Genomic DNA, 56,208 nt, shown 5'->3' with positions numbered 1-56,208 from the left:
AGGCGATCGTAGTCGTAGCGGACTTTCATCCCATCGGGCAGGGTTTTGACGAGCAAACGCCCGGCCTTGTCGCGCTCATACCGGGTGAGCAGACTTAGCCCAATATCACCAAACTCGCTCTTCTCGAGCAGATGGCCATTGAGGTCGTAAACGTACGCGGTACGCCGCCCATCAAACCCGGTTTCCTGTCGGATCAATCCGGTCGGCGTGTAATCCAGGCGGTATTTTTCGCCCGACTCGTTTTCGATCTCGGTGAGCAGCAACCGCGCATGGTCATAGCGGTACTGCACGCGGGTGCCGTCGGGGTTGATCCGCCGCGAGACCAGGTGCAGATCGTCGTCATATTCGTAGCGGGTGATACGCCCGAGTTCGTCGCGTTCGGCGGTGATCTGGCCGTAGGCGCCGTAGCTGTAGGCGCGCGTGCTGCCCGTCGGAGAAGTCGTCAGGATCAGTCGGCCGGCGGCGTCCCACTGCTGACGGCTGACGACACCAAATTCATCCTGGGTGGTAATCCGCCGGCCCAGCGCATCGTAGGAAAAGCGCCGCACGCCGCCGTCCGGCAGGGTTTCTTCGATGAGCTGACCGAGCTCGTTCCACACCCAGCGATGGCGGCTGCTGTCCGGATAGCGCAGCGACAGCAATTGCCCGCGCAGGTTGTAGTAGTAATGGGTGACCTGACCGTCAGGATCGACCGCTTCGGTGACCGCGCCTTCGGCGTTGCGCCGATAGATCCACACCGCATCACCGCGGCAACGCTTGTAGAGAAAACCGTTGCGGTACTCGTAGGACGTTGGCGCCTCGTCCGGCGGAATCAGCGCGATCAGCCGCCCGACCTCGTCGTAGCGGTATTCGGTGACCGCGCCCAACGCATCCTGCTCGGCGACCAAGCGGCCCTGTTCGTCATAGGCCTTGAGCTGCTCACCGCCATCGGCCGCAACCTGACGCACCAACCGCGCACGCTCGTCGTGGACGTAGACTTCTTCGGTGCCGTCGACGTAGTGCACGGTCACGCTGGCGTCGTCATCGTTCCAGACGTAACGCGTGTTCATCTGCGAGAACGAGGCCCAATGGCGCACGCAGCGCGCCGCTTTGCCCTCGCGCTGCCACTCCCAGAAGAAGCTGGCGCCGCCGGTCAGCTGGCGCTGGAGGATGACGTGGTGGTCGTCGTAGTCGTAGCGTTCGCTGTCACCGACCGCGTTAGTCGCGACCAACAGGCGTTGGCGGGCATCGAAGCTGTAGGTGGCGAGGTTTTGCTCGGTGGTCCACTCACCCTGAACCAGGACCTGATAATCGAGCGCCACCAGTTGCGTGCGGTCATAACGCAACAGCAGCGAACGGCCGGCGCCGTTGTCCAGACGCTGAATGCGGTCGGAGCGATCGCGTTGCAGGGTCAGACGATTGCCGTAGACATCGCTGATCGCCGTCAGCCGGCCGGCGCGAAAGTGATAGAACCGCGCGGTTTCCCCGGCCAGAGCCAGAATCAGTTCTTCCGGTTCATCGCCGAGAAAGATCGCCGCCCGTGACAGGCTGTTGTGAATCGCCGGGCGGGCGACATTGGGCAGGGGAAAGCGGGTGCGGCGATTCTCGTGGTCGATCCAGATCACGCCATCGCCGTCGAAAGCCAGCCGATGGGCCAGCGTGTGGCTCCAGCCGAAACCCAGGCCGATGTCGATCTCGACGGCGCTGCTGCGATACAAACGGGTGAACTCGAAGGTCAGCACACCGTCGAGCACCGCGTCGGTCAGGGTCAGCAGTTCTTCGCCGGTGACCATCGACACCGGACAGCCGTTTTTGCAAGTGTTGGGCACGCAGTCGGCGGCATCACCGTTGGGGTTTTTCGCCTGGTCGGGGGCGTCGTCGTGATGCTCGTCTTTCTTCAACATGGCGTTGCGCTTGGCGTCCCAGCGCAATTGCATCCGACCCTTTTTCACCCCGGCGGCGATGCCCCGCGCGGCGACGGCCTTGTAGCGTTCGACGTATTCAATGAAGCCGTTGATGATGCCGAACAGCGCCTTGACCAGACGCTTGGCGACGTTGAACAACTGGGCTGCACGGTCGGCCAGACGCAGCGTCAGATAAGCGATCCCCGCCCCCGCCCCGACGAATGTCAAAACGACAGCGATCAGTACATCGATGATCAGTTGCACGATCATCATCGACGCCACTTCAGCAGACTTGCCGGCAATCTCGCTGGGCGGCAGCATGTCCAGCCACAGGCTCGCCGACCGTAGCAGCAAGCACATCGCTGCCTCATCACTGACCAGCAACTGCAGCTTTTCCATAAGATCAGGCGCGGTCTGCGCCAGCTTGATAAGGTCAGCCGCGCCGCTGCCCAGACGCTCGGCAAACTTGCCGGGATCCTGAAGAATTTCCGAGAGCTGACCGAGGCTGTCCCACACCCCTTCGATGGCCGCCCAACTGCCGGCGAGCATGCCGTTACTGGCCGCTGTGGCCACCGACTGTGACCATTGCGGCTTGAAACCCTGCCACTCGCTGCGCAGCCAGCCTTCCAGTTCGCCGGTCAAACCGTCATAGGATTTGAACAGCTCGGCGATTTGATTGGAGGTGACAGCGCTGTGCACCAGAACGCGGTAGAACTTGCCCTCGTCGCCTCTGAACTCGCCCTTGCCCTGCTGATCAAGGGTGATCGGGGTGGTCTCGCCGCTTTCCACGTCAACCACGTAGACGGTGATGTTCCCCAGCGGGATGTCGTAGACCGATTCGAACTTGCTCTCGATCTGCATCAGCCCGCCCTGCGGGCACTGGATGACGCTGGAAGAAAACGCCTCGTCGCTGCTGCTGACCGCCGTGCTGCGATCACCGAAGCGAATGATCCGCTCCATGCCCACCAGCGATGGCAGATCTGCTGCCTCGCTGATCTGGTCCGCCCTGCGACTGAGCCAGTGATCGAGCTGTTTGCGGTAGAGACTGAGCGTTTGCGGAAAGCTGTCGAGTTCCTGCTCGATGCGAGCGATGGCTTCCATCAACACACGCAGGCAGACAAGGTGGGCTGAAAAACGGGCTGGAGCATGAGCGGTCCCTCGCGCAAGAAATTAGTCGCGGGAACTGTGCGGGGGATCAAAGAGGAAAGAAGTCAGGCGAGTAGGCAAAGGATGTAGGACTAATCTGCAATCAAGCATCCAGCGAAAAACGCGCGAGCAAAAACGCAAAACGCGGCGTGAGGAAAACCTCACGCCGCGTTTACTTGAAAGACATACCTGGAATTACAGCGTTGAATCACCAGCCTTCAGCTGTTGCAGCTTGAGCTCGGCCAACGGATGCCCGGCCTTAGCGGCCATGCTCCACCAACGAGCGGCTTCAGCGGAATCTGGTGCTTTGCTCGGGGTACCGGCGAGGCTGATCACGCCGACTTGATAGGCCGCTTTACCGTCGCCGGCCAACGCCGCCAGACGCAGTAAACGCACGCCCTCTTCATGCGCGCCCAGCCCCACGCCACGAAAGGTCAGAATGTGCCCGTAAAAGCTTTGCGCGCCGACATCGCCGAGGTTGGCCATGCGCGCGAACTGGCCTTCGAGCCAGTGCCAGCCACGCGGCTGGCGGACGAACCACGACCAATGAAACAGCCTGCGGGCCAGCCAGTATCCGGCCCGCGCCTTGAGGCGCAGAAACACTCAGGCCTCCGCCGATTCCGGGTACTCGTATTCGAAGACGCGCACCACTTCCGACGCATGCCAGGACGCCGCCGCCACGCCATCCGACGGTCCGGAAAAACGCCCCAGACGCTCGACGCATTCAAAAAAACCGGTACGCGGCAAGCGACTGGCTCCCTGACTGATGACCAGCGAACTGCGCAATGGCTGCTCGGCTTTGGCATCCAGTGCGGCCAGATGCTCAAGCGCGGCCGTCAGCGTCTGCATCGCCGGAGTCGGCAATTGCAAACGCTCAAGCAAGGCTCGATAGGTCAGAAGATGGCGCTGACGGCGCGCCTGATCCAGTTCCCCCAGCAATCCGTCCCAATGTTGACGGCTGATGCGTACGCTCACGATTCATCCCTCCACCCTGGCACCGTCAGTTCCCAAGCCAGGCTGCGGCGGATCGCGGCGTCGGGTTGACGCTCACCACTTTCGATCATGGCCAGATAAGACGGGCTGATGCCTACCGTGCGGGCCAGCGCCTCGATGGCGATGCCCTTCCCTTCGCGCAAACTGCGTAGCTGATCCAGACCCGGAAGAACCGGATCTGGCGATGCGGCGAGCGGCACTGCAGGCTGCTGCGCCGGTGTTGCGTTGATCCCTGCTGCTTTCAGTAAAGCCTGATATTGAGCCCACGGCAGAACCGCGTATTCGGGTTCGCCATCGCGTGCAATTATCTGAATATCCATGACTACCCCGTAGGACAACAACACTTAGCGAGTCGGCACTTTTCCCTAGAAGTGTAATCCTAACAGCGGCCAAGGTCGCGGGGGGTATCTATCTACAGGCAGCCTTTCTCAGTCAGGGCTTTTTCGGGCCTTGCAGTTGCAATTGCTCAGGGGTGTCGGGCAGGCGTTCGACCACGGCCAGCTTTTCCGGTTGCTGGCGCTTGCGCCACAGGCGGAAGGCATTGAGCTCGTCATCGAGGGTTTTCATCAGCCAGGCGAGAACGGCGATGTCATCGAGCATGCCGAACATGGGAATGAAATCCGGGATGGCATCGACAGGGCTGAGAAAGTACATCAGGCCAGCGACCACCGAGATCAGCGATTTGGCACTGATCGCGCGGTATTCGCCGCGCCAGTAAGCCAGGCACAGCGACTGCAGCAAGCGCAGATCATCCTTCAACTTCCCGAGGCGATTGCCTTGCGCAGCGCCTTTGCTGGCCACGGCAAACAACAGAGTAGGCAGGCGTCCACGGGCCAGCAGGCGTCCGGCCAGGGGCAGGAATCGAGCGAAATTCCACGGAGCTTTCATCTATTCTTCCCATTGAAATGTTATCCACACAAATTGTGGATAACCTTGTGAACAGAGCTGCATTTCAACGCTGAAAGCCCCGTCTCATAAGGGCTGCGCTCAGATCGGGCATTTTTTACTCACATAAAAAAGCCCAATATTTCATTGACTTGGCGGCTCGGGGCGGCTAGCGCGAACAGCCTCAAAGCTATGACTGTGTTGAATGGCGTCAGTTCGCTCTGTTTACCTTTGCCAGCTTTCAGATGCAACAACGCCCCGCATAAGCGAGGCGTTGCTGTTGATACCGTTGCGTGTTACTTGGCAGCGGCGTCTTCTTTGGCTGGATCCTTGATGGCCAGCAGTTCCAGGTCGAAGACCAGAACTGAATTGGCCGGGATCGCCGGGCTTGGCGACTGAGCGCCGTAAGCCAAATCGCTAGGGATGTACAGTTTGTACTTCTCGCCAACGTGCATCAGTTGCAGACCTTCTACCCAACCCGGGATCACGCCACTGACTGGCAGATCGATCGGGCTGCCGCGCTCGACGGAGCTGTCGAACACAGTGCCGTTGGTCAGCTTGCCGGTGTAGTGAACAGTCACTACGTCGGTCGGCTTAGGCTGTGGGCCATCGGCTTTCTTCACTACTTCGTACTGCAGGCCGGAAGCGGTGGTGGTTACGCCTGCCTTCTTGCCGTTTTCTTCGAGGAATTTCTTGCCGGCAGCTGCCGACTCTTCGCTCATCTTGGCCATACGCTCTTCAGCACGCTTCTGCAGCGCGGCGAAGGCTTCGACCAGTTCTTCATCTTTCAGCTTCTGTTCTTTCTTGCCAACGGCATCTTCGATGCCCTGGGCTACCGCTTTGGAGTCCAGATCATCCATGCCTTCCTGGGCAAGGCTTTTGCCCATGTTCAGGCCGATGCCGTAGGAAGCTTTTTGCGCCGGGGTTTTCAGCTCTACGCTGGTCTGCGAGTCACAACCCGCAAGTACCAGGCTAACCAGGGCTACCGCCGCCGCCAACCGATGCTGTTTCATGCTATTTCCTTGTTCATGCGCCGAATGGGCAATCGAGTAAAGCCGCGAGCTTATCAGGCCGCCACGACCAATGGCTACCGGCATGAGAGCAGGAATCTTCTGATAAGTTCAGGGATTAAAACGCATTTGGGCGATGGCTGGATGAAGCTTCTGTCATCCACGGATGACAAGGGTCGTCGGCGCTTGCCACAGCCTCTGGCGTAATGGCCACTTGCCCAGCAGTCGCTGCTCAGGCATAACAGCGCAACAATTCGACAAGGATGTTTAACTTGCGCCTCTTATTCCGCGTTCTCAGTCTGGTGATCGTGCTGGCGGTAATCGCCGTTGCAGTGATTGTCTATTACGTCGCCAATCCGAAATTGCCCTTCTACACCTCGCCGCAACAGGTACGTTACCTGGACCAGTGGAGCGAAGAACAACGGCAGACCTACTACTTCACACCGCAAGGTACGCAAGTCAAAGGCCTGCGTTACGAGTGGTTCCAGGCACTGGAATTGCCCTTCTCCGAACAGCGCTTCGCCTCCCCCGAGTACCTCGCCCGCTTGGGTTTCCTGGTCGACCCGCAGCAGAAAGCGAGCGCCAGCAACCCGGGCAACCTGCCCGTCGGTTTCGCCCGGCACCAGAATCCCGGCAACGCTTCCGAACACTTTCTGGACATCACCTGCGCCGCTTGCCATACCGGCGAATTGCGCTTCAACGGTCAGGCCGTGCGCATCGATGGCGGCACCGCGCAACATGTGTTGCCTTCCAGCGTTCCTACATTGCGCGGCGGCAGTTTCGGACAGGCCCTGGTCGCAAGTCTGGCCTCAACCTACTACAACCCGTGGAAATTCGAACGCTTCGCCCGTCAAGTGCTCGGTGAAGATTACGACGCGCGTCACGAGCAATTGCGCAAAGACTTCAAAACCTCGCTCAACACTTTCCTCAAAGTGGCCTGGAACGACACCCATCGCGGCCTCTACCCGACCGAGGAAGGCCCGGGGCGCACCGACGCGTTCGGACGGATTGCCAACGCAACCTTCGGCGATGCCATTTCCCCTGCCAACTACCGCGTGGCCGATGCGCCGGTGGATTACCCGCAACTGTGGGACATATGGACGTTCGATTGGGTGCAGTGGAACGGCTCGGCCCAGCAGCCGATGGCACGCAATATCGGCGAGGCGCTCGGCGTGGGTGCCACGCTGAATTTCTTCGATGGCAACGGTCAGCCGCTGCAGGGCGCTGAGCGCTACCCCTCCAGCGTGCGCGTGCGCGATCTGCACGCCATCGAACAAACCTTGCAACAACTGAAGCCGCCCACCTGGCCGGAAGATCTGTTCGGTGCGGTCGACAAGCCGTTGGCCGCCAAGGGCCGTGCGCTGTTCGCCGAAAACTGCGCCGGCTGCCACGTGCCGCGCCAATCCCAAGAAGGCGAACGCTGGGTGCAGCACTTGCACATGATTGCGGTGAATGTCATCGGCACGGATCCGAACGCGGCCAATAACATTGCCAGTCATCGTTTCGACCTGAGCGCACTGCAATGGGATGTCAAAGAACTGGAAAAGATGGACGTCAAGCTGCACCCCGAACCCAAAGAGCCGCTCGATCCGAGCCAACTATCGGTAGCCAAAGGCCTGGCTTACGTCACCGCGTTCGTGGAGAACCGTGCCTATCACGAAGCGCAGATCACCCCGGAAGAAAAACCGCGTATGGACGGTTTCGGCCTGCCGATCGGCGTGCGCGAAAAAGTCGCTTACAAGGCACGACCGCTGGCCGGGGTATGGGCGACTGCGCCGTTTCTGCACAACGGTTCGGTGCCGAGCATTTATCAGTTGCTGTCACCGCAGGATGAGCGCGTAACCATCTTCTATAAAGGCACGGTCGAATACGACCCGCGCCATCTCGGCTACCGCACCGAGCCTTTCACCAACGGTTTTCTGTTCGACACGCGCATCAGCGGCAATCACAACAGCGGCCACGAATTCCGCGCAGGCGCACGCGGTAACGGGGTGATCGGCCGATTCCTGCAACCCGAAGAACGCTGGGCGTTGCTCGAATACCTGAAAGTTCTGGGCGGACCATTCGAGGCGCAGTTGCCATGATCATGCCGACATTCAAAAAAGAACTGCCGCCATTGACGCGCTTCTGGCTGTGGCTGGGACGTTTGCTCGGCAGGACGCTGCTGATGCTGCTGGTCATCGCCCTGCTCGGCTGGGCCATCGCCACCGCGTGGTTCGCCTGGCAGCACCGCGGGCCGGTGTCGGCCCAGGAACAGATTCCCGCAGGCGAAGCGGCGATGACGCAGGACATCATTCAAACCGCAGTGCGCATCGTCGACCAACACCGCGAAAGTACCCGCTATCTGCGTGACGCCCACGCCAAGGCGCATGGCTGCGTGAAGGCGCAAGTGCAGGTGTTACCGCAACTGGAGCAATCGCTGCGACAAGGTGTGTTCAGCGAGCCGGGCAGGACCTGGCAGGCGCTGATCCGGTTGTCCAACGGCAATGCCTATCCACAATTCGACAGTATTCGCGACGCTCGAGGCATGGCGATCAAGCTTCTCGACGTGCCGGGCAAGCAATTGCTCAGCGATAAGAGTGACCGGCATGAACAGGATTTCGTGATGTTCAGCCATCCGAACTTCTTTGTCAGCGATGTCGCAGAGTACCGTCAGAATGTCGCGGCGCAGGCTGACGGCAAGAAGGTCATGGCGTTTTTTCCGACATGGGATCCGCGCTCCTGGCAGGTCCGTCATCTCTTTATTGCGCTGGCTACCCTGTCACCGCCGCCGGACAGTCCGACCACGACCACCTATTTTTCGGTATCGCCCTACAAGTTCGGCGTGGCCAATGCGAAGTTCCGCGTCACGCCGGATCCGGACAATTGCCCGGCGTATGCGCTGCCCAAACAGAATCACGACCTGCCGAACTTCCTGCGCAGTGCACTGAACCAGCAGTTGTCGACGGATCGGGTGCCTGCGTGTTTCGTCCTGCAGATCCAGCGCCAGGACGCGCACAAGTACATGCCGATCGAAGACACCAGCATTGAGTGGCATGAAGAGGATGCACCGTTCGAAACGGTGGCGCGGATCACTTTGCCCGCGCAGGACTTCGATACACCGGCGCTGAATCTGCAATGTGACAACCTGTCGTTCAATCCGTGGTTCGGCATCGAAGCGCATCGGCCGATTGGCGGGATCAATCGCCTGCGCAAGGCAGTGTACGAGGCAGTGAGCGATTATCGACATGCACGCAATGCGGCGCAGTAGCGCGACGATTGTATAAATCGCAGACAGCAAAAAGCCCGCACTAGGCGGGCTTCTCGTGGTGTCTGGCGTTCAGTTCCAGATACCGAATATGGCGCAGCGGACGGGACTCGAACCCGCGACCCCCGGCGTGACAGGCCGGTATTCTAACCGACTGAACTACCGCTGCGCGAAACGCTTGAAACGAATGGTGGGTGATGACGGGATCGAACCGCCGACATTCTGCTTGTAAGGCAGACGCTCTCCCAGCTGAGCTAATCACCCTTCGCTTCGTTACGGGGCGCATTATGCCACAGGTTTTCGTAAAGTGTTGATTTAATTGAATATTTTTCAAAAAAATCTGAAAACCGGTGAAACGACACATCCCGCGGGTACAACCTTGAGACAGAAAAAAACCCGCCTCAGCGGGTTTTTCCTTGGTGACCTGGCGTTCAGTGTTCCAGGTTACCGAATATGGCGCAGCGGACGGGACTCGAACCCGCGACCCCCGGCGTGACAGGCCGGTATTCTAACCGACTGAACTACCGCTGCGCTAAACACTTGAAACGAATGGTGGGTGATGACGGGATCGAACCGCCGACATTCTGCTTGTAAGGCAGACGCTCTCCCAGCTGAGCTAATCACCCTTCGCTTCGGTGTGGCGCGCATTCTACGGAGCACCCCAACCTCTGGCAAGCACTTTTTTAAATAATTTTCCGAGGCCTTCCAAAGGCTTAGAGAAGGGTTGGCCTATGCCCCGGCGAAGACAATAATGCCCCCCTTTGTATAAAGGAGTGACTCACCCCATGTGGTTCAAGAACCTGCTGATCTATCGCCTGACCCAAGACCTGCCTGTCGATGCCGAGGCGCTGGAGACTGCACTGGCGACCAAACTGGCGCGGCCGTGTGCAAGCCAGGAGCTGACCACTTACGGTTTCGTCGCGCCATTCGGCAAGGGCGAAGATGCGCCGCTGGTGCACGTCAGCGGGGATTTCCTGCTGATCGCCGCGCGTAAAGAAGAACGCATCCTGCCCGGCAGTGTCGTGCGTGACGCGGTCAAGGAAAAGGTCGAAGAGATCGAAGCCGAGCAAATGCGCAAGGTCTACAAGAAGGAACGCGATCAGATCAAGGATGAAATCATCCAGGCATTCCTGCCGCGCGCGTTCATTCGTCGTTCGTCGACCTTCGCTGCCATCGCGCCGAAACAGGGCCTGATCCTGGTCAACTCGGCCAGCCCGAAACGCGCCGAAGACCTGCTGTCGACCCTGCGCGAAGTGATCGGCACCCTGCCCGTCCGTCCATTGACCGTTAAAATGGCGCCAACAGCGGTGATGACCGAGTGGGTCACCACGCAGAAAGCCGCCGACGATTTCTATGTGCTGGACGAGTGCGAACTGCGCGACACCCATGAAGACGGCGGCATCGTCCGTTGCAAGCGTCAGGACCTGACCAGCGAAGAAATCCAGCTGCACCTGAGCACCGGCAAAGTCGTCACTCAGCTGTCGCTGGCCTGGCAGGACAAACTGTCGTTCATGCTCGACGACAAGATGACAGTCAAGCGCCTGAAATTCGAAGATCTGTTGCAGGATCAGGCGGAACAGGACGGTGGTGACGAAGCCCTGGGCCAACTGGATGCCAGCTTCACCCTGATGATGCTGACCTTCGGCGACTTCCTGCCGGCGCTGGTTGAAGCGTTGGGTGGGGAAGAGATGCCGCAGGGGATCTGACCCGTTATTCGTGTGAAAGCTTAAAAGATCGCAGCCTTCGGCAGCTCCTACATGAGACGAGTTTTCCTGTAGGAGCTGCCGAAGGCTGCGATCTTTTTGTTGGCGACGTATGCTTAGCTTCCTAACGCTTTCACATAACAAGGATCAAGCCATGCGCGCACTGGCTGCACTCAGCCGCTTTGTCGGCAATACCTTCGCTTACTGGGTTCTGATATTCGCCGTCGTGGCGTTCCTGCAACCGGCGTGGTTCATCGGCCTGAAAAGCGCGATCGTACCGCTGCTGGGTCTGGTGATGTTCGGCATGGGCCTGACCCTCAAACTCGAAGACTTCGCCGCCGTCGCTCGGCATCCGTGGCGGGTGGCGCTGGGCGTGGTTGCGCATTTCGTGATCATGCCGGGTGTGGCGTGGTTGCTCTGCCAGGTTTTTCACCTGCCGCCGGAAATCGCCGTCGGCGTGATTCTGGTCGGCTGCTGCCCGAGCGGCACCTCGTCGAACGTGATGACCTGGCTGGCGCGCGGTGATCTGGCGCTTTCCGTGGCGATCGCCGCGGTCACTACCCTGCTTGCCCCGTTGCTGACCCCGGCGCTGATCTGGTTGCTCGCCTCGGCGTGGTTGCCGGTATCGTTCATGGAGCTGTTCTGGTCGATTCTGCAAGTGGTGCTGCTGCCAATCATTCTCGGCGTGGTCGCGCAGCGTCTGCTCGGCGACAAGGTACGGCATGCGGTGGATGTGTTGCCGTTGGTGTCGGTGGTCAGCATCGTGATTATCGTCACCGCCGTCGTGGCGGCGAGTCAGGCGAAAATCGCCGAGTCCGGTCTGCTGATCATGGCGGTGGTAATGCTGCACAACAGCTTCGGCTATCTGCTTGGCTACTTCACCGGACGCCTGTTCTGCTTGCCTTTGGCTCAGCGCAAGTCGCTGGCACTGGAAGTTGGTATGCAGAACTCGGGACTGGGTGCGGCGCTGGCCAGTGCGCATTTCTCGCCGCTGGCGGCGGTGCCGAGCGCGCTGTTCAGCGTCTGGCACAACATTTCCGGGGCGCTGCTGTCGACGTACTTCCGGCGCATGAGCGAAAAGGAAGACCGCGACAATCTCGCGCAACGGGCGGTCGACTGAGCCGAAAACTTGATCCCCGGGTTAATGCTCGTCACTATATTGCGCAACGCGGGGACGACCCTGCGGCTCGTTCGAGTCATTAATCTGGGGACGACCCCGTCAATCGATGGAGGTCCTGCATGTCCTGGATCATTCTGTTTTGCGCCGGCCTGTTCGAAGTCGGCTGGGCCGTCGGGCTGAAATACACCGACGGTTTCACCCGCCCGCTCCCCACCGCCCTGACCGTTGCCGCCATGGCTATCAGTCTGGGTTTGCTGGGCCTGGCGATGAAGGAATTGCCGTTGGGCACGGCTTATGCGATCTGGACTGGCGTCGGTGCGGTGGGTACGGTGATTGCCGGGATCATTCTGTTCGGCGAATCGATGGCGCTGATCAGGCTGGCCAGTGTGGCGTTGATCGTCACGGGTTTGATAGGCCTTAAAGTGAGCGCTTAAGCCACTACCGTCTTCGCGAGCAGGCTCGCTCCCACACTCAACCGCATTCCGTCATTGGAACACGGTCACCTGTGGGAGCGAGCCTGCTCGCGAAGGGGCCTTTTGATGCACCGACTATCTAACGGATCCGCGCAACTCCCCCACCAACCCTTGCAACTTCGCCGGCTCCGCCCCTTCGGTAATCGCCGGTCCTGCCACCAGCGTCACCCGCGACCACAGCCGATGGAACAAGCCCTTGTTCGGATCGCGACTGAAGAAACTCCCCCACAACCCCTGCAACGCCAGCGGAATCACTGGCACCGGTGTCTCTTCGAGAATCCGCGTCACACCACCGCGAAACTCGTTGATCTCGCCGTTGGCGGTCAATTTGCCTTCCGGGAAGATGCACACCAGTTCGCCGTCCTTCAGATATTGAGCAATGCGCGTGAAGGCTTTTTCGTAGATCTGGATATCTTCCTGGCGTCCGGCGATAGGAATCGCGCCCGCCGTGCGAAAGATAAAATTCAGCACCGGCAAGTTGTAGATCTTGTAGTACATGACAAAGCGAATCGGCCTACGCACTGCCCCGCCGATCAGCAAGGCGTCAACGAATGACACGTGATTGCACACCAGTAGCGCCGCGCCCTCGTCCGGGATCGCTTCGAGGTTGCGATGCTCGACGCGGTACATGGAATGGCTGAGCAGCCAGATCATGAAGCGCATGCTGAATTCAGGGACGATCTTGAAGATGTAGGCGTTGACGCCAATGTTCAGCAGCGACACCACCAGGAACAGTTGCGGAATCGACAACTTGGCAACACTCAACAAAACGATCGAAACAATCGCCGACACCACCATAAACAGCGCGTTGAGAATGTTGTTGGCGGCAATCACCCGCGCCCGCTCGTTCTCAGCCGTGCGCGACTGGATCAGCGCGTACAGCGGCACGATATAGAAGCCGCCGAAAATGCCCAGGCCAAGGATGTCGATCAACACCGCCCAAGTGTGCACAAAACCCAACACGGCAATCCAGCTATGGCCGTTGACGCTGTCCGGGATTCCCCCGGAATGCCACCACAGCAACAGGCCGAACACGGTCAGGCCGAACGAGCCGAACGGCACCAGACCGATCTCGACTTTGCGCCCCGAGAGCTTTTCGCAGAGCATCGAACCCAGCGCAATCCCTACCGAGAACACCGTCAGAATCAGCGTGACCACGGTTTCGTCGCCGTGCATCCATTCCTTGGCATAGGCCGGGATCTGCGTCAGGTAGATCGCCCCGACGAACCAGAACCACGAGTTGCCGACAATCGAGCGCGACACCGCTGGCGTCTGGCCCAGGCCGAGTTTCAGCGTCGCCCAGGACTGGCTGAAGATGTTCCAGTTCAGGCGCATTTCCGGCGACGATGCTGCCGCACGCGGAATGCTGCGGCTGGCCAGGTAACCCAGCACGGCAATGCCGACGATCGCTGCGGAAACCACTGGCGCGTAGTGCTCGGACGACATCATGATCCCGGCGCCAATGGTCCCGGCGAGAATTGCCAGAAACGTGCCCATTTCCACCAGACCGTTGCCGCCGACCAGTTCATCATCGCGCAAGGCCTGCGGCAGGATCGAATACTTCACCGGGCCGAACAATGCCGAATGCGTGCCCATGGCGAACAGCGCGACCAGCATCAGTGACAGATGATCGAAGAGAAAGCCGATCGATCCTACGGCCATGATGGCGATTTCCGCGAGTTTGATCAGACGGATCAGCGCGTCCTTGGCGAATTTTTCCCCGAACTGCCCGGCCAGTGCCGAGAACAGGAAAAACGGCAGGATAAACAGCAGCGCGCAAAGGTTGACCCAAATCGAGCGGTCACCCTCGATGGTCAGCCGATAGAGGATGGCGAGGATCAACGACTGTTTAAATACGTTGTCGTTAAACGCGCCGAGCGACTGGGTAATAAAGAAGGGCAAAAAGCGCCGGGTGCGCAACAGGTTGAACTGTGAGGGGTGACTCATCTTCCGTGTTTCCTGATGTTGGGTAGTGAGGCCTGGGTGTTTGCTATTGGAATCCCCCACCGCGATCCAGGCCACACCTTACCTAAACTTTTCAGTTTATTTCTTCAAACCTGCGATACACGGCGAGACAAACAGCTCGCCACGCCACGCGCCCTGCACGGTGCGCTTGCCGACGATCAGCCACATCGCCGCCAACAAAATCACCAGCGCCGTACCGAACACGCTGAAAAACGTCAGGCTGAGGATGCTCGCCAGTTTCAGCGTCGCCAGGGAATACACGCCCAGCGGAAAGGTGAAGCCCCACCAGCCGAGGTTGAACGGAATGCCGTCACGCAGATAACGCAAGGTGATCAGCAGCGCCATCAACATCCACCACAGACCAAAACCCCACAACGTCACTCCCGCCACCAGGCCCAGACCCGAGGCGATTTCGCCGACACCGGGCAGACCATTCGCGGCAAAAATCGCTGGAGCCTCACCGCCCAGCAGCAACATGCCCAACGCACCGGTGCCGATCGGCCCGAGGGCCAGCCAGCTCGACGCGGCCATGTTTTCGTGGGGCAGTTTGTGCAAGGCCATGCGCAACAACAGGATGGTCAGGATGCTGAACGCCACCGGCAGGGAAAAAGCCCAGAGCACATAGCTGGTGGTCAGTACGATGAGTTGCGCATGAGCGTCGGTCAGATGCGGGGCGAGCAAGCCGCCGCTGGCCGCTGCCACTTCCGCCGCCACGACCGGCAGCAACCACACCGCAGTCATCTGATCGATGCTGTGTTCCTGACGGGTAAACATCATGTACGGAATCAAAACACCGCAGGTCAGCGACATCGCGACATCGATCCACCACAACACTTCAACCAGTTGAATGACACCGTCGCCCCAGCGCGGCAGGCCGAACAACAGAAAGCCGTTGATGATCGTCGCCAGGCCCATGGGAATGGTGCCGAAAAACATCGACACGGTTGAATGGCCGAAAATCCGCCGCGCCTCGTCAAAGAACAAAATCCACCGCGCAGCGTAGGCAGCGGTAAACAGCGCAAACAACACAATATTGAACAGCCAGAGCCCCTCGGCCACAGCGCGCAATCCGGGAATGGCCAGTGGTAATTGCGCCAGCGCCAATGCCAGCACTCCGGTACCCATGGTGGCGGCGAACCAGTTAGGCGTGAATTGACGGATCACTTCGCGCGGATGCTGAAGCTGGCTGAACGGCTTGTAACCGGGGGTGACGCTGTTTGGGCAAATCATCATGAACTCCTGTCCTCTGGTGAGGTTGAGCCCATGGTAGATCCGAATCGAATATCGATATAACGGGTAATATCTCTAACTGTTATCTGTTTTGCAGATAAACAGCTAAACGCTGCCTTCGGCTTCCACCACCAGAATCCGCGCCACACCTTGCGGATGGGCGACATGCTCGGTGCCGACCGAGGCGTAGAAAATGTCGCCCACTTCCAATAGAACGTGTCGCTCTTCGCCGCTTTCGCGAAAGTGCATCTGCACCTGACCATCGAGCACCACGAACACTTCTTCTCCGTCATTGACGTGCCACTTGTACGGCTGATCGGTCCAGTGCAGGCGCGTGGTTATGCCGTTCATGTTGGCGATGTCCAGCGCACCCCAGGCGCGTTCGGCGGTAAACGATTTACTGCGGATAATCTTCATGAGTCGATCCGTGAGAGAAGTTCGCCAAGGCTAACCGAAACAGAGGCTTTCAAGGAGCGCGGCAGACTTTGCGCGCCTGTGGACGCAGACTGAGCAGCAGCGCAGCCATGGCCAGCACGATCAACACAACGCCGTAACCATCAGTAGTCGCCAGGAGCCCGAAACTGCGAGCCAGATGCCCGGCAAGCAGCGCCGGCAGACAGAACGCCAGATAACTGAGCACGTAATACGCCGACATCAACCCGGCTCGCTCGTGAGGCAAGGCCAGCGGCACCAGACTGCGCACCGCACCCAAAAAGCCCGAACCGAAACCGCAACCGGCGACCAGCGTGCCGAAGAAGAACAGCGACAGACTGGCGCCATGCACCCCGAGCAGGATCAGGACCAGCCCGACCGGCAGCAAGCTCGCGCCCAGCCGCAGTGCCTGAGCGGCCGGACGATTGCGCATCGTGAAGATCATCAACGCACCGGTCACGGTGAGCGCCGCGACCGTCGCACCGCCGATCAGATTGGAGGTAGAGCCAGTGGCCGTGCGCACCAATGACGGTGCCAGCGAGGCATAAAAACCTCCGAGCGCCCAGGTTGCGGTGTTAAGTGGCAGCACTCGCCACAACGTTGAACGCGCTTGCGCCGGCACATGCAAAGTCGGCCGCAACGACGCCCACGCCCCGCTCTGTCGCGAGACACTTTCCGGCAAGCGCCAGACATACACGCCCTGCAACACGAACAACGCCAACAGCAACCCGTAAGTCAGTTGCAACGGTGCCGGTGCGAACTCTGCCAGCAAGCCACAGCCCAAACCGCCCAAGGCCATCCCAAGCAACGGCGCGACACTGTTGATCAGCGGCCCCTGCTGGCGATCGGTATCGAGCAGTGTTGCACTCAATACGGCAGTGGCCATGCCGGTGGCGAAACCTTGCAGCACCCGTGCGCTGATCAACCACGACACGCTGTCGGCATAAATGAACAGCAGCATCGCCAGCGCGTTGAGCAGCACAGCGGTGAAGATCACTGGCTTACGCCCCAGATGGTCGGATAACGAACCGACCGTCAGTAACGCCGCCAGCAGACTCAACGCATAAACGGCGAAAATCAGCGTCAGCATCGCCGCTGAGAAGTGCAGCTGGTCCTGATACAAGCGATACAACGGCGTCGGCGCGGTGGAAGCGGCGAGAAAACTGAGTAAGGTGATCGCGAGAAACCACAGGCTGGATCGATGGGACGCAAGGCTGGTCATAGGCACACTCCGCAAAAGCTAACTTTTTGCTTTTGCGGAGTGTGCTACCGCTTCGCGCTTAAAGCAAATTCTTTGTGTTAAGGTCTGCGCCATGGCTATTAAAGAAGGTTTACGCCCCGGTGGCCGCAGTGCCCGGGTGCAAGAGTCGATTCATTCGGCGGTCAATGCGCTGCTGCAAGAGCAGGAACGTTCCACCGTGACCGTCCCGCAAATTGCCGCTCGCGCGGGCGTTACGCCGTCGACAATCTATCGACGCTGGGGTGATCTGGCGGCGTTGCTGGCGGACGTCGCCCTCGCCCGCATGCGCCCGGACAGCGAGCCGGCGAACACTGGCAGCCTGCGTGGCGATATTCGTGCGTGGGCCGAGCAGTACCTCGACGAGATGAGTTCGGAGGTCGGGCGCAACATGATGCGTGACGTGCAGGCGAGCGCGACGCCGGGGTATTGCGTGGCGATCATCGCTGCGCAGTTGCAGACCATTGTCGATCGCTATGCGCATGAGAAAACGCCGAGTGTCGATCGCTTGATCAATCTGGTGGTGGCGCCGGTGGTGTTCCGGATTCTGTTTTCGGCGGCGGCGCTGGAGGTTGATGAGTTGCACCGCCTGATCGATATTGCGCTGCGTCTGGACTGACGCAAGCATTGATGTAGGAGCTGACGAGTGCAACGAGGCTGCGATCTTTTGATCTTCAATATCAGGATCAAAAGATCGCAGCGTGCCGCAGCTCCTACACGATTGCGCGCTAGGCAGGATCAACGCACAAACGCAATGATCCATCCCTGCGACACCCCGCCACGCCACGACCTTGGTCGACACTGACTAACCGCCGCGCGCATGCGAGACTGTTCGCCCGGGCAGGCGTGCCGGGGAGTCTTTTGTCGGGAGTGCTGCATGTCGTTGTCCACCGGGCTGATCGCCGTCGTTGCCCTGGCCTACATGGCCATCATGTTCGCCATCGCCTTCTACGGCGACCGTCGCAGCACGCCGTTGCCGCCGCGAGTGCGTGCCTGGGTGTACAGCCTGTCGCTGGCGGTTTACTGCACCAGTTGGACCTTCTTCGGCGCGGTCGGCCAGGCGGCGGAACAACTGTGGTCGTTCCTGCCGATCTACCTCGGGCCGATCCTGCTGCTGGTGGGCGCGCCGTGGGTCCTGCAGAAAATGGTGATGATCAGCAAACAGGAGAACATCACCTCCATCGCCGACTTCATCGCCGCGCGCTACGGCAAATCGCAATCGCTGGCGGTGGTCGTAGCGCTGATCTGCCTGGTTGGCGTCTTGCCCTATATTGCCCTTCAGCTCAAAGGCATCGTTCTCGGCGTGAACCTGTTGATCGGTGCCGGCGCCGATGCCATGGGCACCCGCGCTCAGGACACGGCGCTGATCGTGTCGCTGGTGCTGGCGTTGTTCACCATCGTTTTCGGCACGCGCAACCTTGATGCCACCGAACACCACCGCGGCATGGTCTTGGCAATTGCCTTCGAATCACTGGTCAAGCTGTTCGCTTTTCTTGCTGTCGGCGCTTTCGTTACTTACGGCCTGTATGACGGTTTTGACGACCTGTTCAATCAGGCGATGCTCGCCCCGCGCCTTGAGGCGTACTGGAAGGAAACCATCAACTGGCCGTCGATGGTGGTACAGACCGGCGTCGCGATGATGGCGATCATCTGCCTGCCGCGGCAATTTCACGTCACCGTGGTAGAGAACATCGACCCGCAGGATCTGCGTCTGGCGAAATGGGTGTTCCCGGCCTATCTGGCGTTGGCCGCGCTGTTTGTAGTCCCGATCGCCCTCGCCGGTCAGATGATGCTGCCCAGCCACGTGCTGCCCGACTCGTTCGTGATCAGCCTGCCCCTGGCCCAGGCCCATCCGGCGCTGGCGATGCTGGCGTTTATCGGTGGTGCATCGGCAGCGACCGGCATGGTGATTGTCGCCAGTGTCGCGCTGTCGACCATGGTTTCCAACGACATGCTGTTGCCGTGGCTCTTGCGCCGCAACAACGCCGAGCGCCCGTTCGAAGTGTTCCGCCAGTGGATGCTCTCGGTGCGCCGGGTCAGCATCGTGGTGATTCTGCTGCTGGCCTACGTCAGCTATCGCTTGCTTGGCTCGACCGCGAGCCTGGCGACCATCGGCCAGATCGCCTTCGCCGCAGTGACGCAACTGGCGCCGGCCATGCTCGGCGCGCTGTACTGGAAACAGGCCAACCGCCGGGGCGTGTTCGCCGGTCTCGCCACCGGCACGTTTCTATGGTTTTACACGCTGGTGCTGCCGATTGCCGCGCACAGTCTCGGCTGGTCACTGGCGAGTTTCCCCGGCTTGGCGTGGCTGCACAGCAATCCCCTGAACCTGCCGATCACGCCGTTGACCCAAGGCGTGGTGCTGTCGCTGGCGGGTAACTTCACTCTGTTCGCCTGGGTGTCGGTGCTGTCGCGCACGCGAGTTTCCGAACACTGGCAGGCCGGGCGTTTCATCGGCCAGGAAATCAGCGCGCGGCCCAATGGTCGATCGATGCTCGCGGTGCAGATCGACGATCTGCTGCAACTGGCGGCACGTTTTGTCGGCGAAGAACGCGCGCGGCAGAGCTTCATTCGTTTCGCCTACCGCCAGGGCAAGGGCTTTAACCCCAACCAGAACGCCGACAGCGAATGGATCGCACATACCGAACGCCTGCTGGCCGGTGTCCTTGGCGCATCGTCGACGCGTGCTGTAGTAAAAGCCGCCATCGAAGGTCGGGAAATGCAGCTGGAGGACGTAGTCCGGATCGCTGACGAAGCCTCGGAAGTGCTGCAGTTCAATCGCGCGCTGTTGCAAGGCGCGATCGAGAACATCACGCAAGGCATCAGCGTGGTCGACCAATCGCTGAAACTGGTGGCGTGGAACCGGCGTTATCTGGAGCTGTTCAACTACCCCGACGGTTTGATCAGCGTCGGCCGGCCGATTGCCGACATCATTCGCTACAACGCCGAGCGCGGCTTGTGTGGCCCCGGCGAAGCGGAAGTACACGTTGCGCGCCGCTTGCACTGGATGCGTCAAGGCCGCGCGCACACCTCCGAACGGCTGTTCCCCAATGGCCGGGTGATCGAGCTGATCGGCAACCCGATGCCCGGCGGCGGTTTCGTCATGAGTTTCACTGACATTACTGCGTTTCGCGAGGCCGAACAGGCGCTGACCGAGGCCAACGAAGGCCTCGAACAACGGGTCAGCGAGCGCACCCAGGAACTCTCGCAACTCAACGTTGCACTCACCGAAGCCAAGGGCACCGCCGAGGCGGCGAACCAGTCGAAAACCCGCTTTCTTGCTGCCGTCAGCCATGACTTGATGCAGCCGCTGAACGCCGCAAGGCTGTTCTCCGCTGCCCTCTCCCATCAAAACGAAGGCTTGAGCGCCGAGGCGCAACAACTGGTGCAACACCTCGACAGCTCGCTACGTTCAGCCGAAGACCTGATCAGCGATCTGCTGGACATCTCGCGCCTGGAAAACGGCAAGATCAACCCGGATCGCAAGGCCTTCGCCCTCAACGAACTGTTCGACATCCTCGGCGCGGAGTTCAAAGCGCTGGCGCAAGAGCAAAAGCTCACGTTCCGCGTGCGCGGCAGTCAGTTGCGCATCGACAGCGACATCAAACTGCTGCGGCGAATCTTGCAGAACTTCCTCACCAACGCTTTCCGCTACGCCAAAGGCCCGGTGCTGCTGGGCGTGCGTCGGCGCGGTGGCGAGTTATGTCTGGAAGTCTGGGATCGCGGCCCGGGGATTCCGGAGGACAAGCAGCAGGTGATCTTCGAAGAATTCAAGCGCCTAGATAGCCACCAGACTCGAGCCGAAAAAGGCCTGGGCCTGGGTCTGGCGATCGCTGACGGCTTGTGCCGCGTGCTCGGGCATACCTTGCGCGTTCGTTCCTGGCCGGGGCGCGGCAGTGTATTCAGCGTGACGGTACCGCTGGCGCGCACGCAAACACCTGCGGCGAGCGCCTCGGTCGAACCGAACAGCAAAATGCTCCGCGGCGCGCAGGTGCTGTGCATCGATAACGAAGACAGCATCCTGATCGGCATGAACAGCCTGTTGAGCCGCTGGGGCTGCCAAGTGTGGACGGCGCGCAATCGCGAAGAATGCGCAGCGATATTGAATGAAGGCGTGCGGCCGCAACTGGCGCTGGTCGACTATCACCTCGACCACGGCGATACCGGCACAGAGCTGATGGCGTGGTTGCGCACGCGACTGGGGGAGCCGGTGCCCGGCGTGGTGATCAGTGCGGATGGACGCCCGGAAACCGTGGCCCAAGTGCACGCGGCAGGGCTGGATTACCTGGCCAAACCGGTGAAGCCAGCGGCGTTGCGGGCGTTATTGAGTCGGTATCTGCCGCTGTAGGTGGTGATTTCGCCGACGCCTTCGCGAGCAGGCTCGCTCCCACAGAAAGGCAAAAGCAAAAGCAAAGATCGCAGCCTTCGGCAGCTCCTACAGTTGGATCGCATGAATTCGATGGAAATTGGTTGGCCTTCAGGTCGCCTTCGCGACCAGGCTCACTCCCACAGAAAAGCAAAAAATCAAAAGATCACAGCCTTCGGCAGCTCCTACAGTTGGATCGCGTGAATTCAATGGAAATTGGTTGGCCTTCAGGTCGCCACCGCGAGCAGGCTCGCTTCCGCAGAAAAGCAAAATCAAAAGATCGCAGCCTTCGTCAGCTCCTACACAATGAGCGTTAGCTCGAGCGCTTTTGATCTTGCTTTTGATCCACGGGCGACGTCGGAAGGCTGAGTGGAGGGATTGATCCGGGGGTGGGAGCGCAGCGACCGTCTGGCGCAGCCAGACACAGCGGAAGGAGGTGCAGCGAAGCAAACCGGAGCCGCTGCGCCCGGATCGATCCCGCAGCGAAGGAACCCGAGCCTGCGAGGGCCGAACGCAGGAGCTAGCGTTTTTTGCTTACTTTTTTAGGCGCTTGTAAAAAAGTAAGTCGCCGTCAGGCGAAACCGCCAGCCGCCACGACCGCAGCAACGGATATGCCCCCAATCAGCCAAAAAAACGACGTCTACTCAGGCAACTCAACCAACCCGTCAACATCAGTCATCGCCCGCTCCAGCAAATCCGCCGGCAAGCTCTTGCTCGCCCGCGCACCGAGCAACTTCAATTGCTCACTGCGACTGACCAGATTGCCGCGCCCTTCTGTCAGCTTGTTGCGCGCAGAGCTGTAAGCCTTATCCAGTTGCTGCAAGCGATTGCCAACCTCGTCCAGATCCTGAATAAACAACACGAACTTGTCATATAGCCAACCCGCGCGCTCGGCGATTTCCCGGGCGTTCTGGCTCTGCCGTTCCTGCTTCCACAGACTGTCGATCACCCGCAGCGTGGCCAGCAACGTGGTCGGACTGACAATCACGATATTGCGGTCAAAGGCTTCCTGGAACAGCGACGGCTCAGCCTGTAACGCAGCAGAAAACGCCGCCTCGATCGGTACGAACAGCAAAACGAAATCGAGGCTGTGCAAGCCTTCCAGGCGCTTGTAGTCCTTGCCAGCCAGTCCTTTGACATGATTGCGCAGCGACAACACATGCTGCTTGATCGCGATCTGCCCCAACGTGTCGTCATCAGCCGCAACATATTGTTGATAGGCGGTGAGGCTGACTTTCGAGTCGACCACCACTTGCTTGTCACCCGGCAGATAAATGATCACATCGGGCTGGAAGCGCTCGCCGTCCGGGCCTTTGAGATTGACCTGGGTCTGGTACTCACGGCCCTTCTCCAGCCCTGCGTGCTCAAGAACCCGCTCAAGGATCAGTTCGCCCCAGTTGCCCTGGGTCTTCTGGCCCTTGAGCGCGCGGGTCAAATTGGTCGCTTCGTCGCTCAAACGCAGATTCAGCGCCTGCAGACGCTCCAGTTCCTTGGCCAGCGAGAAACGCTCGCGGGCTTCGGCCTGATAACTTTCTTCGACGCGTTTTTCGAAGGACTGGATGCGTTCTTTCAACGGATCGAGCAACTGCCCGAGCCGCTGCTGGCTGGTTTCAGCGAAGCGCTGCTCACGCTCATCGAAAATCTTGCCGGCCAGCTCGGCGAATTGCGCACGCAGTTCGTCCCGCGAGCCTTGCAGATCGTTGAGGCGTTGTTGATGGCTTTCCTGTTGCTCGCGCAGTTCGGCACTCAGCGAGGCGGCGTGGGCGTCGAGGCGGCGCAACTCGGCATCTTTGTTGGCGCGTTCGAGATTCCAGGCATGGGAGGCGTCGCGGGCGTCATCGCGCTCGATCTGCAGCAGCTCGACTTCACGGCGCAGGGCGGCAAGGTCGGCCTGCTTGGCGGCGTTGGCCTGGCCAAGATCGGCGATTTCGTCGCGGCTGGCTTCAAGCTGAGCATTGAGTCCGTCCTGAGCCAGTTGCGCCATGGCCAGGCGCTCTTCGAGCAACGCCAGATCAGCCTGGGCGTTGCTGGCCCGGCGTTGCAGTTGCCAGGCCAGCGCCAGCAGCGGCACGCCTGCTGCCGCCAGACCAAGCAATATGCTGGTCAAGTCCATAGCCATAGCGACTCCTGCCAATCCGATAAAGCCTGAAGGTTAACCAAGGTGTCAGGGCTTGGACAGCTCAGTCTTCGATGAGACCGAGTTCCTGCTGCGCGCGACGGTCGCCTGCGCGGGCGGCCTGACGCAGCAGCTCCTGACCGATACGCCGGTCGCGCGCGTTGCCGCATTCACGGCAGATCAGTTGGCCGAGACGGCTTTGCGCGGCGACCACACCTTCACGGGCCGGTTGCTTGAGCAGACGGCCGGCGAGATGCTTGGCGCCTGGGCTATCGCTCAGGCGCGGCGCATCGAGCAGCCATTCAGCGACTCGCACGGAGAAGCGCTTGGGCGGGGTAACAGGAGTCGGGTTTGGGCTAACGGAGTCTGATACTGAGCGAAACTTCATAAAGCACTGCGGGACAGATCGGAAGGCGCGCCACTTTACTCTCTTTTTCTTACAGGTAAAGCCGAAAAAAACCCGGCACGCCCGTCCTAGAGCAAGCGCTAGGGACAATCCACAGAAGCTGTGGATAAGTCAGTGGACAACCGCTTTACGATCCTCGCAAAGCCTTATGGAATGGGCCTCGCAGTCAAACTGACGATTTTTTCACCAACAAAAAAAGGCGATATTTTTCATTGACTTAAACTTTTGATACAGGCAGCGGCTGGAGTCAGGATCGATATGACAGTTGCGTTACGCTCCGTGCAACTAATGTGCACAAGTACCTCTGAGACGGTTATATGCGTGCGCTTTGTCGGGTCGTTTTGTGCGACGGAAAAGGCCAAAAGTATTTGCGAGAAAGCCCGCGCGCCGACGGATGGTCAGGCGCGGCCATGTCCCTTCAGGCTTTTTTTCATTGCGGGGTTTGCTTCGTCTCGACGGATCCGTTACTATCCGCGGCGTTAGTACCAAGCTGAAAGTCAATTCCGGTCGAACATCTCCCACGGTCAATCTTCCAACAGGAAGAAATATCCGAAAAAAGCGGGACCGACCCCTCGATGGTTTCCAGGTAAATCTTGCGACGACGCTGCCTTTGAATGAAAGCAAAGGGCGTTGCGAAGAACACTTACTCTGACCGAACCAACCTGCAAATTGATCAGGATCTTCACCCCGGGCCCAGAACCTTTGCCCTCGCTGTGATGCCTGTCCTCCTAAGTACCTACCTGCCAGCCCAAGCGCGCTCATTTATCAGCGCTTCAAACTGGCTGCTTTGTTCCAGTCGGGTTCTTCGTTCGATCAATGGTGATCAACGTTACTGGAACGTTTTAACGTTGCACGGTTCTTATCCGTGTCATTTGTAGGAACACCTAATAACTATGTCTACTCAAATCCAGACTCAGGATGCCATTCGCACCCTAACCAACGCTTTTGCTCCAATGAACTGCCTGATCATGGCCGCTCGCAAAGGCTGCTTCAGCTTCACCGTGGTCAATGAACACGGCATCGCTCGTCACAGCGAGCGTTTGTACCCCGATCAATACTCCAGCGCCGAACCGCTGCAGGCCGTGATCGAACGCACGCGTCAGGCACTGGTTGCCTGAAGGCCGACCAGGCTGCAAAAGCAAAGCCCTGCTGAAAAGCGGGGCTTTTTATTGCCTGATAATTCACTGTTAGCGCTGCGCTGCTAAGCATGTTCCGATCTAACGCTCGGCGAGCGTTGACGGAAATATTTTAAAAACAGGCCTTTACGCGCTGAATATGACACTACACTTCAACTCAAGCGGCGTGACCCGCTTACGGCGAGCCTGATTCGATCCACTGCTGCCAAAGCCCCTTCAGGACTCGCCCTCAACAACAAGAACCGAGGGTGTTATGGGTATCGCTGCCAGCGAACTGTGCCGCTATGTGATCCGTCCCACATTGATCTATCTGGGACGCCACTGCGCAACTGCCGAATCCCTGCTGCTGGGTATCGCCGCCAGCCAGTCCGCCCTCGGTTCTGCCCTGCATGACCGCCGTGGCCACGGCCTCTACCGGATCGCCGAGCATCGGCATCAGGCGCTGTGGGACGATTATCTGGCACTCGATCCGGAGCGCGCCAGCCTGGTGCGCGGCCTCGCCAGCCAGCATGCATTTCTCAGCGGCCCGCACCTGGAACTGACCGTCAACCTGCGTTACGCCACTGCCATCGCCTGGCTGCTGGTAGAAGAACAGAACCCCACCCTCCCCGCTCCGACCGATCTGCTCGGCATGGCGCGCATCTGGCGCCAGACCTTTCAACCGCAAGGTCGTCTGCGTGACTTCACCTATGCCTGGCAAACCTGTGTTTCACCGCTGAATCAGGTCGCTTGCTGACCGTGCGGTTCCACAAGTTCTCGCAACAGGCCGCCATTCTGGTTGGATTGTCCTACAAAACCGCTCTAAATCAAGGCATACGGGCTATAGCGCTGGAACGAAAATGTTGGTAATTTTCGCCCCGGTGATCACCAGGAGTTCTAATAATGAAAAAAGTCATGCTCAAAACCACCCTTAGCCTCGCCGTTACCCTTGCCTCCACGCAGATCTTCGCGGCAGGTTTTGCCCTCAACGAACAAAGCATCAGTGGGATGGGGACTGGTTTTGCCGGGCGATCTTCTTCTGCCGACGACGCAAGCACTGTTTATGGCAACCCGGCCGGCATGGCGCGCATCAAGCGCGAACAAGTCACCGGCGGTGTCGCCGTTGTCGACGCACACACCGATATCAGCAACGCCAGCTCCAGCCCGAACGGCGGCAGCAACAAAGGCGACATGGTGCCCTTCACCGCAGTACCTATGGGCTTCTATGTAAAACCGATCGATGATCACTGGGCATTCGGCCTCGGTGTGTATGTGCCGTTCGGTCTGATCACGGATTATGAAAACGGCTTTGCCGGCCGTTACTTCGGCAGCAAGTCCGAAGTGCAAGTCATCACTTTCCAGCCAACCGTCAGCTACGCCTTCAACGACAAGGTGTCGATCGGTTTCGGCCCGACCATCAACCGCATCGACGGCTCGCTGGAATCCAACCTCTCGATCACCCAGGCGCTGCCGGACGGCAAGGTCAAGATCAAGGGTGACGACACCGCGCTGGGCTACAACGTCGGCTTGCTGGTCCAGGCCACCGACACCACCCGCCTGGGCCTGACCTATCACTCCAAGGTCGATTACAAGCTTGAAGGCGACACCAAGGTCAACTATGGCGCGCTGGCCGCTGTAGGTCTGGGCGCCAACCAGAAATACGACGCTTCGCTGAAGATCACCACGCCGGAATCCGTGGACTTCTCGGTCACACAGGCGATCAACGATCGCTGGAACGTCTACGCCGGTACCACCTGGACCCGCTGGAGCCAGCTGGACAAGATCACCGTGAAGAACTCCGGCGTGCAGCCTCTGCTGGCCGGCCAGTTCGGTTCGATCAACGAAGACCAGAACTGGCATGACTCCTGGGCCTACGCGGTGGGCACCTCGTACCAGTTGAACAAGGAATGGGTACTGCGTACCGGTCTGACCTTCGACCAGTCGCCAACCAATAACGAAGACCGCTCGCCACGCATCCCGACTGGCGACCGCACCATTTTCAGTATCGGTGCCGGCTGGAGCCCGACCGACGACCTGACCATCGACGTCGCGTACTCGTACCTGAAAGAAGAGTCGGTCAAGATCCGCAACGAAAACGCGCGTGGCCAGAGCTACGATGCCAAGTATGAAAACTCGGCAAACGGCTTCGGTGTCGGCGCGACTTACCGCTTCTGATGCACCGTGGCGAGGCTAACCCCTCGCCCACGAAAAAGCCCCGCTTTGTTTACAGAGGCGGGGCTTTTTCATGCCTGAAAATTTGTACAATCCGTAGGAGCTGACGAGTGCAACGAGGCTGCGATCTTTTGATCTTGAATTCGAGGATCAAAAGATCGCAGCCTCGTTGCACTCGTCAGCTCCTACAGGATCATCACAAGGCTTCAGGGCTTCAGGGCTTCAGGGCTTCAGCGGCTTGGAGGCAATCGCCTTTTCGACCGCGGCGATAAACTCGGGATCATCCGGTTTGGTCAGACTGGAAAAACTCGCTACGACCTTGCCCTGCCGATCGACCACGTACTTGTAGAAATTCCACTTCGGCGCATTGCTCTGCGCCGCCAGCACCTGGAATAGATGCGTGGCTTCGTCGCCGCGAACTGTCTGCGGTTCGGTCATGTTGAAGGTCACGCCATAGTTGGCGTAGCAGACCTTGGCAGTTTCGGCGCTGTCCTTGGACTCCTGCTTGAAGTCATTCGACGGCACGCCAAGCATCTCCAGCCCTTGCGCCTTGTAACGCTTGTTGAGCGCCTCAAGACCTTCGAACTGCGGCGCGAAACCGCAGAAGCTGGCGGTATTGACCACCACCAGCGGCTTGTCGGCGTACTGCTTGCACAGATCGATGGATTCCTTGGCGCGCAGCTTGGGCAGCGAGCCTTGCAGCAGCTCAGGACAATCGGCGGCCTGGGCCATGCCAGTCAACGCCATCAGCAACGCGGGAACAGCACACCAGCGCATCCACATCTCGAACTTCCTTGGGCAGTCATCAGGTTTCGACGTTACTCGCCACGCTGCCATCTAGCAAATGCTCATGCCCAACTGCATCAGCGCCAGCCCGCCGCGCTGCCAGCCCCACCACACCAGTGCCAACAGCGCAGCAGCCAGTGCGGCGATGGCGAATCGCGTGCAGATTCGGCTCATGCCGCGCTCGCAGCGGCTTGCAGGCGTGCCACCGGCCGCTCGCGCACCGGCCAGTTCAGCGCCGCCGCCAACAGGCTCAAGAGAATCGCCACTTGCCAGATCAAGTCATAACTCCCGGTTCGGTCGTACACCACCCCGCCCAGCCAGCCGCCAAGGAACGAGCCGAGCTGATGGAACAGAAAGACGATGCCTCCGAGCATGGACAAATTGCGCACGCCGAACAAGGTCGCCACCGTACCGTTAGTCAACGGCACCGTCGACAGCCACAGAAAGCCCATAGCCATGCCGAACAGATAGGCCGATGTGGTCGTCACCGGCAGCCACAGGAACAGCACGATGACCACCGCGCGCAGCAGATACAGCGCAGTCAACAGACGCGGCTTGGACATGCGTCCACCGAGCCAGCCGGCAGTGTAAGTGCCGAAAATATTGAACAGTCCTATCAACGCCAGCACCGTTGTGCCGACCGTCGCTGGCAGGTGCTGATCGACCAGATACGCCGGCAGGTGCACGCCGATGAATACCACCTGAAAGCCGCAAACAAAAAAACCGAACGCCAGCAGCCAAAACCCGGAGTGCGAACAGGCTTCACGCAGCGCTTCAGAAAGGGTTTGTTCATGACCGAGTACCGGCAATGGCTTGTCCTTGAGCATGCTCACCAGCGGCACGATCATCGCCACCAGCAGGCCCAGCACCAACAGCGCGGCCGACCAGCCAAGCCAGCCAATCAACCCGAGGGTGCCCGGCAACATGGCAAACTGGCCGAACGAACCGGCAGCGCTGGCAATGCCCATGCCCATGCTGCGTTTGTCGGCCGGTACGGCGCGACCGACCACGCCGAGGATCACCGAGAACGAGGTGCCGGACAAACCGATACCGATCAACAGACCGGCGCTCAGCGACAGGGTCACCGGCGAATCGGACAAGCCCATGCATACCAGACCCAACGCGTAGAGCACACCGCCGACCAGCACCACTTTCGCCGCACCGAAGCGGTCGGCCAGCGCGCCGGTGAACGGTTGCGCCAGGCCCCAGATCAGGTTCTGCAGGGCGATGGCGAAAGCAAATACCTCGCGCCCCCAGCCGAACTGCGCGCTCATCGGCGACAGGAACAGACCGAACCCGTGGCGCACGCCCAAGGACAACGCCAGGATCAGCGCACTCCCCAGCAACACCCAACCGCACGTACGCCACATCGTTGTCATTGTTATTCTCCAGTCGCGGGTATATACCCGCTTGAGCTCGAAGAAACGGCCGTCAGGCCAGTTCGTCGAGCAATTTGAGCAAGGTTTCGCGCTTCTCGGCACCGAGGCGCTCGATCAGCCGCTGTTGCGCCGCTTCCCACGCTGGCAACGCGGCCGTCAGTCGCTGCACGCCAATCTCGGTGAGGCGCACGATGCGGTTGCGCATGTCCTCGCCTTCGGCCAGCGTCACCAGACCCTCGCCCTCAAGCACACGCAAATTGCGCCCGAGGGTGCTGCGATCCAGGCCCATGGCTTCGGCCAGTTCGGAAATGCTCGGTTGCTCCAGCCGCTGCAGATTGCACAGCAGAGAATACTGGGCAACGTTGATCCCGAAGCCGTCGAGAGCGCCGTCGTAATGCCTGCTGACGCCACGCGCGGCGCGACGCAGGTTGGTGCACAAACACTGAGAAGGAAGCATGATGCGTGTATATACCCGCGAGTGTGTTAAATCAAGTTACAGTTGAGTTGATTCTGAACATCATTGTTGCCGGTGAGGCCGCCTTCGCGAGCAGGCTCGCTCCCACAGGGGATAGCATTCCGAAGGTGGGAGCGAGCCTGCTCGCGAAGGGGCCGGCATTATCAACGCAAATCCTTCAGACCAAAGCGAGGCCAACCAACACCGCCATCTCCAGCAATTCCAGCATCGCCCCTGCCGTATCCCCGGTGGTCCCACCCAACCGCCGCATCATCAACCGCCGCAGCCAGACAAACCCAACCAACGAAATCGACACCGCGCCGAAACCGGCGATCAACACGCCGCCCAGCGCACTCAGCCCCAGCACCCACCACCCCGCCTTACGTGGCAGATGATCAGCCAGCGCCTGGCCCAATCCACCCGCACGCACATACGGCGTGGTCAGAAACAACCCCAGCAACGCCGCCCGCCCCAGCACCGGTACGATGATCAGCGCCATGCCCTGCCCTTGCTCGATCAACGCGAGCAGCGCGGCGAATTTGAGCAACAACACCAGCACCAGCGTGACCACCGCGATCGGCCCGCTGCGCGGATCTTTCATGATCGTCAGCGTGCGCTCGCGATCGCCGAAACCGCCGAGCCAGGCATCGGCGCTGTCGGCCAGGCCATCGAGATGCAGCGCGCCGCTGAGCAACACCCACACGGTCAACAGCAGCGCCGCATGCAATAACATCGGAGCGCCGGCCAACAGCATATTCGACGCATAAAGGATCAGCCCGAACAACAACCCCACCAGCGGATAGAACAGCAGCGACCGCCCGAGTTGTTCCGGTTCGGGCATGCCCGCCAGGCGAATCGGCAGGCTGCTGAGAAACTGCAAAGCGATCCACAGCGGCAGCATCTTAGTGACCTTCCTTGAGCGCGCCGTCAGCCGCGACAGTCAGCGCAAACAACGCGCCATGTCCAACTTCGACGTTGAGTAGTTGTTCACGCGGCAGTCCCCGCGCCTGCGCGAGCAACAAACGCATCACGCCGCCGTGGCTGACCAGCAGAATCCGCTCACCGGCGTAGGCCGCATGCAGCCGCTCAACCGCGGCCAGCACTCGCGCGGAAAACTCGCTGACCGGCTCACCGTGCGGCGGCGTGAAGCCATAGGGATCGGCCCAGAACAGCCCCAACGCTTCGGCATCCGTCGCCATCAACGCCTTCGCGCTCTGCCCTTCCCATGCGCCGAAATGCAATTCCTGCAGATCCTTGTCGAGATGCACCGACAGCTCCAGCCGCTCGCCCAGTTCGGCGGCAAACCGCGCGCAACGCTGCAATGGCGAGCTGACAATGCGATCCCAAGGCCCGCCTTCGACCACCGCCGCACGCATCTGCGTCCAGCCGTTTTCGGTCAGTGCGTCGTCGAGGCTGCCGCGCAAGCCACCGCCCAGTTCCGTTTCGCCGTGGCGCAGCAGGTCCAGGCGCAGGCTCATGCCGGGCGATCCGCCACGGCCGCTTCGGCGAACGTCGCCATTTGCCCGTGCAGGTCACAGGCCAGGCGCAACAATGGCACCGCCAACGCCGCGCCGCTGCCCTCGCCCAGGCGCAGGCCGAGTTCCAGCAACGGCTCGGCGCTCAGGGTTTCCAGCACATGGCGATGGCCCGGCTCGGCGCCGCGATGGCCGAACAACAGCCACTCGCGACAGGCCGGATTCAAGCGCACCGCGACCAGCGCCGCGACCGTGCAGATAAAACCGTCGACCAGCACCGCGATGCCTTCCTGCGCGCAGGCCAGATAGGCGCCGACCAACGCGGCAATCTCGAAGCCGCCGAGATTGAACAGCGTCTGCAAGGCATCGCCACGCTGCGCGGCATGCAGCGCCAGCGCACGTTCGATAACTTGCGCCTTGTGGCTGACGCCAGCGGCATTCAGTCCGGTGCCGGGACCGGTCAGGTGCGCCACCGGGCAATCGAGCAAGGCACAGGCCAGCGCACTGGCCGCCGTGGTGTTGCCGATGCCCATCTCGCCGCCGATGAACAACTGGGTGCCGGCGGCTTTCGCGCGCAAGACGCTGTCGCGACCGGCCTGCAAGGCCGATTCGCCCTGAGCCTGAGTCATTGCCACGCCCTGAACGAAGTTCGCCGTGCCCGGGCCAATGTTCAGATGGCGCACGCCGGACAGATTCAGCGCCGGATTCACCGTGCCCAGATCAACCACTTCCAGTTGCGCGCCGAGCTGACGCGCCAGAACGCTGATCGCCGCGCCGCCGCTGACGAAATTCAGCAGCATCTGTCCGGTGACTTCCTGCGGATAAGCCGAAACACCCTCCGCCACCACACCGTGATCGCCGGCGAAAATGGCGATCCAGATTTGATCGAGCGTCGGCTTGAGCTGACCTTGCAGACCAGCCAGTTGCACGGCCACCGATTCAAGGCGCCCCAGCGAACCGGCCGGCTTGGTCAATTGCTGCTGGCGCTCGGTCGCTTGCGCAACGATGCCGGCATTCACGGCTTGGCACGGGTTCAGCCACCAGGTCGGGTTCATAAGGCAGGTCCTTTCAAAGTCAGGGGCAGGCCGGCAACGGTCAGCACCACTCGCTGACAACGCTCGGCCAGAGCTTGATGCAGCCAACCGGCTTCATCGACGTAGCGGCGAGTCAATTCGCCCAGCGGCACGACACCCATTCCGGTCTCGTTGCTGACAAAAATGATTTCACCCGGCAGCACGGCCAGGCAGTCAAGCAGGGCTTCACGCTCAGCGGCGAGACGTTCGGCGTCGTCGAGCATCAGCAGATTGGTCAGCCACAGGGTCAGGCAATCGACCAGCAGGCAGCGCTCGGCGCCAGCGGATTCGCGCAGCACGCGGGCCAGTTCCAGCGGTTCTTCGATCAACGCCCATTCGGCCGGACGACGCGCGCGGTGATGGGCGACGCGTTGGTTCATTTCGCCGTCGAGCGGCTGGCTGGTGGCAATGTAGGTCACGGCGAGATGGCTGTCGCTGGCGAGTTTTTCTGCCAGACGACTCTTGCCGGAGCGGGCGCCGCCGAGGATCAGTTGGAGCATGAGAACATCCTGAAAATTATGTATTGAGGCGACCGGCGCTATCGCGAGCAGGCTCACTCCCACAGGGGAACGCATTTCAAATGTAGGAGTGAGCCTGCTCGCGATAGCGCCAGCCTGGCTGGCTCAAATCCCACAGAGCTGACGCAACAGCCCGGTATCCAGATGCTTTTCCACCAGATCCGCCAGCCGCTCGATATCGCGCTCGCGCAAGCCGTGGTAATCGACCTCTTGCACATCACTCAACCCGGCCCAGCGCAACAACGCCGCGCTCGCCTCGGGGGATTCGAACAAGCCATGCAGATAAGTGCCGAACACCTGGCCATCTGCACTTTGCGCACCATCACAACGTCCGTCGTCCAGATGCACCGCCGGGTTTTCCAGCGCCGGCCCGGTGGTCACGCCAGCATGGATTTCATAACCACTGACTGCGGCGTTTTCCAGCGCCAGCCGCCCGCGCACGTTGCGCAGTTGCTTCTCGGCTTCGAGCTGCGTTTCGAACGCCAGCAGACCCAGACCGGCGCTGGAGCCGGCAGCGCCTTCCAGCCCGAGCGGGTCGTGCACCTGCTCACCGAGCATCTGCAGACCGCCGCAAATCCCCAGCACCTTGCCGCCGTAGCGCAGATGCCGATTGATCGCCGTTTCCCAACCGTTGGCGCGCAGATAAGCCAGATCACTGCGCACGCTTTTCGAGCCCGGCAGGATGATCAGGTCGGCGGCCGGAATCGCCTGCCCCGGGCCGACGAATTGCAGATCGACCTGCGGGTGCAGACGCAGCGGGTCGAAATCGGTGTGATTGCTGATGCGTGGCAGTACCGGCACCACTACCCTCAAGACCTGCTCGGCCTTGTCGGTCTGGCGTTGGTCGATGCCGTCCTCGGCCTCGAGGTGCAGGTCCATCACGTAGGGCAACACGCCAACCACCGGTTTGCCGGTGCGCTGTTCGAGCCAGTCGAGGCCCGGTTGCAACAAGGCGATATCGCCGCGAAAGCGATTGATGATGAAACCTTTGACCCGTGCCTGTTCGCTCGGCGACAGCAATTCCAGGGTGCCGACCAGATGCGCAAACACGCCACCGCGATTGATGTCGGCGATCAGCAAAACCGGGCAATCCACCGCTTCGGCAAAGCCCATGTTGGCAATGTCGCCGGCGCGCAGATTGATCTCAGCCGGCGAACCGGCGCCTTCGACCATCACCAGCGGATACGCCGCGCTGAGCCGCGCATGGGAAGCGAGCACCGCTTGCATCGCGATGGCTTTGTAATCGTGATAGGCAACGGCGTTCATCGTCGTCACGGCGCGGCCATGAATGATCACCTGTGCGCCGGTGTCGCTGTTGGGCTTGAGCAGCACCGGGTTCATGTCGGTGTGCGGTTCGAGACCAGCGGCTTGCGCCTGCACCGCCTGCGCCCGGCCGATCTCGCCGCCGTCAGCGGTCACCGCGCTGTTGAGCGCCATGTTCTGCGGCTTGAACGGCACCACCGCCACACCCTGGCGCGTGGCCCAGCGGCATAACGCCGTCACCAAAGTGCTTTTGCCGGCATCGGAAGTGGTGCCTTGCACCATCAGAGTGGTCATGGGGTTTCCTTGGCGAAAGCTTGCAAAGCCTGTTCGAGGCGCAGTTCTTGCACGGCATCGGCAGGCAGGCCGAAGCGCACACTGCTGTTGTGCGTGAAGAGGCGCAGGAGGATGCCGCGTCGGGCTAGGAATTCGTGCAGCGCTTCGGCGCGCTCGGTGATCAGCCACTGAAACAGCGCGCAGCCGCCCTGCGGTGCAAAACCGCAACGGGTCAACAGCGCTGCCAGCCGTTCACTCGCTTCGTCACTGCGAATCCGCTGCCGGGTATGGCCCTCGGTGTCTTGCAGGCACGCCGTACCAAGCACCCGCGTCGGCCCGCTCACCGCCCACGGCCCGACCTGTTCGGCGAGCAGTTTGAGCAACTTGCGTTCGGCCAGAACGAAACCGAGGCGCACCCCCGCCAGGCCGAAAAACTTGCCGAACGAACGCAACACCACCAGCCCGACCTGATGCGCATACGGCGCGAGGCTCAGTTGCGGTGTGTTGTCGATGAACGCTTCGTCGACCACCAGCCAGCCGCCGCGTTGCGCCAGCCGCGCATGCCAGTCGAGCAGGCGCGCCGGGGTCAGGCTCAGGCCGGTCGGGTTGTTCGGGTTGACCACCACCAGCACATCGAGGCTGTCGAGAAAGAACTCGACCTCCTGCTCAAGCACTTCACGGACGATGTAACCGCTGCGCCGCCACGCCTCGGAATGTTCGGCATAGCACGGCGACAACACGCCGACCTTGCCGGCCCGGCGCAAACGCGGCAGCAGCTGGATGGCCATTTGCGAACCAGCCACCGGCAACACCTGCGCGGCGCCGTAGTAATCGCAGGCGGCCTGTTCCAGACCGTCGTCAGTTTCCGGAAGGCGCGCCCAAGCGCGCAGCGGAATTTCCGGAATCGGGAACGGCCACGGCGCGAGGCCGCTGGACAAGTCCAGCCAGTCAGCCTCGGCAATCCCGTAATCGAGTGCCGCCTTGCGCAGCCGGCCACCGTGCTCAAGCATAAAATTCCGCCCCCAGGCAAAGCATCAGCAGCCACAACCATACGCCGCGCTGGACCAATTGCCAGCCACGGTCGATGGAATCGGCATCGGCCGGCGCGCCCTCGCCCAGTTGCGGGCGCTCATGCAGTTCGCCGTGATAGATCGCCGGGCCACCCAACTCGACGCCCAGCGCACCGGCACCTGCCGCCATCACCGGGCCGGCGTTGGGGCTGTCCCACTGCGGCGCCTGGGTGCGCCAGCACTTGAGCGCGAGCCGGGTTTTGCCGAGCAGCGCGTAGGTCAATGCCACCAGACGCGCAGGAATGTAGTTCAACACGTCGTCGATTTTCGCCGCGGCCCAGCCGAAACGTTCGAAGCGTTCGTTGCGATAACCCCACATCGCATCGAGGGTATTGCTCAAGCGATACAGAACGACGCCCGGTGCGCCGGCGACGACAAACCAGAACAGCGCAGCGAACACCGCATCGCTGCCGTTTTCCAGCACCGACTCAGTGGCCGCACGGGCTACGGCAGTGCTGTCGAGCTCATCGGTCTGGCGGCTGACCAGATAGCCGACGCGCTTGCGTGCCTCGTCCAGATCATCGGCGCGTAACGCAGCCGCGACCGGCGCGACATGCTCGCCGAGGCTGCGCATGCCGAGGGCGCAATACAACGCGAGAATCTCGACGATCCAGCCCACGTAGGGCGCCCAGGAAAATGCCGTGGCGAGCAAGGTCAGCGGCAGCACCGCGAGCACCCAAGCGGTCACACCATGGCTGCGCCAGCCACGACCGCCGGCGTTGAAGCGTTGCTCGATGCGCCCGGCAAAATTGCCGAATGCCACCAGCGGATGCCAGCGTTTCGGTTCACCGAGCAGCGCATCCAGCGCTACCGCGGCGACACTCAGCAACGCCACACTCATTGACTCACTCCCCAATAATTTTCATACAGCAACTCGGTCAGCGGCAGCGCTTGCGCCCAGCCTTCGAGCACCAGCATCGGCGCCGGATAGAATTCCTTGACCGGCCCCAGACACAGCACCGCCAGCGGCTTGGCACCGGCCGGCAACTTGAGTAAGTCCGCCAGGGCCTGCGGCTCGAACAGCGAGACCCAGCCCATGCCCAGGCCTTCGGCACGGGACGCCAGCCACAGATTCTGGATCGCGCAGGACAACGAGGCCATGTCCATTTCCGGCAACGTGCGCCGACCGAAGATGTGTTTTTCGCGATCGTCCATCAGCGCCGCTACCAGCACTTCGGCGCAATCGTTGATGCCTTCGACCTTGAGCTGCATGAACTCATCGCTGCGCTCGCCGAGAGCTTCGGCGGTGCGGATGCGTTCTTCTTCCACCAGATCGCGGATCTGCCCGCGCAAAGCGCGATCGCTGATGCGGATGAAGCGCCAGGGCTGCATCAGGCCGACACTTGGCGCTTGATGGGCGGCTTCCAACAAACGTCGCAGCAGCTGCGGCTCGACGCTGCCACCGGTGAAGTGGCGCATGTCGCGGCGTTCGGCGATGGCTTTGTAGACCGCAGCGCGTTCGGCTTCGGAGAATGTGTTGTCGGTCATGGCCCTTTCGCGAGCAAGCTCGCTCCCACAGGGTTCAGGTGATCCATTGCAGGAGTGAGCCTGCTCGCGATAGCGGTTTCAAAGTTCGGCGCAAACAGCGCAGCGACAGCCACCGGATTCGACGGAAAATAAAAGTGCACATAAGAAGCCGTCATCCGCCCCTCACGATAAACCGCCTCGGCGCCACGCCCGCCATTCGGGCTCAAGCCCCGGGCAATCGGCGCCAGCTCAGTGGTGGTCAGCGAATGATGATAGGTATGCCCACGCAAAGACCCTTCCGGCAATTCAACCGCCTGCAACGCCAGCGCCGCGAGACGCTTCTGCATCACCGCATCGCCCTTGAGCAACCCGACCAATTCCGCGCGGCTGCCTTCGACATCAGTCAGCGAATCGAGCAGATAAAGCATCCCGCCACATTCAGCGAGCAACGGCTTGCCCGCCGCATGGTGCGCGCGGATCGCTGCAAGCATTGAGGTGTTTTGCGCCAGCGCGACGTGGTGCAACTCCGGATAACCGCCCGGCAGATACAGGCTGTCTGCAGCGGGCAATTGCGTGTCGCGGATCGGCGAGAAGAACTGCAGCTCGGCACCCATCGCCCGCAGCAGATCGAGGCTGGCGCCATAGGTGAAGGCGAAGGCTTCGTCGCGGGCGACGGCGATGCGCACACCCTTTAATAGAGGCTCGGCAGCGATAGCGTCAGGCGCGGCGAATTCCACGGCCGGTGGCAGCGCGACTTCGCAGCTGCTGGCCAGTGCATCGGCGGCCGCATCGAGACGCAGATCCAGATCATTCAATTCGCTGGCCTGGACCAGACCGAGGTGGCGGCTCGGCAATTCGATGCCGGTCTCGCGGGACAGTGCGCCGTACCAGCGCAAACCTTCGGTGAGGCTGCCTTCGAGCAATTGCGCATGGCGCAAGGTGCCGACGCGATTGGCCAGCACGCCGGCGAACGGCAAGTCCGGCTGATACTTCGCCAGGCCCAGCGCCAAAGCGCCGAAGGTCTGCGCCATGGCAGTGCCGTCGATCACGCCGAGCACCGGCACGCCGAAGTGGCGCGCCAGGTCAGCGCTGGATGGCGTGCCGTCGAACAGGCCCATCACGCCTTCGATCAGAATCAGATCAGCCTCGGCGGCGGCTTCCCACAACAGCCGGCGACTTTCCTGCTCGCCGACCATCCACATGTCCAGTTGATACACCGGCGCACCGCTGGCGCGCTCGAGAATCATCGGGTCGAGAAAGTCCGGGCCGCATTTGAACACGCGCACCTTGCGCCCCTGATTGCGATGCAAACGGGCGAGCGCAGCGGTGACGGTGGTCTTGCCCTGGCCGGAGGCCGGCGCGGCGATGAGCACCGCCGGGCAGTGACGTGGTTGCTTCAAAGTTCGACGCCTTTCTGCGCTTTGATCCCGGCCTGGAAAGCGTGCTTGAGCATGCCCATTTCGGTAACCGTGTCGCCCATCTCGATCATTTCCGGCTTGGCGCCGCGACCGGTGACGACCACATGTTGCATCGGCGGGCGCGCCTGCAAATCGCTGAGCACCTGATCGAGATCGAGGTAGCCGTGCTTGAGGGCGATGTTCAACTCGTCGAGCACCACCAGTCCGATCGCCGGGTCACGCAACAATTCGCGGGAGACTTCCCAGGCCGCGGTCGCAGCCGCGATGTCGCGCTGGCGATCCTGGGTTTCCCAGGTGAAGCCTTCACCCATGACGTGGAAACGCACCTGCTCGGGGAAGCGGCGGAAGAACAATTCCTCGCCGGTGCTGTTGCGGCCCTTGATGAACTGCACCACACCGCACTGCATGCCGTGGCCCATGGCACGGGCGAGCATGCCGAACGCCGAACTGCTCTTGCCTTTGCCGTTGCCGGTCAGCACCAGCACCAGGCCGCACTCGTCGGGCGAATTGGCGATGCGTTCGTCGATCACGGCTTTCTTGCGCTGCATGCGCGCCAGATGGCGTTCGTCGTGCTCGGGGGAATCAGTCATGGGGGAGCTCTCCGTTGAGGCTGGATAACGGCGGGCAGGCACAAGAATAGACGGCAAAAAGCCTGGCATCGCCCACCGTGATGCCGCTGAGATGGATCAGGCCGGTCTCCGGGCTCATGAGCGGCATCTGCCGGACTGCGCGCCTTCCCGCTTCTTTCGAGGCAGTGGCTCAAGGCGCAGTCTTCACTCATTTACCGTTGCGGGGGCAGCGCCGGGATCGTCGTGGCTTCGCTTGAAGACCACCCTCACCGGCTTCCCTGTTTCACTCTGTCGACACTGGGTCACAGAGCACCTGAAACAAGCGGCGAAGGTTAGAGGGTTGGGGATGGAGCGTCAATTAAACAGGCGTCTCGAGCGCGAATAAGTGCCGCTGATTAATTGTCCAGCGGCAACCTTGTGCCAAACTGTGACAAGTGATATCAAAGAGCCATGTTTTCTCGAAACATCTACAACAACAATAAGGATGACGACGATGCAAGGCATGATCATCAGCAACCCGCGCCTGGAATTCCTGCGCCCGGTGCTGGAACGCTGGTTTGACTGTATCGATCGCTACAACAGCGTGCGCGGCGACAACGACACGCCCTACTGGCACGACGAAAAAGCCAATCTCGGCCTGCTCTCGGCAGCGGCGTGGATGGCTGAAATGGTGACGTTGAGCGACACGGCTACACGCAAACAGAACGAAGAAGGCGAGCGTAATGCCCGCGCCGACCTGCTGATTGCCGGTAGCGAAGACCGCGCGTTCATTCAGGCCACGCAACGCTGGCCACGGGTCAACAACCTCAACCTGAGCCAGGCCTTGCTCGACATCACCCTTGATGCCAAGCGCATCAGCTACGCCAGCGATCTCAAGCTCGGCTGCCTGTTCATTGCCCCGCAAAAAACCCAGCACAGCGCCAGTCCCGAAGAGCTGCAGGATATGGTCGACGACCTGCAAAAAGAGCACACCTGCGCCGTGGCCTGGTATTTCCCCTATGCCTATCGCAAGTTTCGCAGCGAAGCGGGCAACTATCATCCGGGCATCGCCGTGCTGTTCAAAGAAGCCCGCGGCTGAGCAGTTGAACCATCGGGGCTGCGCCCTCCTCTATGATTAGGAATGCATTCATAGGGAAGATCAGCAATGCGCAAGGCCCAATTCGCTCTCATCATCGCCGTCGCTGGCGGGCTCGCCGCCTGCGGTGAAACCTCCAGCCTGCAAGTCTCTGACGGCACCGGCCCGTCACCGAAACTGCCCGAACCGAACAAGACGCTGATCCCGACAGTGAACATCGCCCCGGCGGTGGGCTGGCCGGACGGCGCGAAGCCGACCGCAGTGGCCGGCACCCAGGTCGCGGCGTTTGCCGAAGGCCTCGATCACCCGCGCTGGCTGTATGTGCTGCCCAACGGTGACGTACTGGTGGCGGAAACCAACGCCCCGCCCAAGCCCGATGACAGCAAAGGCATTCGCGGCTGGGTGATGAAAAAGGTCATGGGCAAGGCCGGCGCTGGCGTGCCGAGCCCGAACCGCATCACCCTGCTGCGTGACGCCGACCACGATGGCGTCGCAGAAACCCGCACGGTGTTTCTGCAGAACCTCAACTCGCCGTTTGGCATGACACTGGTCGGCAACGACTTGTACGTGGCCGACACCGATCGCCTGCTGCGCTTCAACTACGAGCCGGGCGCGACCGAGATCAAGACCCAGCCGATCAAAGTCGTCGACCTGCCGGGTGGCACGTTGAATCACCACTGGACCAAAAACGTCATCGCCAGCAAGGACGGCAACAAGCTCTACGTCACCGTTGGCTCGAACAGTAACGTCGGCGAAAACGGTCTGGATCAGGAAGAAGGCCGCGCGGCTATCTGGGAAGTCGATCGCGCAACCGGCAATCACCGGATCTTCGCATCGGGCATCCGCAACCCCAATGGCCTCGCCTGGGAACCCACCAGCGGCGCACTGTGGACGGCGGTCAACGAGCGTGACGAAATCGGCAGCGATCTGGTGCCGGACTACATCACCTCGGTCAAGGACGGCGGGTTCTATGGCTGGCCGTTCAGCTACTACGGACAACATGTCGATGTGCGGGTCAAACCGCAGAACCTCGATCTGGTGGCCAAGGCCATCGCGCCTGATTACGCCGTTGGCCCGCACACTGCTTCGCTGGGCCTGACCTTCGCCGAAGGCAACAGCCTGCCGGCGCAATTCAAGGAAGGCGCGTTCATTGGCCAGCACGGCTCGTGGAACCGCAAACCGCACAGTGGCTACAAGGTGATTTTCGTGCCGTTCACTGGCGGCAAACCGACCGGGCAACCGGTGGATGTGCTGACCGGCTTCCTCGACAAGGACGAGAACGCATTGGGCCGCCCGGTGGGCGTGGTGATCGACCAGCAAGGTGGCTTGCTGGTGGCGGATGATGTCGGGAACAAAATTTGGCGAGTGTCTTCTGCCAAATAACTTACCGCTCGACACATAACAACTGTGGGAGCGAGCTTGCTCGCGAAAGCGTCGGATCAGTCAATATTGAATTGAATGACACACCGCCTTCGCGAGCAAGCTCGCTCCCACATTGGTCTTTGTGTTGCCTTTACTAAGGGTTATGCGCCAACTGCCCCGGCTGCAACACTCGCTTGGCGCTCAAATAGGCTTTCTGCCAATAAGTCTTCGACAGGCTGTCGAGCTTGACCGTGCCGCCCGTGGCCGGTGCATGCACGAAGCGCCCCTCACCTACGTAAATTCCCGCATGACTGACCTGCGAGCCGCCATTGGTGGCGAAGAAGATCAGGTCGCCGGTCTGCAAGCCTTCCTTGCCAACATTCGGCGCCTGCATGACGATCATTTCGCGGGTCGAGCGTGGCAGCGAAATCCCCGCAGCGTCGCGGTAGACGAAACCGATCAGGCCACTGCAATCGAAACCGGAATCCGGCGTGTTGCCGCCCCAACGGTATGGCGTACCGACCAGGCCTAAGGCACGGAACAGCACATCTTCAGCAACGGGGGAAAAAGCCTGGGAAGGACCGAACACGATCGGCGCGCGAACCACGGGGGCTGGCGGCGGTGTACGGCTGGCGCAGGCGCTGAGCAGCGCGGCGCAAAGGATCAAGGTGAGGCGGGCCGACATCGTCATAAGCAGAACATCCTGATCTGGCTGCGGCTTTCTCTGCCGAATGGACAGAAACAAAACCGCCTGCGTCATCACGCAGGCGGTTTGCCATCAATATAGATTCAGGATTCTAGCGGCTACGCGGCAAACTTCAAGTAAGACTTTAACTTCACCTTGTAAAGTTTAGGTCTACTCCGTTGCCGGACCGTTTTGTCGCCGCGAACGCAGCGACATCGGGCTTACTTGCGAGCGGTGACCACGGTCGGCGCCATGGCGAGTGCACGCTTGGCTTCGATGAAGGTCTTGCTCCAATAGCTGTCACCCAGGCTGTCGATGCGAACACCGCCGCTGCGACGACTGCTGGAGTGGATGAACTGGTTGTCGCCCAGGTAGATCCCGGCGTGACTGACACGACCGCGACGACCATTGGTTGCGAAGAACAGCAGATCACCCGGCTCAAGGTTGCTGCGCGACACCAGCGGCGCGTCAACGTTGATCATTTCGCGAGTGGAGCGAGGCAGGTTCATGCCCGCCTCTTCGCGGAACAGGTAACCAATGAAACCGCTGCAATCGAAGCCGGCTTCAGAAGTACCGCCGAACCGGTAACGGGTACCGATCAGGGACATGCCGCGTTCGAGGATGCTGTCAGCCAGCACAGGCAGCTGATAAGGCTTGCTGCCGTTGAACTGGTTGAGTTCTTTTTCGGTGTCCAGCTCTTCCTGGTAAATAACGGAGGACTGGGCAGTAGCAGAATTCTTGACCTGTTGCGGCGGCTCTTGAACCGGAGAATGAGCAGCACAACCGAATAACAGGGTAACGAGTGCGAGAGGCACGAGGGGTGCGAAGCGCTTTAGCATGGGCACGACCGTGGCTGGTAGTTGTAAAGAAGCCGAGACTATGCCCGCTATCGTCCTCATTTGCAAATTCAATCGAACTTTATGTGACTTCCCGGTTTCGCGTTTACATCTAAGCGCTTAATCCGCCTGGCCGGTGAAGCGACCCTTGGAACAGGGTTTTCTGGCGCCTGAAAGCTGGCAAAAGCCCACTATCACCAGCCCAGGGTTTCCTTGAGAAAGGGAATGGTCAGCTTGCGTTGCGCCTGCAGAGAAGCCTGATCGAGCTGCTCAAGCAGATCAAACAACGCGCTCATGCTGCGCGTGCCTCGAGTGAGAATGAAGTGCCCAACCTCATCGGTCAGGTGCAGACCACGACGCGAGGCGCGCAATTGCAACGCACGCAATTTGTCTTCATCGGAAAGTGGGCGCATCTGGAAGATCAGCGCCAGGGTCAGGCGTGATTTCAGGTCAGCCAGCTTCACTGGCAATTCGCGCGGTGAAGTGGAGGCGGCGATCAGCAGGCGCCGGCCGCTGTCACGCAGACGGTTGAACAGATGAAACATCGCCTCTTCCCAGTCCGCCTTGCCGGCGATCACCTGCAAATCATCCAGGCAGACCAGTTCGTACTGTTCAAGGTTGTCGAGGATTTCCACGCCGCGATCCATCAACTCAGCCAGCGGCAGATATACCGCCGGTTCGCCCATCTGCTCGAAGCGCAGGCACGCGGCCTGCAACAGATGCGTGCGCCCGACGCCGTGCTTGCCCCACAGGTAGATCAGGCTCTCCGTCCACCCGGCGTCGGCTTCGCAGAGACGCTCGACATAGCCGAGTGCAGCGGCATTGGCGCCTGGGTAGTAGTTGATGAAGGTGGCGTCGTCACGCAGACGCACACCTAGGGGCAGCTGAATCGGTTTCATGCTGACTGAACAGTTCTCAAAGGAACCGTTAGTGGCCTCTGTGTAAAGTTGGCGAAGTTTATACCCGTGAGGCTGAGCGCACAATGCGACAGACTCCAAGCAAAATCAAAGGTTTGCGTTGACGCACCGGTTTTGTGAAGGATTCTCTGGCGCCCTCGCGTGCAGGCCACAGGCCAGCCCGGCGAAGCGCCGGGCCGCCCTGCTTCGTTACAGCTCGGGTTCGTCGACGCCGCTGTAGATCCCGGAATCCTTGTACAGAACGTGGACGTGCCGCACCAGCACCATGATCACCGCGGCCACCGGCAGCGCCAGCAGCACGCCGGTGAACCCGAATAATTCGCCACCCGCGAGAATCGCGAAAATCACCGCCACCGGGTGCAGACCGATACGGTCCCCCACCAGCAACGGCGTCAGCACCATGCCTTCCAGCGCCTGACCGACCATGAACACCGCGACAATCCCGACCATCGGGTACAGATCGCCACCGAACTGGAACAACCCGGCGATCAGCGCCGCACCGATGCCAATGACGAAACCCATGTACGGCACAATCGCGGCGAGCCCGGCAATCAGGCCGATCAACAGCCCCAGCTCGAGGCCGACGATCATCAGACCAGCGGCGTAGATTACGCCCAGCGCAACCATCACCAGCAACTGGCCACGCACGAATGCGCCGAGTACCTCGTGGCACTCACCCGCCAGCGCCACCACGCGCTCTTCGCGATCACGCGGCAGCAGGCTGCGGATCTTAGCCATCATCACGTCCCAGTCGCGCAACAGGTAGAAGCTCACCACCGGTATCAGTACCAGATTTGCCAGCCAGCCGATCAGTGCCAAGCTCGAGGCCGTCGCCTGACTCAGCACCACGCCGACGATGTCGGTGGTCTGACCCATGTGCTCGCTGATCGCGGCTTTGACCTTGTCGAATTTCCAGAAACCGTCCGACAAACCCAATTTCGCTTGCGCCCACGGCACAGCGGTGTGCTGCAACCAGTCGAGCATTTGCGGCGCCAGCTCATACAAGCGCAGCAACTGTTTGGCGAGCATCGGCACCAGCACCAGCATCAACGCAGTCACGATCAGGGTGAACAAGGCAAACACGGCGATCACGCCCCAGGTTCGCGACAAACCGAGCCGTTCCAGACGATCCACCAGCGGATCGAACAGATATGCCAGCAACAACGCGACCAGAAACGGCGTGAGGATCGGGTGCAGCAACCATACAAACGCGCAAAGCAGGACTACCCCACCGAGCCAGAACCAACGCCGCGTATCGGCCATTTACCACTCCTGATGCTTCTATATAAGGAAAGACTTACCAGCGAAACCGCAACGACGGTGCCACCGATGCCGGGGTTGGCGCTGCAACCGCAGGCGCACCCTCGACTGCTGGCTGCACAGGTGCCAATGGAGCCGGCGCCTCGGCAGGCAACTCCTGCAGCTTCGCGAGCGACAATTGCGCGCGCAACTGATCGGCGCTGCCATTGACCCGATAGACGATGCGATCGCCCTGTACGCTTTGCAGACGCACACCGAACGGTTCGAGTAACCGCAGCAGCGCCGCGTAATGCTCCAGATTCATGCCCTGCACTTCCAGCGTCTGCTGACCCGATGCGCCGGGCTTGGCGACAAATCGCGGCGCCAGCCGCTCGGCCACCGCCAGCATCACCGCATCGGCAACGGCAGCCTGGTCGGCGCCCTGCACGCTGCCGGCCTCTTTCTGATCACCCAGCCACAAGCGCCATTTGGCCTGCCACTGCCCGCCCTCTTCGCGGGCGTGCACCGCGAGCAGGGCGTCAGCGTTGTAGCGTTCCGAAGCACTGCGCAGGGTCGCGGGATCAGCGCTTTCCAGCGCCGGCGCGGTGGCCACCAGTTGCTCGCTGAGATCAGCCAGCGGCAAACGCAGCGGCAAACCGCGATGTTGCGCGGCTGTGCGCAATGTTGAGGCTGCGGCCTGACCATCACCGACCAGACTTGCACCTTCAGTCGAATCGTTCAGCCACCAGCCGAGGATCGACGGCCGACTGGCGCCCCACACCGGCAACCCGGCCCGGCGCAAGGCCTGCTCGGTGGTTGCCGGATCGAAGTCGACTTTCAGCACTTCCGGGGGGCCGGCATCGAAACCGAACTGGCTGATGATCTGCTGCGGATCCTTGCGAATCGGCGCCAGTCCCGGATTCTGCGCGGCTTTCGGGTCGCCGGTCAGGCGCAGCACCAGGGTATCGAGCGCTGCCTGCGTGGCGCGATCGCGCTCTTCCGCAGCCTGGCCGCTGACCGGCTGACGGACCTGGTACAGGCCTTTGAGGTTTTCGGCATGGCTCGCCAGGCTGACCAGTGTCAGGCAGCCTACAAACAATAATTTACAAAAACGCATGGAAAATTCCCGTCGACAGGAGCGGCTGGAACACGCCGCGTGAACCGTTTGAGCAAGGCTGTGACCCCCAGCTCTCGCAAAACATTCACACGGTGGCGGTAAGTTTTTGCACAGTTCTAACGATAGACGGTTAATCGCCACACCTTATACAGGCAGTCATACGCAGCGATTGCAAAAAATTTCCGCCGATATGGCCCTGCCCGTCGGTGCGAGGATGGCCGCTGCCCCTCAAGCCTGATAAAATCGCGCGCCTTCGCAGACCGGCAACAGCCGGGCCCCTCGAAACTCGCGTGAGGCGATCGCCCATTGAGTTCGATGTTCCCGCTGAACTCGGTCGTTACCCCCTGAATCCCCTCCCCTAAAGGCCTGGATCATGAGCAAGCAACCCTCCCTGAGCTACAAGGACGCCGGTGTAGACATCGACGCCGGTGAAGCATTGGTCGAACGCATCAAGAGCGTCGCCAAGCGCACTGCGCGCCCGGAAGTCATGGGCGGCCTGGGCGGTTTCGGCGCCCTCTGCGAAATCCCGGCCGGCTACAAGCAGCCGGTGCTGGTCTCCGGCACCGACGGCGTCGGCACCAAGCTGCGTCTGGCGCTGAACCTGAACAAGCACGACAGCATCGGCATCGACCTGGTCGCCATGTGCGTCAATGATCTGGTGGTGTGCGGCGCCGAGCCGCTGTTCTTCCTCGACTACTACGCCACCGGCAAACTGAACGTCGACACCGCTGCCCAGGTTGTCACCGGCATCGGCGCTGGCTGCGAACTGTCGGGTTGCTCGCTGGTCGGCGGCGAAACCGCTGAAATGCCAGGCATGTACGAAGGCGAAGACTACGATCTGGCCGGCTTCTGCGTCGGCGTCGTGGAAAAATCGGAAATCATCGACGGCTCGAAAGTCGCCACCGGTGACGCCCTCATCGCCCTGCCATCGTCCGGCCCACACTCCAACGGCTACTCGCTGATCCGCAAGATCATCGAAGTCTCCGGCGCCGACATCGAAAACATCCAGCTCGACGGCAAACCGCTGACCGATCTGCTGATGGCCCCGACCCGCATCTACGTCAAACCGTTGCTCAAGCTGATCAAAGACACCGGCGCCGTCAAAGCCATGGCCCACATCACCGGTGGCGGCCTGCTCGACAACATCCCGCGCGTACTGCCAAAAGGCGCTCAGGCTGTGGTTGACGTGGCCAGCTGGACTCGCCCGGCCGTCTTCGACTGGCTGCAAGAGAAAGGCAACGTTGACGAAACCGAGATGCACCGCGTGCTCAACTGCGGCGTCGGCATGGTCATCTGCGTGGCTCAGGAGCACGTTGAAGTTGCCCTGAACACCCTGCGTGACGCCGGCGAGCAGCCTTGGGTCATCGGTCAGATCGCCGTGGCCGCTGAAGGCGCTGCGCAGGTCGAGCTGAAGAACCTCAAGGCTCACTGATGCCAAAGCCCTGTGATGTCGTGGTGCTGTTGTCCGGCACCGGCAGTAACTTGCAGGCTCTGATCGACAGCACGCGGACCGGCGACAGCCCGGTCCGCATCGCTGCGGTGATTTCCAACCGCGCTGACGCCTACGGCCTGCAACGCGCCCGCGACGCGGGTATCGCCACCCGCTCGCTGGATCACAAGGCATTCGAGGGCCGCGAGGCCTTCGATGCCGCGCTGATCGAACTGATCGACCAATTCAACCCGAAACTCGTGGTACTGGCCGGCTTCATGCGCATTCTCAGCGCTGATTTCGTTCGCCACTATCATGGTCGCCTGCTCAACATCCACCCGTCGCTGCTGCCCAAATACAAAGGGTTACACACTCATCAGCGCGCGCTGGAGGCCGGCGACACGGAACATGGCTGCTCCGTACACTTCGTCACCGAGGAACTCGATGGCGGACCACTGGTCGTACAGGCAGTATTACCGGTAGAGTTGCACGACACGCCGCAGAGTCTGGCGCAACGAGTCCACGTTCAGGAACACCTGATCTATCCGATGGCGGTACGCTGGTTTGCCGAAGGCAGACTGACACTCGGAGACCAGGGTGCTTTACTCGACGGCCAGCTACTCGCCGCCAGCGGCCACTTGATTCGAAACTAGGAGATATTATGCGTCGCGCCCTGCTCTTCGCCTGCGCTCTGCTCGCCCTGCCCTTCGCGCAGGCAGCGGACCTTCAACCGTTCTCCGCCAGCTACACCGCCGACTGGAAGCAGCTGCCCATGAGCGGCACCGCCGAACGCAGCCTGACCAAGGAAGCCAACGGCGTCTGGAAACTCAGCTTCAAGGCCTCGATGATGATCGCCAGCCTGACCGAAGAAAGCACCCTGAAGCTGGACAAGGACACCTTGCTGCCGCAGTCCTACCACTTCGAACGCGGTGGTCTGGGCAAAGCGAAAAAGGCTGATCTGGACTTCGACTGGGCCAATAAACTGGTGACCGGCACCGACCGTGGCGACGCGGTGAAGATCCCGCTGAACCGTGGCATGGTCGACAAGTCGACCTACCAGCTGGCGCTGCAACATGACGTCGCCGCCGGCAAGAAAAGCATGAGCTATCAGGTGGTTGATGATGGCGAGGTCGATACCTACGACTTCCGCGTACTGGGTTCGGAGAAGGTCGACACCAAGGCCGGCCAGATCGACGCGATCAAGGTCGAACGCGTGCGCGACCCGACACAAAGCAAGCGCATCACCGTGCTGTGGTTCGCCAAGGATTGGGATTACCTGCTGGTGCGCCTGCAACAGGTCGAGACTGACGGCAAGGAGTACAACATCATGCTTCAGGACGGCACGGTCAACGGCAAGACTGTCAAAGGCAGCTGACCCATCGTAAGAACAACGAGCCCCGCGAATGCGGGGCTTTTATTTGCCCGCAGCTTTCGCCCCTGTAGGAGCTGACGAGTGAAACGAGGCTGCGATCTTTTGATCTTGATCTTGAAAAGATCGCAGCGTGCCGCAGCCCCTACAGGGATTTCGTCGCCTGCTGATTCAGACAGAAAACCGCGCCACCATCCCGTTCAGATCCACCGCCAGGCGCGACAGATCCTGACTCGCCGCGCTGGTCTGATTGGCCCCCGCCGAGGTCTGCATCGCCAGATCACGAATATTCATCAGATTGCGATCCACCTCGCGCGCCACTGCGGCCTGCTCTTCCGAGGCACTGGCGATCACCAGGTTGCGCTCGTTGATCAAGGTAAACGCCGAAGCGATTTCCTCTAGAGCAGAACCGGCGCTCTTGGCTAATTCCAGGGTCGAACGCGCCCGTGCGTTGCTTTGCTGCATTGAGCTGACAGCCGAATCGGTCCCCTGCTGGATCCCGCCGATCATCTGCTCGATTTCCTGAGTCGACTGCTGAGTGCGATGAGCCAGCGCGCGCACTTCATCGGCAACCACCGCAAAGCCACGCCCGGCATCGCCGGCGCGGGCCGCTTCGATCGCGGCGTTGAGGGCGAGCAGATTGGTCTGTTCGGCAATTGAGCGAATCACATCCAGCACTTTGCTGATGCCATGAACCTTTTGTGCCAACGCCTCGACCTGGGCCGCATTGTTGGTGACGTCACCGGCGAGAAACTCGATCGACGTCACCGTCTGCTGCACCTGCTCGCGCCCTTGCCGGGCGATGCGGTCGGATTCGCGGGATGCTTCGGACGTGGCGACAGCATTGTTCGCCACCTCTTCCACCGCCGCTGTCATCTGGTTGACCGCAGTGGCGGCCTGTTCGATTTCCTGGCTCTGCTGGTGCAGACCGCGAGTGGCATCTTCGGTGACGCTGCTGAGTTCTTCGGCCGCCGAGGCCAGTTGCGTGGACGACTCGGAGATACGCCGGATCGTGTCGCGCAGATTGTGCTGCATGCTTTTCAGCGCTTGCAGCAAGCGCGCCGGTTCGTCTTTGCCTGCGATGTGAATGTCACCGGTCAAATCCCCGCTGGCCACCACTTCAGCCACGCTGAGCGATTGCGACAATGGCACGACGATGCTGCGTGTCAGCAGCAATGCCAGGCCAATGGTGATCAGTGCGGCCATGGCGATCATCACCCCGACCCACACCCGCGATTGACTGAACACCAAGCGTGCAGCCTCGGTGGCCAGGTTGGCATTGTGCTTATTCATCTCGACCAGATCACGCAGAGTCACAGCAATCTCATCGGCCAGTGGACTCATCTGATCATTGAGAATCGCCGAGGCCTCAGCGACCCGATTCTGCGCCGAGAGCTGTAGGACTTGTGCCTGCAGCTCGAGGTATTTGTGCTCGGCAACCTTGAAGCGATCGAACAGCGCGCGCTCTTCAGGCAAGGCGATCAACCGATCATAGCGCTGCTGCGCTTCGCTCAAGCCACTGCGCAGTTCGTTGAGCTTGGCGACGTTCTGCTCCAGTGCCTTGGGGTCACGGTTGAGCAACAGGCGCATGGTCAATGCGCGCAGACGCAGCATGTCCTGACTCATTTCCCCGACCGCCATCACGCTGGGCAGCCAGTTGTTGTCGACTTCATCGGACTGCGCACGCATGTTCGACATTTGCAGCAAGGCGAACGCCCCAAGGGCAAACACCATCAACGCCAGCAGGCCGAAACCCAGACCGGCGCGCGGGGCAATATTGAGACTACGGATATTCATGACTCTGGCTCCTTCCAAAAGCGCTGCATCAGCCTGCAGCGGGTTGCTTTAGAAGGTATCGGCATTGCGCTGAAATTGCGTAAGACAAAAAGGCGATAGGCAGACGAGTGGCTAGTTCGAACCCGTGGCTTTGACGCTTCAGCGCTGATCAGCGAGTTGGCTTGCGTTGCGTGGCAATATCGCCAGGAAGTTATCTCTTGCGACTTTGCGTGCAACCGCCTCCGGCAGCGCATCGAGGAAAGGCTTGTAGCTGTGCATTTCCTTACCGAGCTTGTTGAATCGTCCTACCACGTCAGAGCCAAGCATGAAGCGCTCGGGATATTTCTCAACCAATGCCAACCATTCCGCACGCGGCTTGCCCTGCTCGTCCAGCAGATACGGCGTGAGCATGCTCCACGACAGGTCGATACACAGATTCGGATAGGCCTCTAGCATGCGCGTCAGGGTGGGCAACAAGAACGGCAACTGGGTTTGATGCCGATGAATCTCGGCGCTGGTGCCGGCATGCGCCCAGATGAATCGCGTGTGCGGGTGATTACGCAGCGGCTCTTCGACTTCCTTCAGGTACAGCGGATTTTTCTCACGCTTGGAGGTGATGTTGGAATGCAGCATCACCGGCAGATCATTCTCAGCGGCGAGGTGATAGATCTTGGTCATCGCTTCGTTGTTGGCTCGCGGCGTGTCGCCAGCGGTCAGCGCCGTCAGGTCATCGTGCCGGGTGAACACTTCACCGATGCCCTGCCACAGCCCTGGATAAAGATCGAGCATGCGCTGGATATGCGCGGCGGAATTCTTGTCGTTGGGATTGAAGCCAGACAGGAACGGATGAAAGTACTGGCGTTGCTCTGGCGCGAGTTTTTGCACCGCGTCGGCAATGATCACATCAGTGGCGCTGTACCAATAGGCATCAGCGTCATCACCGGCGTAATACCGCGGGCGCTTGGGTTCGTCTTCATGCCATTTCTTCGCCACGGGAATGCCGGAAATCATTACGTGCTCGATGGAGTTTTCCTTCATGGCAGTAAGCAATTTCTGCATGCCGGCGCTTTCCTGGAAAAAATCCACGTAATGCAGGTGCGCATCGCTGTAGGTGTATTCGCGGGCGCCGGCACTGCCAACGAACAGCAGCAGACAGGCAAGACTCAGACGAGACAAGGACACAAGTAATCTCCGGCAGATGGGCATAGCCTAGACCGCGCCCTGACGACAAGGGTTCATCCCCGCCGAAAAGCGGAACGCGAACCGCTGGGAATGCTCTATAACTGCAAGGTCTGTTTTGATCGAACGATTTTTCCTGCCGCCTGTGAGGTTTCCATGACTGTCACCGTCAATACCGTCTCTGCCGAAGGTTTTCGTCATACCGTCCAGATCGACGACCACGAATTGTTTGCCGACGTACCGAAAACCGCCGGTGGCGAAGGCACCGCGCCGGAGCCGCACGACTATTTCGACGCCGCCCTCGGCGCCTGCAAAGCGCTGACCCTGAAGATGTACGCGAAGAAAAAAGACATCCCGCTGACCGGCGTGGGTGTCGAAGTCAAGCGCGACAACAGCGAAGAGCAGAAAGGCAAATACGCCCTGCATGTCACCCTGACGCTCAAGGGCGTACTGACCGACGCTCAGCGCGAGGAACTGCTGAGAGTCGCGGATCGCTGCCCGATTCACAAGCTGATGACCACCAGCGAAGTCAGCATCGAAACCCACGCGCCACAAGGCTTCGACAGCCAATAATCCTCCCGATGCCAGCGGCGGGTTATGCTTCTGGCATCACCCGCTCAGCCTGGAATGCACCATGGACATGCCACTCCTGATCATCCGCCCGCGCGCCGAAGACGTAGAAGGCCAGCCGATCCTGCGCCCGCTGCCGTCAGCCAAATGCCGCAACGTCGGGCCTTTCGTGTTTTTCGACCACATGCTCGAAACGATTTATCCGACGGGCAAAGGCATGGATATCCGACAGCATCCGCACATCGGTCTGTCGACGCTTACCTATCTGTTTGAAGGACAACTGCAGCACAAGGACAGTCTGGGCTCCGATCAGGTGGTCCGTGCCGGCGATGTCAGCTGGATGACCGCTGGCAGCGCCATCGCCCATGTCGAGCGCACGCCTGCGCCACTGCTCGCCGAAACCTTCACTCTGCACGGCCTGCAAGTCTGGCTGGCCTCGCCCAAGACTCACGAACAGGGCCCGGGCCATTACAGCCATCACCCGGCAGCGACGTTACCGGTCAGCGATAACCTTGGCGTGCAGATTCGGATGATTGCCGGGTCGGGCTTTTGCCTTGAATCGCCGGTGCCGGTGCTTTCTCCTACGCTGTATGCCGAAGTGAAAATGCAGACCGCGACCACATTGCTGATTCCGGCCGAGCATGAAGAACGCGCGGTGTATGTGTTGAGCGGTGATGCGCAGTTGAATGGCGAGGCGGTTGAGCCGCATGCGCTGGTGGTGTTGCCCGCTGGCGAAGAAATGAGTCTGTTTGCTGAAAGCGATGTGCACGCGGTGGTGTTCGGCGGCGCGCCGCTGGACGGGCCGAGGCGGATCAACTGGAATTTCGTCGCCAGCGATCCGGCGGCGATTGATGAAGCACGGCGCAAATGGGCGGCCGGGGATTGGCCGACGGTGCCAGGGGAAGTCGAGCGGATCGAACTACCGGCAAGCCGTTAAAGCAAAAGATCGCAGCCTTCGGCAGCTCCTACACCGGATTCATGTAGGAGCTGCCGAAGGCTGCGATCTTTTGATCTGAGGGCAATCAGCCGTTGAACACTTCATCCAGCAAATCATGCATCGACTTGAACGCGCGCTTGGCGATCTTTTCGTCGTACATCATCTTGCCCGGCACATTGGCGTGTGGATCGGTGAACGAGTGCACCGCACCGCCGTAGCTGAGCAACTGCCAGTCAACCTTCGCCGCGTTCATTTCATCTTCGAACGCCGGCAGTTGCTCCTTCGGCACCAACGGATCGGACGCGCCATGCAGCACCAGCACCGAGCCCTTGATGTTCTGCGCATCCGCCGGGTTCGGCGAATCCAGCGTGCCGTGGAACGACACCGCCGCTTTCACCGGCGCGCCAGTACGGGCCAGGTCCAGCGCGCAGCAACCACCGAAGCAGAAACCGAATACCGCCAGTTTCGACTTATCAACCGCCGCTTCGCCCTGGCTTTGCAATTGCTCGAAGGCCACTTGCAGGCGTTTGCGCAGCAACGCGCGGTCGTCCTTGAGCGGCATCATCGCTGCAAGCGCCTCATCAGCATTTTGCGGACGCACGGTCTGACCGTAGACATCCGCGATCAATACAACATAACCCTTGGCCGCCACCGCTTTGGCGATGTCTTCGGCGCCGGCGCTGACGCCCATCCAGTTCGGCGCCATCAGCAAACCCGGGCGCACGGCCTTATGCTCGGCGTCGAACGCCAGGCGCCCCTCATAGGCTTGACCGTCAATCTGATAGACCACGGAACGTACAGTGACTTGGCTCATTTCTGACTCCTGATTGTGTAGACACCAGAACGAAAAAACCCGCCGAAGCGGGTTTTTCCTACAACGTGATCAAACCGACAGTTCAACCAGCAGCTTGTTCAGACGGCGCACGTAAGCGGCCGGATCCTTCAAGCTGTCGCCCGCCGCCAGGGCGGCCTGGTCGAAGAGGATGTGCGACAGATCGCCAAAACGCTCTTCGCTCTGCTCGCCATCGAGTTTCTCGATCAGCGGGTGGCTCGGGTTGAATTCGAAGATCGGCTTCGAATCCGGGACTTTCTGCCCGCTGGCTTCGAGGATCTGGCGCATTTGCAGGCCCAGATCCTGTTCGCCGATGGCCAGAATCGCCGGCGAATCGGTCAGACGATGGGATACGCGGACTTCAGCCACGGAATCGCCCAGCGCAGTTTTCAGACGCTCGACCAGACCTTCTTTGGACTTGGCGACTTCTTCTGCAGCTTTCTTGTCCTCTTCCGAGTCCAGGTTGCCCAGATCGAGGTCACCACGCGCCACGTCGACAAAGGTCTTGCCGTCGAACTCGCTGAGGTAGCTCATCAGCCACTCGTCGATGCGGTCGGTCAACAGCAGCACTTCGATGCCTTTCTTGCGGAAGACTTCCAGGTGCGGGCTGTTCTTGACCTGCGCGTAGGTTTCGCCGGTGAGGTAGTAGATCTTGTCCTGACCTTCCTTGGCGCGGGCCAGGTAGTCAGCCAGACCGACAATTTGCTCGCCGTCGTCGCCTTGGGTCGATGCGAAACGCAGCAGACCGGCAATTTTCTCTTTGTTGGCGAAGTCTTCCGCCGGGCCTTCTTTCATGACCTGACCGAAGTTCTTCCAGAAGCCTTTGTATTGCTCAGGCTCGTTCTTCGCCAGTTTTTCCAGCATGTCCAACACACGCTTGGTCAGCGCGGTTTTCATCGAATCGATGATCGGGTCTTTCTGCAGGATCTCACGCGACACGTTCAGCGACAGGTCATTGGAATCAACCACGCCCTTGATGAAGCGCAGGTACAGCGGCAGGAACGACTCGGCCTGATCCATTACAAACACACGCTGCACGTACAGCTTCAGGCCCTTCGGCGCTTCACGCTGGTACAGGTCGAACGGCGCGCGGGCCGGAACGTACAGCAGCGAGCTGTACTCGAGCTTGCCTTCGACCTTGTTGTGGCTCCACGACAGCGGATTCTCGAAGTCGTGAGCGATGTGTTTGTAGAACTCCTGGTATTCCTCATCCTTCACTTCAGTGCGCGGACGGGTCCACAGGGCGCTGGCGCGGTTGACGGTTTCCCATTCAACGGCCGGTGCCTCTTCGCCTTCGGTCGGAGTGACTTCCTTCGGCAGCTCGATCGGCAAAGCGATGTGGTCGGAGTACTTCTTGATGATGTTGCGCAGACGCCAGCCATCAGCGAATTCGTCTTCACCGGACTTCAGGTGCAGGACGATGCGGGTGCCGCGCTCTGGCTTGTCGATGGTGGCGACTTCGAACTCGCCCTCGCCTTTCGACGACCAGTGCACGCCTTCGCTGGCGTCGGTGCCGGCGCGACGGCTGTAGACATCAACCTTGTCGGCGACGATGAAGGCCGAGTAGAAGCCCACACCGAACTGGCCGATCAGGTGCGAATCTTTCTTCTGATCGCCGGACAGGTTTTTCATGAAATCGGC

52 protein-coding genes, 4 tRNA genes and 1 riboswitch (1 of these 57 running past the window's edge) are annotated in these 56,208 nt (G+C 60.6%); of the genes, 17 read left to right on the top strand and 39 right to left on the bottom strand.

The window, feature by feature from the left end; all coding sequences use genetic code 11:
• The 6 genes from AC0Z4S_RS21530 to bamJ form a co-directional block, all read right to left on the bottom strand.
• A partial coding sequence (locus tag AC0Z4S_RS21530; protein WP_485624507.1) for a DUF6531 domain-containing protein occupies nt 1–2,984 on the bottom strand: 2,984 nt, incomplete at its 3' end.
• Nucleotides 2,985–3,224: 240 nt separating this feature from the next.
• Nucleotides 3,225–3,632, bottom strand: a complete 408-nt coding sequence (locus AC0Z4S_RS21525; RefSeq protein ID WP_485624506.1) for an SEL1-like repeat protein — start codon at nt 3,630–3,632, stop codon at nt 3,225–3,227.
• Nucleotides 3,633–4,004, bottom strand: a complete 372-nt coding sequence (locus AC0Z4S_RS21520; RefSeq protein ID WP_003223109.1) for a hypothetical protein — start codon at nt 4,002–4,004, stop codon at nt 3,633–3,635. It abuts the gene before it with no gap.
• Nucleotides 4,001–4,342: a helix-turn-helix domain-containing protein gene (locus AC0Z4S_RS21515; RefSeq protein ID WP_485624504.1), complete on the bottom strand. Its 342-nt coding sequence runs from the start codon at nt 4,340–4,342 to the stop codon at nt 4,001–4,003. Before AC0Z4S_RS21515 ends, AC0Z4S_RS21520 begins: the two co-directional genes overlap by 4 nt.
• A 112-nt stretch (nt 4,343–4,454) precedes the next feature.
• Nucleotides 4,455–4,910 (bottom strand): YkvA family protein, encoded by a 456-nt coding sequence (locus AC0Z4S_RS21510; protein ID WP_016773733.1) that lies wholly within the window; start codon nt 4,908–4,910, stop codon nt 4,455–4,457.
• Nucleotides 4,911–5,203: 293 nt separating this feature from the next.
• Complete coding sequence (bamJ, locus tag AC0Z4S_RS21505; protein WP_007950433.1) at nt 5,204–5,920, bottom strand: BamJ family beta-barrel-assembly machinery protein; 717 nt, start codon at nt 5,918–5,920, stop codon at nt 5,204–5,206.
• 269 nt (nt 5,921–6,189) lie between these two features.
• On the opposite strand from bamJ, the gene AC0Z4S_RS21500 reads away from it, so the two are divergent.
• Nucleotides 6,190–8,001: a di-heme-cytochrome C peroxidase gene (locus tag AC0Z4S_RS21500; RefSeq protein WP_485624502.1), complete on the top strand. Its 1,812-nt coding sequence runs from the start codon at nt 6,190–6,192 to the stop codon at nt 7,999–8,001.
• Nucleotides 7,998–9,167: a catalase family protein gene (locus AC0Z4S_RS21495; protein WP_485624501.1), complete on the top strand. Its 1,170-nt coding sequence runs from the start codon at nt 7,998–8,000 to the stop codon at nt 9,165–9,167. Before AC0Z4S_RS21500 ends, AC0Z4S_RS21495 begins: the two co-directional genes overlap by 4 nt.
• Before the next feature lie 89 nt (nt 9,168–9,256).
• Here AC0Z4S_RS21495 and AC0Z4S_RS21490 read toward each other — a convergent pair.
• From AC0Z4S_RS21490 to AC0Z4S_RS21475, 4 genes are all read right to left on the bottom strand, one after another.
• Nucleotides 9,257–9,333 (bottom strand) — tRNA-Asp (locus AC0Z4S_RS21490).
• Nucleotides 9,334–9,352: 19 nt separating this feature from the next.
• A tRNA-Val gene (locus AC0Z4S_RS21485) sits at nt 9,353–9,428 on the bottom strand.
• Between the two features lie 190 nt (nt 9,429–9,618).
• Nucleotides 9,619–9,695, bottom strand: a tRNA-Asp gene (locus AC0Z4S_RS21480).
• Between the two features lie 19 nt (nt 9,696–9,714).
• Nucleotides 9,715–9,790: transfer RNA gene (locus AC0Z4S_RS21475), tRNA-Val, on the bottom strand.
• A gap of 159 nt (nt 9,791–9,949) precedes the next feature.
• On the opposite strand from AC0Z4S_RS21475, the gene rdgC reads away from it, so the two are divergent.
• The 3 genes from rdgC (at nt 9,950) to sugE (ending at nt 12,421) form a co-directional block, all read left to right on the top strand.
• Nucleotides 9,950–10,870, top strand: coding sequence for a recombination-associated protein RdgC (rdgC, locus tag AC0Z4S_RS21470; RefSeq protein ID WP_471880372.1), 921 nt, complete (start codon nt 9,950–9,952; stop codon nt 10,868–10,870).
• 151 nt (nt 10,871–11,021) lie between these two features.
• Nucleotides 11,022–11,987, top strand: a complete 966-nt coding sequence (locus tag AC0Z4S_RS21465; RefSeq protein ID WP_485624500.1) for a bile acid:sodium symporter family protein — start codon at nt 11,022–11,024, stop codon at nt 11,985–11,987.
• Nucleotides 11,988–12,106: 119 nt separating this feature from the next.
• Nucleotides 12,107–12,421 (top strand): quaternary ammonium compound efflux SMR transporter SugE, encoded by a 315-nt coding sequence (gene sugE, locus AC0Z4S_RS21460; protein ID WP_041479526.1) that lies wholly within the window; start codon nt 12,107–12,109, stop codon nt 12,419–12,421.
• Between the two features lie 114 nt (nt 12,422–12,535).
• Here the strand turns inward: sugE and AC0Z4S_RS21455 are convergent, their stop codons facing one another.
• The 4 genes from AC0Z4S_RS21455 to AC0Z4S_RS21440 all read right to left on the bottom strand — a co-directional run bounded on the left by AC0Z4S_RS21455 (nt 12,536) and on the right by AC0Z4S_RS21440 (nt 17,309).
• Entirely contained in the window at nt 12,536–14,407 is a 1,872-nt protein-coding gene (locus tag AC0Z4S_RS21455) for an MFS transporter (protein ID WP_485624499.1), read from the bottom strand.
• Between the two features lie 96 nt (nt 14,408–14,503).
• Nucleotides 14,504–15,655: a TDT family transporter gene (locus AC0Z4S_RS21450; protein WP_485624509.1), complete on the bottom strand. Its 1,152-nt coding sequence runs from the start codon at nt 15,653–15,655 to the stop codon at nt 14,504–14,506.
• Nucleotides 15,656–15,760: 105 nt separating this feature from the next.
• Nucleotides 15,761–16,072, bottom strand: a complete 312-nt coding sequence (locus tag AC0Z4S_RS21445; RefSeq protein WP_253500509.1) for a cupin domain-containing protein — start codon at nt 16,070–16,072, stop codon at nt 15,761–15,763.
• 49 nt (nt 16,073–16,121) lie between these two features.
• On the bottom strand, nt 16,122–17,309 hold the full coding sequence (locus tag AC0Z4S_RS21440; RefSeq protein ID WP_485624498.1) for an MFS transporter: 1,188 nt from the start codon (nt 17,307–17,309) through the stop codon (nt 16,122–16,124).
• A 91-nt stretch (nt 17,310–17,400) separates the two neighbouring features.
• Between AC0Z4S_RS21440 and AC0Z4S_RS21435 the strand changes: the two genes are divergently transcribed.
• Both AC0Z4S_RS21435 and AC0Z4S_RS21430 read left to right on the top strand, forming a co-directional pair.
• Nucleotides 17,401–17,943, top strand: a complete 543-nt coding sequence (locus tag AC0Z4S_RS21435) for a TetR/AcrR family transcriptional regulator (protein WP_485624497.1) — start codon at nt 17,401–17,403, stop codon at nt 17,941–17,943.
• Between the two features lie 258 nt (nt 17,944–18,201).
• Entirely contained in the window at nt 18,202–21,672 is a 3,471-nt protein-coding gene (locus tag AC0Z4S_RS21430) for a hybrid sensor histidine kinase/response regulator (protein ID WP_485624495.1), read from the top strand.
• Between the two features lie 658 nt (nt 21,673–22,330).
• Here the strand turns inward: AC0Z4S_RS21430 and AC0Z4S_RS21425 are convergent.
• A complete protein-coding gene (locus AC0Z4S_RS21425) occupies nt 22,331–23,695 on the bottom strand; it encodes a DNA recombination protein RmuC (protein ID WP_253505165.1) in 1,365 nt (454 codons plus the stop codon).
• Between the two features lie 175 nt (nt 23,696–23,870).
• Nucleotides 23,871–24,194 carry a sel1 repeat family protein gene (locus AC0Z4S_RS21420; RefSeq protein WP_485624493.1) on the bottom strand — a complete coding sequence of 108 codons (324 nt, stop codon included), beginning with the start codon at nt 24,192–24,194 and terminating at the stop codon, nt 23,871–23,873.
• Nucleotides 24,195–25,105: 911 nt separating this feature from the next.
• On the opposite strand from AC0Z4S_RS21420, the gene AC0Z4S_RS21415 reads away from it, so the two are divergent.
• From AC0Z4S_RS21415 to AC0Z4S_RS21405, 3 genes are all read left to right on the top strand, one after another.
• Entirely contained in the window at nt 25,106–25,330 is a 225-nt protein-coding gene (locus AC0Z4S_RS21415; RefSeq protein ID WP_016773719.1) for a hypothetical protein, read from the top strand.
• 271 nt (nt 25,331–25,601) lie between these two features.
• A complete protein-coding gene (locus tag AC0Z4S_RS21410) occupies nt 25,602–26,084 on the top strand; it encodes a hypothetical protein (RefSeq protein WP_024012180.1) in 483 nt (160 codons plus the stop codon).
• 146 nt (nt 26,085–26,230) lie between these two features.
• Nucleotides 26,231–27,502 carry an OmpP1/FadL family transporter gene (locus AC0Z4S_RS21405; RefSeq protein ID WP_485624492.1) on the top strand — a complete coding sequence of 424 codons (1,272 nt, stop codon included), beginning with the start codon at nt 26,231–26,233 and terminating at the stop codon, nt 27,500–27,502.
• 219 nt (nt 27,503–27,721) lie between these two features.
• Here AC0Z4S_RS21405 and AC0Z4S_RS21400 read toward each other — a convergent pair whose 3' ends face one another.
• The 14 genes from AC0Z4S_RS21400 to cobO all read right to left on the bottom strand — a co-directional run bounded on the left by AC0Z4S_RS21400 (nt 27,722) and on the right by cobO (nt 39,265).
• Entirely contained in the window at nt 27,722–28,282 is a 561-nt protein-coding gene (locus tag AC0Z4S_RS21400; RefSeq protein WP_485624490.1) for a glutathione peroxidase, read from the bottom strand.
• A gap of 54 nt (nt 28,283–28,336) precedes the next feature.
• On the bottom strand, nt 28,337–28,459 hold the full coding sequence (locus AC0Z4S_RS21395) for a hypothetical protein (protein ID WP_485624489.1): 123 nt from the start codon (nt 28,457–28,459) through the stop codon (nt 28,337–28,339).
• On the bottom strand, nt 28,456–29,664 hold the full coding sequence (locus AC0Z4S_RS21390; RefSeq protein WP_485624488.1) for an MFS transporter: 1,209 nt from the start codon (nt 29,662–29,664) through the stop codon (nt 28,456–28,458). The genes AC0Z4S_RS21395 and AC0Z4S_RS21390 overlap by 4 nt, the downstream gene beginning before the upstream one ends.
• A gap of 52 nt (nt 29,665–29,716) precedes the next feature.
• Complete coding sequence (locus AC0Z4S_RS21385) at nt 29,717–30,121, bottom strand: MarR family winged helix-turn-helix transcriptional regulator (protein WP_485624487.1); 405 nt, start codon at nt 30,119–30,121, stop codon at nt 29,717–29,719.
• A 175-nt stretch (nt 30,122–30,296) separates the two neighbouring features.
• Nucleotides 30,297–31,019, bottom strand: a complete 723-nt coding sequence (locus AC0Z4S_RS21380; protein WP_485624486.1) for an adenosylcobinamide-GDP ribazoletransferase — start codon at nt 31,017–31,019, stop codon at nt 30,297–30,299.
• A gap of 1 nt (nt 31,020) precedes the next feature.
• Nucleotides 31,021–31,596 carry an alpha-ribazole phosphatase family protein gene (cobC, locus tag AC0Z4S_RS21375; protein ID WP_485624484.1) on the bottom strand — a complete coding sequence of 192 codons (576 nt, stop codon included), beginning with the start codon at nt 31,594–31,596 and terminating at the stop codon, nt 31,021–31,023.
• Nucleotides 31,593–32,648, bottom strand: coding sequence for a nicotinate-nucleotide--dimethylbenzimidazole phosphoribosyltransferase (gene cobT / locus AC0Z4S_RS21370; protein ID WP_485624483.1), 1,056 nt, complete (start codon nt 32,646–32,648; stop codon nt 31,593–31,595). Before cobT ends, cobC begins: the two co-directional genes overlap by 4 nt.
• Nucleotides 32,645–33,166 carry a bifunctional adenosylcobinamide kinase/adenosylcobinamide-phosphate guanylyltransferase gene (cobU, locus tag AC0Z4S_RS21365; RefSeq protein WP_485624482.1) on the bottom strand — a complete coding sequence of 174 codons (522 nt, stop codon included), beginning with the start codon at nt 33,164–33,166 and terminating at the stop codon, nt 32,645–32,647. The genes cobT and cobU overlap by 4 nt, the downstream gene beginning before the upstream one ends.
• A gap of 123 nt (nt 33,167–33,289) precedes the next feature.
• The gene (locus AC0Z4S_RS21360; protein WP_485624481.1) at nt 33,290–34,741 is read right to left on the bottom strand and encodes a cobyric acid synthase; all 1,452 of its coding nucleotides are present in this window, start codon (nt 34,739–34,741) and stop codon (nt 33,290–33,292) included.
• On the bottom strand, nt 34,738–35,730 hold the full coding sequence (cobD, locus tag AC0Z4S_RS21355; RefSeq protein WP_485624480.1) for a threonine-phosphate decarboxylase CobD: 993 nt from the start codon (nt 35,728–35,730) through the stop codon (nt 34,738–34,740). The genes AC0Z4S_RS21360 and cobD overlap by 4 nt, the downstream gene beginning before the upstream one ends.
• Complete coding sequence (gene cbiB / locus AC0Z4S_RS21350) at nt 35,723–36,631, bottom strand: adenosylcobinamide-phosphate synthase CbiB (protein ID WP_041479543.1); 909 nt, start codon at nt 36,629–36,631, stop codon at nt 35,723–35,725. The genes cobD and cbiB overlap by 8 nt, the downstream gene beginning before the upstream one ends.
• Entirely contained in the window at nt 36,628–37,278 is a 651-nt protein-coding gene (bluB, locus tag AC0Z4S_RS21345; protein WP_485624479.1) for a 5,6-dimethylbenzimidazole synthase, read from the bottom strand. The genes cbiB and bluB overlap by 4 nt, the downstream gene beginning before the upstream one ends.
• Nucleotides 37,275–38,657 carry a cobyrinic acid a,c-diamide synthase CobB gene (locus AC0Z4S_RS21340; protein WP_485624478.1) on the bottom strand — a complete coding sequence of 461 codons (1,383 nt, stop codon included), beginning with the start codon at nt 38,655–38,657 and terminating at the stop codon, nt 37,275–37,277. Before AC0Z4S_RS21340 ends, bluB begins: the two co-directional genes overlap by 4 nt.
• Nucleotides 38,654–39,265, bottom strand: coding sequence for a cob(I)yrinic acid a,c-diamide adenosyltransferase (gene cobO, locus AC0Z4S_RS21335; RefSeq protein WP_485624477.1), 612 nt, complete (start codon nt 39,263–39,265; stop codon nt 38,654–38,656). Before cobO ends, AC0Z4S_RS21340 begins: the two co-directional genes overlap by 4 nt.
• An 82-nt stretch (nt 39,266–39,347) precedes the next feature.
• A riboswitch (cobalamin riboswitch) is annotated at nt 39,348–39,576 on the bottom strand.
• A 161-nt stretch (nt 39,577–39,737) separates the two neighbouring features.
• Here cobO and AC0Z4S_RS21330 point away from each other — a divergent pair.
• Nucleotides 39,738–40,322, top strand: a complete 585-nt coding sequence (locus AC0Z4S_RS21330; protein WP_485624476.1) for a hypothetical protein — start codon at nt 39,738–39,740, stop codon at nt 40,320–40,322.
• A 66-nt stretch (nt 40,323–40,388) separates the two neighbouring features.
• Complete coding sequence (locus AC0Z4S_RS21325) at nt 40,389–41,702, top strand: PQQ-dependent sugar dehydrogenase (RefSeq protein WP_485624475.1); 1,314 nt, start codon at nt 40,389–40,391, stop codon at nt 41,700–41,702.
• Nucleotides 41,703–41,835: 133 nt separating this feature from the next.
• On the opposite strand, the gene AC0Z4S_RS21320 is transcribed toward AC0Z4S_RS21325, so the two are convergent.
• From AC0Z4S_RS21320 to AC0Z4S_RS21300, 5 genes are all read right to left on the bottom strand, one after another.
• On the bottom strand, nt 41,836–42,372 hold the full coding sequence (locus AC0Z4S_RS21320) for a C40 family peptidase (protein WP_485624474.1): 537 nt from the start codon (nt 42,370–42,372) through the stop codon (nt 41,836–41,838).
• 215 nt (nt 42,373–42,587) lie between these two features.
• Nucleotides 42,588–43,205 (bottom strand): C40 family peptidase, encoded by a 618-nt coding sequence (locus tag AC0Z4S_RS21315; protein WP_016773699.1) that lies wholly within the window; start codon nt 43,203–43,205, stop codon nt 42,588–42,590.
• Between the two features lie 191 nt (nt 43,206–43,396).
• Nucleotides 43,397–44,101: a DnaA regulatory inactivator Hda gene (gene hda / locus AC0Z4S_RS21310; RefSeq protein ID WP_007919828.1), complete on the bottom strand. Its 705-nt coding sequence runs from the start codon at nt 44,099–44,101 to the stop codon at nt 43,397–43,399.
• A 207-nt stretch (nt 44,102–44,308) separates the two neighbouring features.
• Nucleotides 44,309–45,382, bottom strand: a complete 1,074-nt coding sequence (locus AC0Z4S_RS21305) for an AI-2E family transporter (protein WP_485624473.1) — start codon at nt 45,380–45,382, stop codon at nt 44,309–44,311.
• Nucleotides 45,383–45,416: 34 nt separating this feature from the next.
• Complete coding sequence (locus AC0Z4S_RS21300; RefSeq protein ID WP_485624472.1) at nt 45,417–46,475, bottom strand: DUF2066 domain-containing protein; 1,059 nt, start codon at nt 46,473–46,475, stop codon at nt 45,417–45,419.
• A 373-nt stretch (nt 46,476–46,848) separates the two neighbouring features.
• On the opposite strand from AC0Z4S_RS21300, the gene purM reads away from it, so the two are divergent.
• Genes purM through AC0Z4S_RS21285 form a run of 3 tightly spaced genes read left to right on the top strand, consistent with a single transcriptional unit; the run spans nt 46,849 to nt 49,279 of the window.
• Nucleotides 46,849–47,907: a phosphoribosylformylglycinamidine cyclo-ligase gene (gene purM / locus AC0Z4S_RS21295; protein ID WP_128613558.1), complete on the top strand. Its 1,059-nt coding sequence runs from the start codon at nt 46,849–46,851 to the stop codon at nt 47,905–47,907.
• Nucleotides 47,907–48,557 carry a phosphoribosylglycinamide formyltransferase gene (purN, locus tag AC0Z4S_RS21290; protein WP_485624471.1) on the top strand — a complete coding sequence of 217 codons (651 nt, stop codon included), beginning with the start codon at nt 47,907–47,909 and terminating at the stop codon, nt 48,555–48,557. Before purM ends, purN begins: the two co-directional genes overlap by 1 nt.
• 8 nt (nt 48,558–48,565) lie before the next feature.
• Nucleotides 48,566–49,279: a DUF3108 domain-containing protein gene (locus tag AC0Z4S_RS21285; RefSeq protein WP_016773693.1), complete on the top strand. Its 714-nt coding sequence runs from the start codon at nt 48,566–48,568 to the stop codon at nt 49,277–49,279.
• Between the two features lie 165 nt (nt 49,280–49,444).
• Here the strand turns inward: AC0Z4S_RS21285 and AC0Z4S_RS21280 are convergent, their stop codons facing one another.
• Both AC0Z4S_RS21280 and AC0Z4S_RS21275 read right to left on the bottom strand, forming a co-directional pair.
• Nucleotides 49,445–51,070, bottom strand: a complete 1,626-nt coding sequence (locus AC0Z4S_RS21280; protein WP_042607597.1) for a methyl-accepting chemotaxis protein — start codon at nt 51,068–51,070, stop codon at nt 49,445–49,447.
• A gap of 138 nt (nt 51,071–51,208) precedes the next feature.
• Nucleotides 51,209–52,255: an amidohydrolase family protein gene (locus tag AC0Z4S_RS21275; RefSeq protein WP_485624470.1), complete on the bottom strand. Its 1,047-nt coding sequence runs from the start codon at nt 52,253–52,255 to the stop codon at nt 51,209–51,211.
• 129 nt (nt 52,256–52,384) lie between these two features.
• Here AC0Z4S_RS21275 and AC0Z4S_RS21270 point away from each other — a divergent pair, with 129 nt between their 5' ends.
• Both AC0Z4S_RS21270 and AC0Z4S_RS21265 read left to right on the top strand, forming a co-directional pair.
• On the top strand, nt 52,385–52,801 hold the full coding sequence (locus AC0Z4S_RS21270; protein ID WP_042607595.1) for an OsmC family protein: 417 nt from the start codon (nt 52,385–52,387) through the stop codon (nt 52,799–52,801).
• A gap of 61 nt (nt 52,802–52,862) precedes the next feature.
• Nucleotides 52,863–53,735 carry a pirin family protein gene (locus AC0Z4S_RS21265; protein WP_485624469.1) on the top strand — a complete coding sequence of 291 codons (873 nt, stop codon included), beginning with the start codon at nt 52,863–52,865 and terminating at the stop codon, nt 53,733–53,735.
• An 85-nt stretch (nt 53,736–53,820) separates the two neighbouring features.
• On the opposite strand, the gene AC0Z4S_RS21260 is transcribed toward AC0Z4S_RS21265, so the two are convergent.
• Nucleotides 53,821–54,549, bottom strand: a complete 729-nt coding sequence (locus AC0Z4S_RS21260; RefSeq protein WP_485624468.1) for a dienelactone hydrolase family protein — start codon at nt 54,547–54,549, stop codon at nt 53,821–53,823.
• A 69-nt stretch (nt 54,550–54,618) separates the two neighbouring features.
• Nucleotides 54,619–56,208, bottom strand: partial view of a molecular chaperone HtpG gene (htpG, locus tag AC0Z4S_RS21255; protein ID WP_485624467.1) — the 3' portion only. It continues 315 nt past the right edge of the window; only the last 1,590 of its 1,905 coding nucleotides appear in the window; its start codon lies beyond the right edge, outside the window; it ends in the stop codon at nt 54,619–54,621.

It is taken from the genome of Pseudomonas sp. 1L-B-1-E-C1, from assembly GCF_057291835.1.
Note: the sequence above shows the minus strand (reverse complement) of the source record. Positions and strands in the feature narration are given on the sequence as shown.

Bases quoted from the DNA above. Each gene is read 5' to 3' on its own strand.
- AC0Z4S_RS21455 (WP_485624499.1), bottom strand. From the start codon at position 14,407: ATGAGTCACCCCTCACAGTTCAACCTGTTGCGCACCCGGCGCTTTTTG.
- hda (WP_007919828.1), bottom strand. From the start codon at position 44,101: ATGAAACCGATTCAGCTGCCCCTAGGTGTGCGTCTGCGTGACGACGCC.
- AC0Z4S_RS21315 (WP_016773699.1), bottom strand. From the start codon at position 43,205: ATGCTAAAGCGCTTCGCACCCCTCGTGCCTCTCGCACTCGTTACCCTG.
- AC0Z4S_RS21285 (WP_016773693.1), top strand. From the start codon at position 48,566: ATGCGTCGCGCCCTGCTCTTCGCCTGCGCTCTGCTCGCCCTGCCCTTC.
- AC0Z4S_RS21510 (WP_016773733.1), bottom strand. From the start codon at position 4,910: ATGAAAGCTCCGTGGAATTTCGCTCGATTCCTGCCCCTGGCCGGACGC.
- cobO (WP_485624477.1), bottom strand. From the start codon at position 39,265: ATGACTGATTCCCCCGAGCACGACGAACGCCATCTGGCGCGCATGCAG.
- AC0Z4S_RS21275 (WP_485624470.1), bottom strand. From the start codon at position 52,255: ATGCCCATCTGCCGGAGATTACTTGTGTCCTTGTCTCGTCTGAGTCTT.
- AC0Z4S_RS21400 (WP_485624490.1), bottom strand. From the start codon at position 28,282: ATGTGGATGCGCTGGTGTGCTGTTCCCGCGTTGCTGATGGCGTTGACT.
- AC0Z4S_RS21385 (WP_485624487.1), bottom strand. From the start codon at position 30,121: ATGCTTCCTTCTCAGTGTTTGTGCACCAACCTGCGTCGCGCCGCGCGT.
- AC0Z4S_RS21465 (WP_485624500.1), top strand. From the start codon at position 11,022: ATGCGCGCACTGGCTGCACTCAGCCGCTTTGTCGGCAATACCTTCGCT.
- AC0Z4S_RS21450 (WP_485624509.1), bottom strand. From the start codon at position 15,655: ATGATTTGCCCAAACAGCGTCACCCCCGGTTACAAGCCGTTCAGCCAG.
- rdgC (WP_471880372.1), top strand. From the start codon at position 9,950: ATGTGGTTCAAGAACCTGCTGATCTATCGCCTGACCCAAGACCTGCCT.
- cobU (WP_485624482.1), bottom strand. From the start codon at position 33,166: ATGCTCCAACTGATCCTCGGCGGCGCCCGCTCCGGCAAGAGTCGTCTG.
- cobD (WP_485624480.1), bottom strand. From the start codon at position 35,730: ATGCTTGAGCACGGTGGCCGGCTGCGCAAGGCGGCACTCGATTACGGG.
- AC0Z4S_RS21390 (WP_485624488.1), bottom strand. From the start codon at position 29,664: ATGACAACGATGTGGCGTACGTGCGGTTGGGTGTTGCTGGGGAGTGCG.
- AC0Z4S_RS21360 (WP_485624481.1), bottom strand. From the start codon at position 34,741: ATGACCACTCTGATGGTGCAAGGCACCACTTCCGATGCCGGCAAAAGC.
- AC0Z4S_RS21380 (WP_485624486.1), bottom strand. From the start codon at position 31,019: ATGCTGCCGCTGTGGATCGCTTTGCAGTTTCTCAGCAGCCTGCCGATT.
- cobC (WP_485624484.1), bottom strand. From the start codon at position 31,596: ATGAGCCTGCGCCTGGACCTGCTGCGCCACGGCGAAACGGAACTGGGC.
- cbiB (WP_041479543.1), bottom strand. From the start codon at position 36,631: ATGAGTGTGGCGTTGCTGAGTGTCGCCGCGGTAGCGCTGGATGCGCTG.
- AC0Z4S_RS21430 (WP_485624495.1), top strand. From the start codon at position 18,202: ATGTCGTTGTCCACCGGGCTGATCGCCGTCGTTGCCCTGGCCTACATG.
- AC0Z4S_RS21260 (WP_485624468.1), bottom strand. From the start codon at position 54,549: ATGAGCCAAGTCACTGTACGTTCCGTGGTCTATCAGATTGACGGTCAA.
- AC0Z4S_RS21420 (WP_485624493.1), bottom strand. From the start codon at position 24,194: ATGAAGTTTCGCTCAGTATCAGACTCCGTTAGCCCAAACCCGACTCCT.
- AC0Z4S_RS21435 (WP_485624497.1), top strand. From the start codon at position 17,401: ATGGCTATTAAAGAAGGTTTACGCCCCGGTGGCCGCAGTGCCCGGGTG.
- AC0Z4S_RS21405 (WP_485624492.1), top strand. From the start codon at position 26,231: ATGAAAAAAGTCATGCTCAAAACCACCCTTAGCCTCGCCGTTACCCTT.
- AC0Z4S_RS21305 (WP_485624473.1), bottom strand. From the start codon at position 45,382: ATGGCCGATACGCGGCGTTGGTTCTGGCTCGGTGGGGTAGTCCTGCTT.
- AC0Z4S_RS21440 (WP_485624498.1), bottom strand. From the start codon at position 17,309: ATGACCAGCCTTGCGTCCCATCGATCCAGCCTGTGGTTTCTCGCGATC.
- AC0Z4S_RS21320 (WP_485624474.1), bottom strand. From the start codon at position 42,372: ATGACGATGTCGGCCCGCCTCACCTTGATCCTTTGCGCCGCGCTGCTC.
- AC0Z4S_RS21280 (WP_042607597.1), bottom strand. From the start codon at position 51,070: ATGAATATCCGTAGTCTCAATATTGCCCCGCGCGCCGGTCTGGGTTTC.
- AC0Z4S_RS21265 (WP_485624469.1), top strand. From the start codon at position 52,863: ATGGACATGCCACTCCTGATCATCCGCCCGCGCGCCGAAGACGTAGAA.
- AC0Z4S_RS21330 (WP_485624476.1), top strand. From the start codon at position 39,738: ATGCAAGGCATGATCATCAGCAACCCGCGCCTGGAATTCCTGCGCCCG.
- cobT (WP_485624483.1), bottom strand. From the start codon at position 32,648: ATGAACCCGACCTGGTGGCTGAACCCGTGCCAAGCCGTGAATGCCGGC.
- purM (WP_128613558.1), top strand. From the start codon at position 46,849: ATGAGCAAGCAACCCTCCCTGAGCTACAAGGACGCCGGTGTAGACATC.
- AC0Z4S_RS21270 (WP_042607595.1), top strand. From the start codon at position 52,385: ATGACTGTCACCGTCAATACCGTCTCTGCCGAAGGTTTTCGTCATACC.
- sugE (WP_041479526.1), top strand. From the start codon at position 12,107: ATGTCCTGGATCATTCTGTTTTGCGCCGGCCTGTTCGAAGTCGGCTGG.
- AC0Z4S_RS21395 (WP_485624489.1), bottom strand. From the start codon at position 28,459: ATGAGCCGAATCTGCACGCGATTCGCCATCGCCGCACTGGCTGCTGCG.
- bluB (WP_485624479.1), bottom strand. From the start codon at position 37,278: ATGACCGACAACACATTCTCCGAAGCCGAACGCGCTGCGGTCTACAAA.
- AC0Z4S_RS21445 (WP_253500509.1), bottom strand. From the start codon at position 16,072: ATGAAGATTATCCGCAGTAAATCGTTTACCGCCGAACGCGCCTGGGGT.
- AC0Z4S_RS21515 (WP_485624504.1), bottom strand. From the start codon at position 4,342: ATGGATATTCAGATAATTGCACGCGATGGCGAACCCGAATACGCGGTT.
- AC0Z4S_RS21415 (WP_016773719.1), top strand. From the start codon at position 25,106: ATGTCTACTCAAATCCAGACTCAGGATGCCATTCGCACCCTAACCAAC.
- AC0Z4S_RS21495 (WP_485624501.1), top strand. From the start codon at position 7,998: ATGATCATGCCGACATTCAAAAAAGAACTGCCGCCATTGACGCGCTTC.
- bamJ (WP_007950433.1), bottom strand. From the start codon at position 5,920: ATGAAACAGCATCGGTTGGCGGCGGCGGTAGCCCTGGTTAGCCTGGTA.
- purN (WP_485624471.1), top strand. From the start codon at position 47,907: ATGCCAAAGCCCTGTGATGTCGTGGTGCTGTTGTCCGGCACCGGCAGT.
- AC0Z4S_RS21300 (WP_485624472.1), bottom strand. From the start codon at position 46,475: ATGCGTTTTTGTAAATTATTGTTTGTAGGCTGCCTGACACTGGTCAGC.
- AC0Z4S_RS21325 (WP_485624475.1), top strand. From the start codon at position 40,389: ATGCGCAAGGCCCAATTCGCTCTCATCATCGCCGTCGCTGGCGGGCTC.
- AC0Z4S_RS21410 (WP_024012180.1), top strand. From the start codon at position 25,602: ATGGGTATCGCTGCCAGCGAACTGTGCCGCTATGTGATCCGTCCCACA.